This is a genomic window from Iodobacter arcticus (assembly GCF_042664895.1).
Taxonomy (GTDB): domain Bacteria; phylum Pseudomonadota; class Gammaproteobacteria; order Burkholderiales; family Chitinibacteraceae; genus Iodobacter; species Iodobacter arcticus.
The window spans coordinates 144,123-201,129 of sequence record NZ_JBHTBQ010000044.1 but is presented as its reverse complement, the minus strand read 5'-3'; the positions used below and the strand labels follow the sequence as shown (position 1 = coordinate 201,129).

At 48.4% G+C, this 57,007-nt stretch carries 56 protein-coding genes (1 of these 56 running past the window's edge); 28 read left to right on the top strand and 28 right to left on the bottom strand.

The annotated features are described in order from the left end of the window. Positions 1–360, bottom strand: partial view of an efflux RND transporter periplasmic adaptor subunit gene (locus tag ACFQNF_RS18440; protein WP_380189461.1) — the 5' portion only. It extends 798 nt beyond the left edge of the window; the window shows 360 of its 1,158 coding nt (coding positions 1–360); the start codon lies at positions 358–360; the stop codon falls past the left edge of the window. A 415-nt stretch (positions 361–775) separates the two neighbouring features. On the opposite strand from ACFQNF_RS18440, the gene ACFQNF_RS18435 reads away from it, so the two are divergent. From ACFQNF_RS18435 to ACFQNF_RS18420, 4 genes are all read left to right on the top strand, one after another. Then, positions 776–1,375, top strand: a complete 600-nt coding sequence (locus ACFQNF_RS18435; RefSeq protein WP_380189459.1) for a TetR/AcrR family transcriptional regulator — start codon at positions 776–778, stop codon at positions 1,373–1,375. A gap of 125 nt (positions 1,376–1,500) precedes the next feature. Continuing rightward, a complete protein-coding gene (locus ACFQNF_RS18430) occupies positions 1,501–2,661 on the top strand; it encodes an efflux RND transporter periplasmic adaptor subunit (RefSeq protein ID WP_380189457.1) in 1,161 nt (386 codons plus the stop codon). Positions 2,662–2,879: 218 nt separating this feature from the next. Beyond that, on the top strand, positions 2,880–6,017 hold the full coding sequence (locus ACFQNF_RS18425; protein WP_380189455.1) for an efflux RND transporter permease subunit: 3,138 nt from the start codon (positions 2,880–2,882) through the stop codon (positions 6,015–6,017). 73 nt (positions 6,018–6,090) lie between these two features. Further along, positions 6,091–7,440 carry an efflux transporter outer membrane subunit gene (locus ACFQNF_RS18420; protein WP_380189453.1) on the top strand — a complete coding sequence of 450 codons (1,350 nt, stop codon included), beginning with the start codon at positions 6,091–6,093 and terminating at the stop codon, positions 7,438–7,440. A 68-nt stretch (positions 7,441–7,508) separates the two neighbouring features. Here ACFQNF_RS18420 and ACFQNF_RS18415 read toward each other — a convergent pair whose 3' ends face one another. Together ACFQNF_RS18415 and fnr are read right to left on the bottom strand one after the other, a co-directional pair. Next, entirely contained in the window at positions 7,509–8,228 is a 720-nt protein-coding gene (locus ACFQNF_RS18415) for a hypothetical protein (RefSeq protein ID WP_380189451.1), read from the bottom strand. 6 nt (positions 8,229–8,234) lie between these two features. After that, complete coding sequence (gene fnr / locus ACFQNF_RS18410; protein ID WP_380189449.1) at positions 8,235–8,984, bottom strand: fumarate/nitrate reduction transcriptional regulator Fnr; 750 nt, start codon at positions 8,982–8,984, stop codon at positions 8,235–8,237. A 134-nt stretch (positions 8,985–9,118) separates the two neighbouring features. Between fnr and hemN the strand changes: the two genes are divergently transcribed. The 8 genes from hemN (at position 9,119) to ACFQNF_RS18370 (ending at position 18,289) form a co-directional block, all read left to right on the top strand. After that, on the top strand, positions 9,119–10,522 hold the full coding sequence (gene hemN, locus ACFQNF_RS18405) for an oxygen-independent coproporphyrinogen III oxidase (protein ID WP_380189447.1): 1,404 nt from the start codon (positions 9,119–9,121) through the stop codon (positions 10,520–10,522). Between the two features lie 4 nt (positions 10,523–10,526). Beyond that, entirely contained in the window at positions 10,527–11,186 is a 660-nt protein-coding gene (locus ACFQNF_RS18400) for a sulfite exporter TauE/SafE family protein (RefSeq protein WP_380189445.1), read from the top strand. A 151-nt stretch (positions 11,187–11,337) separates the two neighbouring features. Continuing rightward, positions 11,338–11,706, top strand: a complete 369-nt coding sequence (locus ACFQNF_RS18395; protein ID WP_380189443.1) for a response regulator — start codon at positions 11,338–11,340, stop codon at positions 11,704–11,706. Continuing rightward, positions 11,703–12,320 (top strand): chemotaxis protein CheC, encoded by a 618-nt coding sequence (locus ACFQNF_RS18390; protein ID WP_380189441.1) that lies wholly within the window; start codon positions 11,703–11,705, stop codon positions 12,318–12,320. Before ACFQNF_RS18395 ends, ACFQNF_RS18390 begins: the two co-directional genes overlap by 4 nt. Continuing rightward, positions 12,320–13,270 carry a GGDEF domain-containing protein gene (locus ACFQNF_RS18385; RefSeq protein WP_380189439.1) on the top strand — a complete coding sequence of 317 codons (951 nt, stop codon included), beginning with the start codon at positions 12,320–12,322 and terminating at the stop codon, positions 13,268–13,270. Before ACFQNF_RS18390 ends, ACFQNF_RS18385 begins: the two co-directional genes overlap by 1 nt. Positions 13,271–13,472: 202 nt before the next feature. Continuing rightward, positions 13,473–15,395 (top strand): PrkA family serine protein kinase, encoded by a 1,923-nt coding sequence (locus tag ACFQNF_RS18380; RefSeq protein WP_046351872.1) that lies wholly within the window; start codon positions 13,473–13,475, stop codon positions 15,393–15,395. Between the two features lie 81 nt (positions 15,396–15,476). Next, positions 15,477–16,754 (top strand): YeaH/YhbH family protein, encoded by a 1,278-nt coding sequence (locus ACFQNF_RS18375; protein WP_380189436.1) that lies wholly within the window; start codon positions 15,477–15,479, stop codon positions 16,752–16,754. Beyond that, complete coding sequence (locus ACFQNF_RS18370; protein WP_380189434.1) at positions 16,751–18,289, top strand: SpoVR family protein; 1,539 nt, start codon at positions 16,751–16,753, stop codon at positions 18,287–18,289. The genes ACFQNF_RS18375 and ACFQNF_RS18370 overlap by 4 nt, the downstream gene beginning before the upstream one ends. A gap of 83 nt (positions 18,290–18,372) precedes the next feature. Here ACFQNF_RS18370 and rplI read toward each other — a convergent pair whose 3' ends face one another. From rplI to fdxA, 5 genes are all read right to left on the bottom strand, one after another. Further along, complete coding sequence (gene rplI, locus ACFQNF_RS18365; protein ID WP_380189432.1) at positions 18,373–18,822, bottom strand: 50S ribosomal protein L9; 450 nt, start codon at positions 18,820–18,822, stop codon at positions 18,373–18,375. A 15-nt stretch (positions 18,823–18,837) separates the two neighbouring features. Beyond that, the gene (rpsR, locus tag ACFQNF_RS18360) at positions 18,838–19,065 is read right to left on the bottom strand and encodes a 30S ribosomal protein S18 (RefSeq protein WP_046351876.1); all 228 of its coding nucleotides are present in this window, start codon (positions 19,063–19,065) and stop codon (positions 18,838–18,840) included. Positions 19,066–19,073: 8 nt separating this feature from the next. Further along, positions 19,074–19,379: a primosomal replication protein N gene (gene priB, locus ACFQNF_RS18355; RefSeq protein WP_380189430.1), complete on the bottom strand. Its 306-nt coding sequence runs from the start codon at positions 19,377–19,379 to the stop codon at positions 19,074–19,076. A gap of 53 nt (positions 19,380–19,432) precedes the next feature. Beyond that, a complete protein-coding gene (rpsF, locus tag ACFQNF_RS18350) occupies positions 19,433–19,798 on the bottom strand; it encodes a 30S ribosomal protein S6 (protein ID WP_380189428.1) in 366 nt (121 codons plus the stop codon). A gap of 119 nt (positions 19,799–19,917) precedes the next feature. After that, a complete protein-coding gene (gene fdxA, locus ACFQNF_RS18345; protein ID WP_046351879.1) occupies positions 19,918–20,241 on the bottom strand; it encodes a ferredoxin FdxA in 324 nt (107 codons plus the stop codon). An 842-nt stretch (positions 20,242–21,083) separates the two neighbouring features. Here fdxA and ACFQNF_RS18340 point away from each other — a divergent pair. From ACFQNF_RS18340 to purF, 11 genes are all read left to right on the top strand, one after another. Further along, positions 21,084–24,044, top strand: a complete 2,961-nt coding sequence (locus ACFQNF_RS18340) for a motility hub landmark protein FimV (RefSeq protein WP_380189425.1) — start codon at positions 21,084–21,086, stop codon at positions 24,042–24,044. Continuing rightward, positions 24,041–24,667, top strand: coding sequence for an energy-coupling factor transporter transmembrane component T family protein (locus tag ACFQNF_RS18335; RefSeq protein ID WP_380189423.1), 627 nt, complete (start codon positions 24,041–24,043; stop codon positions 24,665–24,667). Before ACFQNF_RS18340 ends, ACFQNF_RS18335 begins: the two co-directional genes overlap by 4 nt. After that, positions 24,667–25,449, top strand: a complete 783-nt coding sequence (gene truA, locus ACFQNF_RS18330; RefSeq protein WP_380189421.1) for a tRNA pseudouridine(38-40) synthase TruA — start codon at positions 24,667–24,669, stop codon at positions 25,447–25,449. Before ACFQNF_RS18335 ends, truA begins: the two co-directional genes overlap by 1 nt. A gap of 10 nt (positions 25,450–25,459) precedes the next feature. Continuing rightward, positions 25,460–26,092, top strand: a complete 633-nt coding sequence (locus ACFQNF_RS18325; RefSeq protein WP_380189419.1) for a phosphoribosylanthranilate isomerase — start codon at positions 25,460–25,462, stop codon at positions 26,090–26,092. Then, complete coding sequence (gene trpB / locus ACFQNF_RS18320) at positions 26,085–27,314, top strand: tryptophan synthase subunit beta (protein ID WP_046351882.1); 1,230 nt, start codon at positions 26,085–26,087, stop codon at positions 27,312–27,314. Before ACFQNF_RS18325 ends, trpB begins: the two co-directional genes overlap by 8 nt. A gap of 4 nt (positions 27,315–27,318) precedes the next feature. Further along, positions 27,319–28,122, top strand: a complete 804-nt coding sequence (gene trpA, locus ACFQNF_RS18315; RefSeq protein ID WP_380189417.1) for a tryptophan synthase subunit alpha — start codon at positions 27,319–27,321, stop codon at positions 28,120–28,122. A gap of 137 nt (positions 28,123–28,259) precedes the next feature. Next, positions 28,260–29,126 carry an acetyl-CoA carboxylase, carboxyltransferase subunit beta gene (gene accD, locus ACFQNF_RS18310; RefSeq protein WP_380189415.1) on the top strand — a complete coding sequence of 289 codons (867 nt, stop codon included), beginning with the start codon at positions 28,260–28,262 and terminating at the stop codon, positions 29,124–29,126. Continuing rightward, positions 29,126–30,409 carry a bifunctional tetrahydrofolate synthase/dihydrofolate synthase gene (gene folC, locus ACFQNF_RS18305; RefSeq protein ID WP_380189414.1) on the top strand — a complete coding sequence of 428 codons (1,284 nt, stop codon included), beginning with the start codon at positions 29,126–29,128 and terminating at the stop codon, positions 30,407–30,409. Before accD ends, folC begins: the two co-directional genes overlap by 1 nt. Before the next feature lie 2 nt (positions 30,410–30,411). Next, positions 30,412–31,155, top strand: coding sequence for an SPOR domain-containing protein (locus tag ACFQNF_RS18300; protein ID WP_380189413.1), 744 nt, complete (start codon positions 30,412–30,414; stop codon positions 31,153–31,155). An 8-nt stretch (positions 31,156–31,163) separates the two neighbouring features. Beyond that, positions 31,164–31,655 carry a CvpA family protein gene (locus ACFQNF_RS18295; RefSeq protein ID WP_380189412.1) on the top strand — a complete coding sequence of 164 codons (492 nt, stop codon included), beginning with the start codon at positions 31,164–31,166 and terminating at the stop codon, positions 31,653–31,655. 135 nt (positions 31,656–31,790) lie between these two features. Continuing rightward, positions 31,791–33,332, top strand: a complete 1,542-nt coding sequence (purF, locus tag ACFQNF_RS18290; protein WP_380189411.1) for an amidophosphoribosyltransferase — start codon at positions 31,791–31,793, stop codon at positions 33,330–33,332. A 53-nt stretch (positions 33,333–33,385) separates the two neighbouring features. On the opposite strand, the gene zigA is transcribed toward purF, so the two are convergent. Next, positions 33,386–34,585, bottom strand: coding sequence for a zinc metallochaperone GTPase ZigA (gene zigA, locus ACFQNF_RS18285; RefSeq protein WP_380189410.1), 1,200 nt, complete (start codon positions 34,583–34,585; stop codon positions 33,386–33,388). A 412-nt stretch (positions 34,586–34,997) separates the two neighbouring features. Between zigA and ACFQNF_RS18280 the strand changes: the two genes are divergently transcribed. Both ACFQNF_RS18280 and ddlA read left to right on the top strand, forming a co-directional pair. Then, entirely contained in the window at positions 34,998–36,179 is a 1,182-nt protein-coding gene (locus ACFQNF_RS18280) for an O-succinylhomoserine sulfhydrylase (protein WP_380189409.1), read from the top strand. Between the two features lie 306 nt (positions 36,180–36,485). Next, positions 36,486–37,583 carry a D-alanine--D-alanine ligase gene (gene ddlA / locus ACFQNF_RS18275; protein ID WP_380189408.1) on the top strand — a complete coding sequence of 366 codons (1,098 nt, stop codon included), beginning with the start codon at positions 36,486–36,488 and terminating at the stop codon, positions 37,581–37,583. Between the two features lie 124 nt (positions 37,584–37,707). Here the strand turns inward: ddlA and uhpC are convergent, their stop codons facing one another. From uhpC to ACFQNF_RS18245, 6 genes are all read right to left on the bottom strand, one after another. Further along, on the bottom strand, positions 37,708–39,024 hold the full coding sequence (gene uhpC / locus ACFQNF_RS18270) for an MFS transporter (RefSeq protein ID WP_380189407.1): 1,317 nt from the start codon (positions 39,022–39,024) through the stop codon (positions 37,708–37,710). A gap of 130 nt (positions 39,025–39,154) precedes the next feature. Continuing rightward, a complete protein-coding gene (uhpB, locus tag ACFQNF_RS18265) occupies positions 39,155–40,651 on the bottom strand; it encodes a signal transduction histidine-protein kinase/phosphatase UhpB (protein WP_380189406.1) in 1,497 nt (498 codons plus the stop codon). Next, entirely contained in the window at positions 40,641–41,237 is a 597-nt protein-coding gene (locus ACFQNF_RS18260; RefSeq protein ID WP_046351894.1) for a response regulator, read from the bottom strand. The genes uhpB and ACFQNF_RS18260 overlap by 11 nt, the downstream gene beginning before the upstream one ends. A 311-nt stretch (positions 41,238–41,548) precedes the next feature. After that, a complete protein-coding gene (locus ACFQNF_RS18255) occupies positions 41,549–42,361 on the bottom strand; it encodes a crotonase/enoyl-CoA hydratase family protein (protein ID WP_380189405.1) in 813 nt (270 codons plus the stop codon). Positions 42,362–42,415: 54 nt separating this feature from the next. Next, positions 42,416–42,913, bottom strand: a complete 498-nt coding sequence (locus tag ACFQNF_RS18250) for a DUF4442 domain-containing protein (RefSeq protein ID WP_380189404.1) — start codon at positions 42,911–42,913, stop codon at positions 42,416–42,418. A 286-nt stretch (positions 42,914–43,199) separates the two neighbouring features. Further along, on the bottom strand, positions 43,200–44,117 hold the full coding sequence (locus ACFQNF_RS18245) for a LysR family transcriptional regulator ArgP (RefSeq protein WP_380189402.1): 918 nt from the start codon (positions 44,115–44,117) through the stop codon (positions 43,200–43,202). A gap of 137 nt (positions 44,118–44,254) precedes the next feature. On the opposite strand from ACFQNF_RS18245, the gene ACFQNF_RS18240 reads away from it, so the two are divergent. Continuing rightward, positions 44,255–44,752 carry a GNAT family N-acetyltransferase gene (locus ACFQNF_RS18240; RefSeq protein ID WP_380189400.1) on the top strand — a complete coding sequence of 166 codons (498 nt, stop codon included), beginning with the start codon at positions 44,255–44,257 and terminating at the stop codon, positions 44,750–44,752. A gap of 261 nt (positions 44,753–45,013) precedes the next feature. Here ACFQNF_RS18240 and ACFQNF_RS18235 read toward each other — a convergent pair whose 3' ends face one another. The 4 genes from ACFQNF_RS18235 to ACFQNF_RS18220 all read right to left on the bottom strand — a co-directional run bounded on the left by ACFQNF_RS18235 (position 45,014) and on the right by ACFQNF_RS18220 (position 47,500). After that, positions 45,014–45,208, bottom strand: coding sequence for a hypothetical protein (locus ACFQNF_RS18235; protein WP_046351899.1), 195 nt, complete (start codon positions 45,206–45,208; stop codon positions 45,014–45,016). 250 nt (positions 45,209–45,458) lie between these two features. Further along, positions 45,459–46,460, bottom strand: a complete 1,002-nt coding sequence (locus ACFQNF_RS18230) for a nucleoid-associated protein (protein WP_380189398.1) — start codon at positions 46,458–46,460, stop codon at positions 45,459–45,461. 35 nt (positions 46,461–46,495) lie between these two features. Then, positions 46,496–47,029 (bottom strand): menaquinone-dependent protoporphyrinogen IX dehydrogenase, encoded by a 534-nt coding sequence (hemG, locus tag ACFQNF_RS18225; protein WP_380189396.1) that lies wholly within the window; start codon positions 47,027–47,029, stop codon positions 46,496–46,498. A 51-nt stretch (positions 47,030–47,080) separates the two neighbouring features. Beyond that, positions 47,081–47,500, bottom strand: a complete 420-nt coding sequence (locus ACFQNF_RS18220) for a YkgJ family cysteine cluster protein (RefSeq protein ID WP_046351902.1) — start codon at positions 47,498–47,500, stop codon at positions 47,081–47,083. 211 nt (positions 47,501–47,711) lie between these two features. Between ACFQNF_RS18220 and ACFQNF_RS18215 the strand changes: the two genes are divergently transcribed. Further along, positions 47,712–47,984: a hypothetical protein gene (locus tag ACFQNF_RS18215; protein ID WP_156455139.1), complete on the top strand. Its 273-nt coding sequence runs from the start codon at positions 47,712–47,714 to the stop codon at positions 47,982–47,984. 165 nt (positions 47,985–48,149) lie between these two features. Here ACFQNF_RS18215 and ettA read toward each other — a convergent pair whose 3' ends face one another. Next, positions 48,150–49,820 carry an energy-dependent translational throttle protein EttA gene (ettA, locus tag ACFQNF_RS18210; protein WP_130104778.1) on the bottom strand — a complete coding sequence of 557 codons (1,671 nt, stop codon included), beginning with the start codon at positions 49,818–49,820 and terminating at the stop codon, positions 48,150–48,152. 116 nt (positions 49,821–49,936) lie between these two features. On the opposite strand from ettA, the gene ACFQNF_RS18205 reads away from it, so the two are divergent. Beyond that, positions 49,937–50,209: a hypothetical protein gene (locus ACFQNF_RS18205; RefSeq protein ID WP_380189393.1), complete on the top strand. Its 273-nt coding sequence runs from the start codon at positions 49,937–49,939 to the stop codon at positions 50,207–50,209. Positions 50,210–50,354: 145 nt separating this feature from the next. On the opposite strand, the gene ACFQNF_RS18200 is transcribed toward ACFQNF_RS18205, so the two are convergent. The 8 genes from ACFQNF_RS18200 to ACFQNF_RS18165 form a co-directional block, all read right to left on the bottom strand. Then, positions 50,355–51,167, bottom strand: a complete 813-nt coding sequence (locus ACFQNF_RS18200; protein WP_380189391.1) for a hypothetical protein — start codon at positions 51,165–51,167, stop codon at positions 50,355–50,357. A 107-nt stretch (positions 51,168–51,274) separates the two neighbouring features. Beyond that, positions 51,275–51,646: a DUF6404 family protein gene (locus ACFQNF_RS18195; protein WP_380189389.1), complete on the bottom strand. Its 372-nt coding sequence runs from the start codon at positions 51,644–51,646 to the stop codon at positions 51,275–51,277. Positions 51,647–52,132: 486 nt separating this feature from the next. Next, positions 52,133–52,675, bottom strand: a complete 543-nt coding sequence (locus ACFQNF_RS18190) for an NUDIX domain-containing protein (protein WP_380189387.1) — start codon at positions 52,673–52,675, stop codon at positions 52,133–52,135. Positions 52,676–52,831: 156 nt separating this feature from the next. Beyond that, on the bottom strand, positions 52,832–53,242 hold the full coding sequence (locus tag ACFQNF_RS18185) for an ACT domain-containing protein (RefSeq protein ID WP_380189385.1): 411 nt from the start codon (positions 53,240–53,242) through the stop codon (positions 52,832–52,834). 229 nt (positions 53,243–53,471) lie between these two features. Continuing rightward, complete coding sequence (locus tag ACFQNF_RS18180) at positions 53,472–53,690, bottom strand: DUF6500 family protein (protein WP_380189383.1); 219 nt, start codon at positions 53,688–53,690, stop codon at positions 53,472–53,474. Positions 53,691–54,734: 1,044 nt separating this feature from the next. Then, a complete protein-coding gene (locus ACFQNF_RS18175) occupies positions 54,735–55,184 on the bottom strand; it encodes a hypothetical protein (protein ID WP_380189381.1) in 450 nt (149 codons plus the stop codon). Between the two features lie 356 nt (positions 55,185–55,540). Then, entirely contained in the window at positions 55,541–56,173 is a 633-nt protein-coding gene (locus ACFQNF_RS18170; RefSeq protein ID WP_380189378.1) for a DUF2238 domain-containing protein, read from the bottom strand. A 65-nt stretch (positions 56,174–56,238) separates the two neighbouring features. Then, positions 56,239–56,649, bottom strand: coding sequence for a hypothetical protein (locus tag ACFQNF_RS18165; protein ID WP_380189376.1), 411 nt, complete (start codon positions 56,647–56,649; stop codon positions 56,239–56,241). Positions 56,650–57,007 lie beyond the last annotated feature (358 nt).

The window sequence follows — 57,007 nt, the reverse complement described above, 5'->3', positions numbered from 1 at the left end:
TTCTAATTTAGACGCTTCTAAGGATAGCTGGCCCTTGGCTTGATCCAGCGTGGCTTTATAAGGCTCAGGGTCAATTTCGAATAAGACTTGTCCTGTTGCAACGTGCGCGCCTTCTACATAGGTTCTTTTTAATAAGATGCCATTGACGCGGGAGCGTACTTCCACATCGCGGTAACCCGCTGTTTCACCCACCATTTCTGTACTCAAAGGCACATCGTTGGCTTTTAGTTCGATAAAGCTAACGGGGGCAGGGGGTGGCGCAGCAGGGCCTTCTTGCTTGCCGCAGGCGCTGAGTAAAACCAGAGCAGCAAGGGCGCTTAGGCGAAATATTTCTGGTAAACATCGAGTACCCTGGTTCATGGGCTATCTCCGGCAGGGGTATTAAATTGAGGGTGGCAAATTAAGCTTAGATATAAGTCGTAAGGTTTCAAGGCAATGTCATTTGCATTGAAGAAAAATAGGCCGCCCAGAGTATTAGCTTTTATTTTTGCAAACCAGTGCATAGTGCTTTTATAAATTCACACTATTGCCTTGTGAGTTTAGGGCTTTGTCAGCTTATTCGCTTTCTTAGTTCTAGATGTCTGGTAGGGGCGGTGTCTTTTTGTGTGTAAAAACGAGGGGCTCTAATTCATTGATTTCCTTGCCACCTTTGTTTTTATTGCGCTTGATGTGTATGGCGCCGACTTCCGTTTTTTTATGAGGGAAGGCATTGTGTAAAGTCTTCACTTTTGTATTTTTTTAGATTAGACTGTCCAGTCTAAAATGAGGTGTGGCGATGGTTAAGAGTAAGCTTGCGGAGGATGAAACAGGGCTAGATCCTGTCATTTGTGCTGCTAAGTCTGTTTTTTGTGAAATGGGTTATCGTGCCAGCATTGAAAAAGTGGCCGCCAGAGCAGGCGTAGCAAGGCAAACTATTTATAACCGTTTTGGCAGTAAGCAAGCCTTGTTTGAATTAGCGATTGATCACTTTATCGGCGAGATGCTAGCACCGCTCGCGGTAACAGAAGGTGATGTGCGGGAGCGTTTATTGCGCTTTTCTTTGTCGTTTCGCGCACAAATTATGACGCCGGAGTCGGTAAAGGCGCATCGGGTGCTCACCGGTGAGGCGCCGCGTTTTCCAGAATTAGCGCGTCGCCATTTTGAGCTTTGTATTGAGCGCACGGCAAAGCAACTGGCGGCTCAGTTAGAAACGGCAATGCAAGAGGGTGTGTTACGCCAAGCAGACCCTTTTGAAGCGGCCACGTTTTTATTTGACATGTTGGCTGGTTACGATCAGCTGAAATTATTGTTTGGTGGCGAGCCGCCAGATCCATCAGGGGAAACGGCAAAGGTGACTCGCATTGTCGATATGTTCTTACGCGCGTATCAGGTGTAAGTGTTTTGTGGTGTTAGGTAGGCTGCAAGTGTTAAATTGTTGTTTTATTGAAATGAAATGCAATCTCATTACTATTGAAATTTATAGGCATAAATTAAACGATGTCATATTACAAAGGATTAGGAATGCTTCCTTCACTTAAAAAAAGTGTGGTTTTGGTTTTGGGCGTAGTCGCAGTATTGGCCGCCTGCGGTAAGCAAGAAGGCGGGCCTGCAGGTGCGGGTGGCGGCATGCCACCACCTGAAGTTACCGTGATCACGGTTCAGGCGGGCAGCTCTGCGCTGACCCGTGATTTAAGCGGTCGGATTACTGCCGTGCGTACTGCTGAAGTACGGGCGCGGGTAGATGGTATTTTAGAAAAGCGTTTATTTAATGAAGGCGGTGAGGTCAAAGCGGGCCAGTCTTTATTTAAGATTGATGCGCGTGTGCTGGAGGCGAATGCCGCAACGGCAAAAGCTGCGCTGGCCAAGGCTAAATCGAGTGTGCTGATTGCCAAACAAACAGCTGATCGTTATCGCCAGCTTGTGGGCGAGCAGGGTGTAAGCCGTCAGGAATTTGATCAGGCCGAGGCACAGCTTAAACAAGCCGAAGCCGAAGTGGCCGCAGCTGAAGCAGAAGTGCGCCGCAGTAGCGTGGATCTGGAGTACGCCAGCGTGCAAGCGCCGATCAGTGGCCGCATTGGCCGTGCTTTAGTTTCAGAAGGCGCGCTGCTGAATAAAGGGACAGGCACGCCTTTGGCAACGATCGAGCAACTGGATTCGGTGTATGTGGATTTCAACCAGTCTGGTGCTGATCTATTACGCTTAAAACAACTGACTAAGGCGGGCAAGCTCAAGCAAGCCTCGCTACCGGTTGATTTGCTGCTGGAAGATGGCTCTAGCTATGCCCATACAGGCAAATTGCTCTTTGCCGAGCAAACCATTGATCCGACAACGGGCACAGTGACGATGCGTGCTGAATTCCCTAATCCGGATCATCTGTTGTTACCCGGCATGTTTGCCACGGTAAGGGTTGCGCAGGGTGCGATGGACGCTACGGTACGTGTGCCGCAACAAGCGATTGTTTCATCGCCACAGGGCCAGTTCGTTTATGTAGTAGGTAGCGACAATAAAGTCGCCCCTGCGCCTGTGAAAACCGGCGGCTTTTCGGGTAAAGATTGGATTGTGTTGAGTGGCTTAAAAGGCGGCGAGCGCGTGATGATCGATGGCATCCAGAAAGTACGCCCCGGCGCGGTGGTGAATCCGGTTGATGCGGCTGCCCCTGCTTCTGCCCCTGCAAAAAAATAGCTGCTACTGATGATGCTTAGGCATCATCAGTAGTCCAACGCAGTGGCACCCCAAACCCAAACCTTTAACCACAGAGGAAAAAGAGAGCACAGAGGAGCACGGAGAAAAACACAGTAGGTTTTCTCCGTGAAACTCCGTGTTCTCCGTGCCCTCCGTGTTTTGAGATTTGGGTTTTGGGTGGAGTCTTACTGCGCGGCACTAGTGTATTAGGAGAGTTTATGTTTGCTCGTTTTTTTATCGATCGCCCCGTATTTGCTTGGGTGATCGCCATTATTATTGTTTTGGCAGGTTTGCTGGCTTTCAAAAGCCTGCCGATCTCTCAATACCCCGAAGTGGCTCCGCCCGCTTTAACGATTAACGCGACTTATCCCGGCGCGAGTGCGCAGGTGATGGAGGAAACGGTTACTGCACTGATTGAGCAGGAAATGAACGGTTTGGAGAACATGCAATATATGAGCTCCAACAGCGATAGCGCCGGTAATATGGCGATTACGCTGACGTTTAAGCCGGGCACAGATCTAGATATCGCCTCGGTAGAAGCGCAAAACCGTGTGAAGCGGGTTGAAGCGCGTTTGCCAAGCGAAGTGCGCCAGCAAGGCGTGCAGGTGGTTAAATCGCGTAGTAATTACCTGATGTTTGTGACGCTGCTGTCCCCTGATGGTAGTTACGACAATGTAGCGCTGGGTAGTTATGTGAATTCTAGCGTGATCGATTCCATTCGCCGTGTGCCGGGTGTGGGCGAGGCGATGTTGTTTGGCTCTGAATACGCCATGCGTATTTGGCTGGATCCGGCTAAGTTGGCAGGCTTTAAACTGTCTGCCGCCGAAGCACTGGCTGCAGTGCGTGCGCAAAACGTGCAATTGGCCACGGGTGAAATTGGTCAGCTGCCCGCCCCGCCGGGCCAGCAATTTACCGCAACCGTGGTGACGCAAGGTCGCTATTTAACGGCTGAGCAGTTTGGCAATATTGTGCTGCGCGATGGCAAAAATGGCTCGCAATTGCGCCTGAAAGATGTGGCTAAGGTTGAGCTGGGCGCATCCGATTACAGTGTATTGGCGCGTTTAAATGGTAAGAGCATCGCGGCGATTGGGATTAAATTGTCTCCTGATGGCAATGCGCTTGAAACCGCCAAGGCGGTAAAAGCCAAGCTGGATGAGTTGTCTAAGTTCTTCCCTAAGGGTATTGCGGTTGAAGTGCCTTACGATACCTCTAAGTTTGTGGATGTTTCGATCAAGGAAGTATTGACCACGCTGGTTGAAGCGATTGGTTTGGTATTTATTGTGATGTACCTGTTCTTGGGTAATATCCGCGCCACGCTGATTCCGACGATTGTGGTGCCGATTGCACTGTTGGGTGCTTTGGTGGGTTTGCAGTTGTTTGGTTATTCGATCAATGTGCTGACGATGTTTGCCATGGTGCTGGCGATTGGTATCTTGGTTGACGATGCCATTGTGGTGATCGAAAACGTCGAACGGATTATGTCTGAAGAGGGTCTTGCCCCGCGCGAAGCCACGCAAAAAGCGATGGGGCAGATTATTGGCCCGATTATCGCCATTACCTTGGTGCTAACCGCCGTGTTTGTGCCGATGGCGTTTTTCTCGGGTGCGGTGGGCGCGATTTATCGCCAGTTCTCGGTAACCTTGGTGCTGACGATGTTCTTCTCGGCGCTGATGGCTTTAACCTTAACGCCTGCATTGTGCGCAACGTTCCTCAAGCCTTTGAAAAAGGGAGAGCATCATGGCACCAAGGGTTTCTTGGGGTGGTTTAACCGCAAGTTTGCAGCTCTAACGATCCGCTATCAGGGCTGGGTAGGGACATGCATACGCAAGACCGGTTTGTCCTTGCTGTTTTTTGCTTTGATTTTGGCCTCTACCGGCTGGTTGATGTCGCGCTTGCCAACGTCTTTTCTGCCTGACGAAGACCAAGGTTACTTTATTAGCGTGGTGCAATTGCCTGCAGGCGCGACGCGTGAGCGTACGCTGGAAGTGGTTGAGCAGGTTGAGGCACACTTTGTAAAGCAGCCTGAAGTGGATCGTGTGATTGCGATTGTGGGGTTTAGCTTCTTTGGTCGCGGCCAAAATGCGGCGCTGGCCTTTGTCACCTTAAAAGACTGGAAAGATCGTCCTAAGCCGGATGATCAGGTGGCGGCTGTGGTGCAACGCGCCAATATGATGTTGTTCCGCATTAAACAAGCGTTCTCTTTTGCCACCAATGTGCCGCCGATTCCTGAATTAGCCTCGGTGGGTGGTTTTGATTTCCGCTTGCAAGATCGTGCTGGTTTAGGTCGTGATCGCCTTTATGAAGCACGCAATATGTTGCTGGGCATGGCTGCGCAAAATAAAGCTTTGGCGGGGGTGCGCCCTGATGGTCAAGAGCCGGGCCAGCAGCTTTTACTTGATGTAAATAAAGTAAAAGCCAGTCAGCTGGGTATTGATATGGCCGAGCTTAATAGCACACTGGCGATTTCATTAGGTTCTGCCTATGTGAATGACTTTGTGCGCGAAGGCCGTATCTTGCGTGTTTTGATGCAAGCCACGCCGGAAAGCCGTCTTTCACCAGACGATTTACTTAAGCTGCAAGTGAAGACCCGTGCGGGTAATCTAGTGCCGCTGTCTGAAATTGCCGTGGCCAAATGGCAGGCGGGTGCTTCTGCGCTGGATCGCTATAACGGCTTGCCTGCATTTAAGATTTCTGGCGGCCCAGCCCCTGGTAAAAGCTCGGGTGAGGCGATGGATGCGATGGAAGCAATGGCGAAGCAATTGCCGCCTGGCGTGGGCTTTGAATGGTCGGGTACTTCGTTTGAAGAACGCCTGTCTGGTTCGCAAGCGCCCTTCTTGTTTGGCTTATCGATTCTGATCGTGTTCTTATGCCTTGCCGCGCTGTATGAAAGCTGGTCGATCCCGTTTGCTGTGCTGTGGGTGGTGCCGCTGGGTATCTTTGGTGCGGTGGCCGCCATGACATTGCGCGGTTTGCCAGACGATGTTTATTTTAAGGTGGGACTGATCGCCATTATTGGTTTGTCTGCAAAGAACGCGATTCTGATTATCGAATTCGCCCGCGATTTGCAGCGTCAGGGCATGAGCGCAATCGATGCCACGCTGGAAGCTTGCCGTTTACGCTTCCGCCCGATTCTGATGACTTCGTTTGCCTTTATTGCCGGTGTATTGCCGCTGGCGATGAGTACCGGTGCCGGTGCAGCAAGCCGACGTGCCATTGGTACAGGGGTGATGGGTGGGATGATTACGGCTACGGTATTTGCGGTGTTCTTAGTGCCGGTGTTCTTTGTGGTGGTGCGCCGCTTCTTCCCTGAGAAAACCATGGTACGCAGCGACGAAATCGCAGATGACCATCGTTAATAGACGTGCCGGTCTTCGAAGGGCGGTGCGTCCGCTCTTCGAATCATGACGCGAACCAATAGGTAATAAATGTATGAAAAAACAATTAATGTCTAAGACCCTGCTGCTGGCGATGACGCTGGGCTTGGGCGCATGCGCGATGGGGCCGGATTACATTCGCCCTGTAGCGCCTGTTGCCAGTGTGGTGGGTAGCCAACCTGCGGATGTGGATACACCGCAATGGGCCAGTTACTTTAGCGATCCTGCTTTGCGTGCGGTGATTGAAAAAGCACTGGCTAATAACCGCGATTTAAAAATCGCCACGGCCAGAATCGAAGAAGCCCGTGCCTTGTATGGTATTCAGAAGGCGGATTTTTTGCCTTCAGTAAATGCCAATGGCTCGGGCAATATCAGCCGCAACAATCCAGACGCTGATATCAGCCGCCGCTATGAGGCTAATCTGGCGCTGCTCTCTTACGAGGTGGATTTCTGGGGCCGTGTGCGTCGTTTAAGTGAAGCGGCCAAGGCCAACTATCTGGCAAGTGAAGAGGCGCAGCAATCGGTACGCAGCACGCTGATTGCCGATGTGGCCAATAGCTATTACAGCGCTCAAGCCCTACAGACACGCAGCAGCTTTGCCGAGCAAACCGCTACGGCGCGGGCCGAAAGTTTGCGGGTGGTGAAGCGCCGTATGGATGTGGGCGTGGCTAATCGCCTTGATCTGTTGCAGGCCGAAGCAGCTCAAGATAGCGCAAGCAGCGATCATGCGGCTTTAGCCCGGCAATCTGTCAATGCGCAAACTGCGCTCGCTGTTTTGGTGGGTGAGGCGGTGAGCCTGCCTGCGGCCAATTTAAATGCGGAAGTCGTTCAGTTGCCCAGCGGATTAAACTCTACCGTTTTGCTCGAGCGCCCAGATGTGCGCGCTGCGGAGCAAAAGCTGGTTGCAGCTAATGCCAATATCGGTGCGGCTCGCGCGGCCTTCTTTCCTAAAGTCACTTTAATGGGCAGCGGCGGTGTGATGAGTAATGAGCTGGAGGATTTATTCTCTGGCGGCAACCGTGCATGGAGTTTTTTACCGCAAATCAGCCTGCCGCTGTTTGATGGTGGACGCTTGCGTGCTGGCGCTGATATTGCGGAAGCCCGGAAAGTGATTGCCGTGGCTGAATACGAAAAAACCATTCAGCTGGCGTTTAAAGACGCCGCCGATGTGTTATCTGATCAGGTATGGTTGAGTAAGCAGCTAACAGCCCAGCAACGCCTTGCTGATCGGCAGGAGCAGCGCCTGAAACTTGCAGAAGCACGCTATGCATCAGGCTTGTCGGGCTATTTGGATGTGCTGGATGCGCAGCGTGAGTTTTACGCGGCCAGCCAGGGCCTGATCGAAACGCGTCGTGCTCGTTTAGCTGCATCGGCACAAGCGTTTAAGGCTTTGGGCGGGAAGTAATACGCGCTAGTTGATTGGTTTTATAAGCGAACAGCCCCAGTTGGGGCTGTTTTTTATTGTTTGATAGATCAACTGTTTGGCTGATGATGAGATGCGGGCGTGTTTGCACGGCGAAAAAACTGCATTAAAAATTGCGCTAGCGCAGCTGCTGGCTCTTGATGCTCTGGCAAACTGAAGGCGCTGAGCTGTGTGTGCAGTGCTTGAAAAGATCTATTTTCTGCCAAAGCTAAATATTGCTGGCAAAGCGGGGCGATGGCTTGCCATTGTGCGGTTTGCAGCTCGGCTAGCTTACTTAAATCAGCTTTGGGTGATGGCTTGCCATTTGGAAAGATGACTTTCCAGCTTTCAATAAGGGGCTGCATCATGATGTGCTGTAGCAGCGCCAAAAAGCTGGCTGCGCCTTTGCCGCCGGCATGCAGCCAGCTGTTGCGACCTGCCGGGGCTAAGGCATCGAGCAGAGGGGCGGCAAGCTGTAGGGCTGTGTCGTCGCCGCTGGCGGCCATCATCCAGCCTAATTGTGCGGCGCACTGAGGCTCGCCAATCAGGGCCAGATCAATATGATGCCAGCCTTGTGCCTGCGCCCATTGAGCGCTTTGCAAATAGCCTGCTAAATCAGCATGGCCTGCAGAAATAAGCAGGCCATTGTGGGGTAAAGAGGGGATTTGCGATTGCATATCAAGCGGCAGCAGCATGAGCTGTGCCATTTGCAAGGGTTTAAGCCGAGATTGCAATGACTCTAGAATGGCCGCTGGGGCAAGAAATAAAACAGGGCCATTGAATAGAGTCATAGTGGCTTATTGTTGGCAGTTGTTAATCAATTGTTTGAGTGCCTCAGGATTGAGAATTTCAATCAAGCGGTTTTGCACTTTAATTAAGCCGTTCTCTTGGAATTTTGATAATGAGCGGCTCACGGTTTCAAGCTTAAGGCCTAAATAGCTGCCGATTTCTTCACGCGTCATGCGTAAATGAAAGCTGCTGGCAGAATATCCCCGAATGGCAAAGCGTTGAGATAAATTTAGCAAGAAAGCCGCAATACGTTCTTCTGCTTTCATATTTCCCAATAAAAGCATCACGCCATGATCGCGCACAATTTCGCGGCTCATCATTTTATAAAGATGATGTTGCAAGATCGGGATGCGGCGGCTGAGTTCTTCCATATCAGTAAAAGGCAGCTCGCAGACTTCGCTGTCTTCTAAGGCAATGGCATCACAGGTATGCAGATCAGAGCTAACCGCATCCATGCCCATGAGCTCACCGGTCATATGAAAGCCGGTGACTTGCTCGCGACCATCTTCAGAAATTACGCTGGCTTTAAAAAAACCTAAGCGAATCGCAAACAGGGAGCGAAATGGCTCTCCTGCACGGTAGAGCGCTTCACCGCGCTTAATCGGCTTGGCTTGGGTAATTAAGTGATCAAGCTCGCGCATTTCATCAGCGGAAAGACCAATCGGCAAGCAAAGCTCACGCAAACTGCAATTAATGCAGCTTTGGCGCAGGTGCTTGAGGCTAAGGTCACGTACTGGAATATGAGATGTCGGTGTCATTGGGCGTTTCAATTCAGTGTTTTAAGATATCCATCACTGCAAGTTATTTCCGGTGCAGATATTGATATCGATCAAGGTTATAAAAAATGAATCTAGGCAAGCTGCACTCATATGATAAATAAGGATAAAACAGCATGCTTCAAAATAATGTTACGGTCTTACAGCCACTTGATTTTGATCGAAACTTGATAAGCCAACACAGCGGGAAAGGGCCAAGGTATACATCCTACCCCACTGCGGATCGATTTGCTGTAATGGATGCAGATCGCTATGAGCAAAGTGTGCGCCAGCAACAGCCCGGTATTGGAATAAAACCGCTGTCATTGTATTTTCACTTGCCCTTTTGCAATACCATTTGTTATTACTGCGCCTGTAATAAAGTCATTACAAAAGATCAGGGTAAAGCGGATCAATACCTCGATTATCTACTTAAAGAAGTAAAAATACAGGCCGCATTATTAACTAAGCGTGGCAAGATTTCTCAGTTGCATTTTGGCGGCGGCACACCCACTTTTCTGAGCGATGCACAATTAACGCGATTAATGGACGGTATTCGTCATTATTTCGATTTAAAGCCTGATGGCGAGTTTTCAATTGAAATCGATCCTCGCAAAGTCAGTGCGGCGACTGTGGCATTGTTAGGGCAAATTGGCTTTAACCGCATGAGCGTGGGCGTGCAGGATTTTGATCCGCAGGTGCAAAAAGCGGTGAACCGGATTCAAACCGAGGAAGAAACCAGAGCGGTGATTGATGCCGCACGTGCCAATGGCTTTAAGTCCGTGAGTATTGATCTGATTTACGGCTTGCCGCATCAAACTCAGGCCCGGATGTACCAGACGATTGAGCGTGTCCTCACTTTGCGCCCAGATCGGCTGGCCCTGTATAGCTATGCCCATTTGCCCGAGCGTTTTATGCCGCAAAGACGCATTGATGCTGGGCAGCTACCCTCAACAGAGGGTAAACTCGACATCTTGCAAAGCAGTGTGAATCAGCTTCTTGCCGCGGGTTATATCTATATCGGCATGGATCATTTTGCTTTACCTGATGATCCGCTGGCAATTGCTCAAAGAAGAGGGCAGTTGCATCGGAATTTCCAGGGTTATTCAACGCATGCCGATTGCGATCTGATGGCTTTTGGTGTGTCAGCAATCGGCAAAGTGGCCAATTGTTTTGCCCAGAATGTAAAAGATTTAGATGCTTATTATCTGGCCTTAGATAAAGATCGTTTGCCGATAGAGCGTGGCTTGATGATCACACACGATGATTTTTTGCGTGGCTCGGTGATTCAATCTTTAATGTGCCAGTTTGAATTGAGTTTTCAGCCTGTAGAATTGGCTTATTTGATTGATTTTAAAAGCTATTTCTCTGAAGAGCTTGCTTTGCTTATGCCGCTTCAAGCTCAGGGTTTGCTTGAGGTGAGAGACGATTCAATCATTGTTAGTCCTAAGGGGCGTTTTTTGATCCGCTCGATTGCCATGGTTTTTGATCGCTATTTGCGTCATGCCCCTCGCGCAGGGAGCTATTCTAAGTTGATATAAACTAATGCTGGAATTAGATTTTCTTGCTTTGTTTTTAGCCGGTTTATTAGGGGGCGGGCATTGTGTTGGAATGTGCGGTGGTGTCGTTGCCGCCTTTAGTTTGCAGCTCCCAAAGGGCCCACGCTGGCATTACCATTTGGGGTTTAACCTTGGTCGCTTGCTGGGCTATTGCCTGATTGGTATGCTTGCGGGCTTGCTAGGCTCTTTGTCTGTGTTGCTTTCATTACAAAGCGTGAAAAGCGGCTTGTTTATCCTTGCCAATTTATTATTGATTTTGCTTGGCAGTTATATGGCGGGCTGGTCATCTATTATTTTATTGCTGGAAAAAGCCGGGCGCCCTTTATGGCTTAAAATTCAACCTTATATGCGGCTATTTTTACCGATAAAAAGATGGCCGGATACGCTGATTGTAGGGGCTTTGTGGGGATGGTTGCCCTGTGGTTTGGTTTATACCGCTTCTTTAAACGCACTTGCCAGTGCCAGCCCCTGGTACGGTGCTTTAATTATGCTGTCTTTTGGCTTAGGCACACTGCCCAATTTACTGCTGATGTCCGCCTTTGCAGAACAGTTGCGACAGCTGTTTAAGAATAAATATTTACGCTATTTGTTTGGTGGAGGTTTGATGCTTTTAGGCGCTTATCGATTGATTCAATTTATGTTTTAGTCATGATTTCTTGTGTAAAGTGAACGTAAATATGAGCTGATTGTTATCAATTTTTTTTGCGGATGCTTGGGTGGATGATGTTTTAAAATAAAAAAATAGCTATTGAATCTGGCGCTTTGCAGTCATTTTATAAAAAAGGATTTTTAAAAAAATGCCTACCCCCATTTTGGTTGTTGATGATTCTGCTATGGCCAGAAAAATGCTGATCAAGGCTTTGCCTAAGAATTGGGATGTTGACATCACGCAAGCATGTAATGGTATTGAAGCACTAGCAGCTTATCGAGCAGGTCAAGCAGATGTGATGTTTTTAGATTTAACCATGCCGCTGATGGATGGTTATGCTGTATTAGAAACGCTGCAAAAAGAAGGTTTAAATAGTTATGTCGTCGTGGTTTCGGCGGATATTCAAGTACTCGCGCGTGAGCGTGTGCGACAATTGGGGGCTGCGGCCTTTGTTCAAAAACCTGTGAAAGCTTCTGATATTGAGATTATTTTGCGCGAATATGGAATCGCTTTATGAATGAAGAATTGTTTTTGACAGAAGAGCAAACCGATGCCTTGCAAGAAATTACCAATATTGCTATGGGCCGTGCAGGCGCGCAGCTGGCACAAATTCTAAATACATTTATTAAGCTATCTGTTCCACGCATTAATATTATTCAATCATCATCTATTAGCCATAATATTGTGCATATGATTGGTGCCAAAAGTGCGGCAACGGCGATTCGTCAATCATTTAATGGCTCTTTATCGGGTGAGGCCATGGTGGTTTATGACCAGTATGGCTGTAGAAACCTGGCTGATCTGATGGGCTATGATGGCGTAATTGATCGCACTGCCGAGCGGGAATTACTTTTAGATGTGGGTAATGTATTGGTGGGTGCTTGTTTAAATGGCGTGGCCGATTTATTAGGGGCTTCGTTAGTTTTTTCTGCGCCCACCATTATGGCGGAAAACGTTGAGGTGGATCAGCTGATCAATATCAAGCAGATCACCTGGAATTACGCCTTGTTGGTTGAAGTGCATTTCACTTTGGAAATTCGTGATTTCACCTGCCACTTACTCACATTAATGCCAGAGGAATCCATTTTGCGATTGCAACTGGCCATCGATGCGTTTATGGACAAGATCTAATGCAAGAAAGATTATGTGATTTTATCGTTAATGAAGTCGGCGTCGGCGTTTTTTCGCTGGATCGCGATTATCGTATTTTGCTGTGGAATCGTTTTATGGCTCAGCATAGTGGCATTGCCGCTGAGCAAGCGATAGGCTCAAATTTATTTGAGCTGTTTCCTGAATTGCCAGAGAAGTGGCTTAGCAAAAAAATTGAAAGTGTTTTTGTGCTTAAAAACTTTGCTTTTACCTCATGGGAACAAAGGCCGTATTTGTTTAAATTTCCACATAACCGCCCTATTACAGGTGGTATGGATTTTATGCAGCAAAACACCACCTTTATGCCTGTGCGCAATGAATTGGGTGAGGTTGATGCAGTTACCGTGAATTTATTTGATGTGACTGATAATGCCATTGCACAAAACCTGCTTCAAGAGGCCATGGGAAAGCTTGAAGAGTTTTCTAATCGTGATGGTTTAACGGGTATATACAACCGCCGTTATCTTGATATGCGTTTTACGCAGGAGCTGGAGCGGATGTCTCGCTATCAGGCTGCATTTTTTACCGTGATTTTGTTTGATTTGGATCGCTTTAAGCGGGTGAATGATCACTATGGTCATGTTGCAGGGGATGAGGTGTTGCGTGTTGTTGCATCCCGGGTGCTCACCACATTAAGAGATACGGATGTATTTGGTCGTTATGGCGGTGAGGAATTTTTACTCCTGCTGCCACAAACAGATTTGGCGGGGGCAGAAATTGCCGCAGAAAGAATCCGGGAGATTTTATGCTCAACACCTGTACAAGTGGGCGAGAATAAAATTGAAATTTCAGCCAGTCTAGGCCTTTCTGAATGCCACTTTGGGGTAAAAAACCCGCAACAAGTGATTGAAGAAGCAGATTTGGCCTTGTATTCATCCAAGCAGAATGGGCGTAATCGGGTGACCGTTTTTTCCGTCACTTTGCGAGATTGATTATTTATATTGCATATTTAAAAAGAGCCCGTTGGGCTCTTTTTTTTTGCTGGATTCTGTACAAACAAAGTGCCTAGCTTAAATTTATTAGCAATGTGCACGTAATTTTTTGAAATAATCAACTTTACTATGTCTATAAAGAATGCAGAGGTGCGGCGATCGCGGTACCACTCGTATGACATACACGGTGAGGAGAGGCGTCATGGATGTCTTTAATAATTTTGCGGCACGATATGAGCGCACACGCGAAGAAGAAATGTCCCTTAGGGACTATCTGGAGCTATGTAAACAAGATCAGGTTGCTTATGCTACCGCAGCAGAGCGGATGCTGATGGCGATTGGCGAGCCAGAGTTGATTGATACTCGGCTTGATTCCAGCTTGTCACGTATTTTCCAGAATAAAGTGATTCGCATTTATCCTGCATTTCGTGAATTTTATGGCATGGAAGAAGTGATCGAGCAAGTGGTGGCTTATTTCCGGCATGCCGCTCAAGGCTTGGAAGAAAAGAAGCAGATTCTTTATTTGCTTGGCCCCGTAGGGGGTGGTAAAAGCTCGATCGCTGAAAAATTAAAAGAATTGATGGAGTGCGTGCCTTTTTATTGCATTAAAGGCTCGCCAGTGAACGAGTCGCCTTTGGGGTTATTTAATGCGGATGAAGATGGCAGCTTATTAGAAGAGCAATTTGGTATTGCCAGCCGTTATTTAAAAACCATTCCAAGCCCTTGGGCCGTAAAACGCCTTCACGAATTTAATGGGGATATTAATCAGTTTAGAGTGGTAAAGCGCCATCCTTCGGTATTACGCCAGGTGGCCATCGCTAAGACTGAGCCAGGAGATGAAAACAATCAGGATATCTCCGCCTTGGTGGGTAAGGTGGATATTCGTAAATTAGAAAAATACGCACAGGATGATCCTGATGCGTATAGCTACTCAGGCGGTTTGTGCTTAGCCAATCAAGGCTTGCTTGAGTTCGTGGAAATGTTTAAAGCACCGATTAAAGTGCTGCACCCTTTATTGACGGCGACTCAAGAGGGTAACTTTAAGGGCACTGAAGGCTTTGGCGCTATTCCCTTTGATGGTGTGGTGTTAGCTCACTCTAATGAATCAGAATGGAAGCAATTCAAAAATAATAAAAATAATGAAGCTTTTTTAGATCGTATTTATATTGTGAAAGTGCCTTACTGCCTAAGGGTGAGTGAGGAAGTAAAGATTTATGAAAAATTAGTGCTTAACTCTTCTTTATCTAAAGCGCCTTGCGCTCCGGGTACTTTAAAAATGATGGCGCAGTTTGCAATACTTTCGCGTCTGCGTGAGCCAGAAAACTCCAGCATCTTTTCTAAAATGCTGGTTTACGACGGTGAAAATTTAAAAGATGTCGATCCAAAAGCAAAATCGATTCAGGAATACCGCGATTTTGCAGGTGTGGATGAAGGCATGAATGGTTTATCTACACGGTTTGCCTTCAAGATTTTATCTAAAGTATTTAATTTTGATCATGCAGAAGTTGCAGCAAACCCTGTGCATTTATTGTATTTACTAGAGCAACAAGTCGAACGCGAGCAATTTTCTGCCGAGCTAGAGCAAAAATATATCTCCTATATCAAAGAGTTTATGGCTTTGAAATACGTTGATTTTATTGGCAAAGAAATCCAAACAGCCTATTTGGAAAGTTATTCCGAATATGGGCAAAATATTTTTGATCGCTATGTCACATTGGCCGATTACTGGATTCAGGATCAGGAGTATCGCGATGCAGACACAGGGGAATCATTTGATCGAACTAGCTTAAATAATGAGCTGGAAAAAATAGAAAAGCCTGCGGGCATTTCTAATCCTAAAGATTTTAGAAATGAAATTGTTAATTTTGTATTGAGAGCCCGTGCCAATAATGGGGGGAACAACCCCGCTTGGACTTCATATGAAAAATTACGCTCTGTGATTGAGAAAAAAATGTTTTCTAATACGGAGGAGTTACTGCCGGTTATTTCATTTAATGCCAAGGCAAGTCATGATGATGCACGTAAACACGAAGATTTTGTGAATCGGATGGTGAGCAAAGGCTATACGCCGAAACAGGTCAGGCTCTTGTGCGAGTGGTATTTAAGAGTCCGTAAATCGTCGTAATCCAGTGGGGCTGAGGGGTGAAATCGAGGTGGAGAGGCTCGAGATTACTCCTTGCGCCTCACGCCTCACTGGGGTTGCATCATGATTCATATGATTGATCGGCGTTTAAATGGTAAAAATAAGTCGGCGATAAATCGGGAGCGGTTTCTTCGTCGTTTTAAGGGGCAAATTAAAGAAGCGGTAACGCGTGCCGTTAATGGCAGATCGATTACCGATATCGAGCGTGGCGAGAAAGTATCCATTCCTGTTAAAGACATTAATGAACCTGGCTTTGCCCATGCACAAGGTGGGATTTGGGAACGGGTTTTTCCTGGGAATGATCGTTATAGCCGGGGCGATGAAATTGACCGCCCAGCAGGCGAAGAGGGTGCAGGAGGGAATGGCGGTGCGGGCAATGGCGGAGATGGTGAAGATGATTTTGTTTTTGAATTAAGCAAAGAAGAATTTCTTGAGTTTTTCTTTGATGATCTGGAATTGCCCAATTTAGTTAAAACACAATTAAAACAAAGCATGGTGATGAAGCCGGTAAGGGCTGGCTTTACTTCCGATGGCACGCCGACCAATATCCATGTGCTACGCAGTCTGCGTGCAGCATTGGGGCGGCGCATTGCTCTATCTGCAGGGCCATTAGAAGAATTAAATACCCTACAAGAGCAATTAGATGAACTGCTTGAAACTCAAGGAGAAAGATCGCAGGAAGTTCAAACCTTGCAGGCGATTATTCGTGAATTAAAAGCAAAGTTGGTTTGTATTCCTTATATTGATCCCTTTGATCTGAAATACACCAATCGTATTCGCGTACCTAAGCCCACTACGCAGGCGGTGATGTTTTGCGTGATGGATGTATCCGGCTCAATGGATGAAGCCAAAAAAGACATTGCTAAGCGTTTCTTTATTTTGCTTTATTTGTTTTTGGTGCGTGCCTACGAAAAAATAGAGGTGGTATTTATTCGTCACCATACCCAGGCTACTGAGGTGAATGAACATGATTTTTTTCATGCAAGAGACACGGGCGGTACGGTGGTTTCTTCAGCATTAAAACTCACCAAAAAAATCATTGATGAGCGTTATCCTGATGCAGATTGGAATATCTACGTGGCCCAAGCCAGCGATGGGGATAATTGGGATTCGGATTCACCACAATGCCGGCAATTATTAAGCGCTGAAATTATGCCGCTTTTGCAGTACTACGCTTATGTGGAAATCACAGAAGGAGAGCCGCAGAATCTTTGGTTTGAATACGAAAAAGTGGCCGAGCAACACGCACATTTCACCATGCGGCGTATTCGTAATCCCGCAGAGATTTGGCCTATTTTTAAAGAGTTATTTAAGAAAGTCAGCGCAAGGGGGGGGGCATGAGTACCAATACACGCCAAAAAAAAACGCGCGCAAAAAAATTATTATCAACCGGCTCGGAATGGTCTTTCGATTTAATTGATGATTACTATCGGGAAATCGCGCGTGTGGCCAAGCAATTTGGCCTAGATACCTATCCTAATCAATTGGAGGTGATTTCTGCGGAGCAAATGATGGATGCCTATGCCTCAGTAGGCATGCCGGTGATGTATAACCACTGGAGTTACGGCAAGCATTTTTTATCCACGCAAAAATCGTATCAGCGCGGCGCAATGGGCTTGGCTTATGAAATTGTGATTAATTCCAGCCCTTGTATTGCTTATTTAATGGAAGAAAACACCATGACGATGCAGGCGCTGGTGATTGCGCATGCTGCTTTTGGTCATAATTCTTTTTTTAAAGGTAATTATTTATTCAGGAGCTGGACGGATGCAACAGCCATTATTGATTATCTGGTCTTTGCAAAAAACTATATTGCCCAGTGTGAGCAAAGATATGGCGAAGATAAGGTGGAGGAATTGCTCGATTCTTGTCATGCGCTGATGAATTATGGTGTTGATCGCTATAAACGGCCGCAAAAATTATCACTTTCATTGGAATTAGCAAAGCAATCGGAGCGGGAAAACTATCAGCAATCACAGATTAATGAGCTGTGGCGCACTATTCCTAAGCGTAACGAAGAAGAAAAAACGCATGAGGAAAGCCGTTTCCCTTCTGAGCCACAAGAAAATCTGCTGTATTTTATTGAGAAATATGCACCTTTATTAGCGCCGTGGCAAAGAGAGATTGTGCGGATTATTCGCAAAATTGCACAGTATTTTTATCCGCAGCGGCAAACGCAGGTCATGAATGAGGGCTGGGCCACTTTCTGGCATTACACCTTGCTGAATCAACTGTACGATGAGAGTTTGGTGGACGATGCATTTATGCTGGAGTTTTTGCATAGTCATACCAATGTGGTGTTTCAGCAGCCCGTTACGAGTAAGTGGTTTAATGGGATTAACCCATATGCGCTTGGCTTTGCGATGTTTCGTGATTTGCGGCGTATTTGTGAAGAGCCTACCGAGGAGGATAAACTTTGGTTTCCGGATTTAGCCAATACGGATTGGAAAAAAACGCTTGATTTTGCAATGCGTAATTTTAAGGATGAGAGTTTTATTTTGCAGTATCTTTCGCCTAAATTAATGCGTGAGTTTCGCTTGTTTGCCATTCTGGATGATGATTATTTGCCTAAATTAAAGGTGGCGGCGATTCATGATGAGGCGGGCTATCTGGATATCAGGCAAAAGCTGGCAGATCAATATAATCTGGCCGGTAGGGAGCCAAACATTCAGGTGTATGAAGCCAATACACAGGGGGATAGGTCTTTAACACTGCGGCATTATCAATACCAGCGCAGGCCATTAGGTAATAGTGTGCATGAGGTGCTTAGGCATATTTCACGGCTGTGGGGGTTTTCGGTCAAACTGGAAAGTGTGGATGAGAAAAACCGGGTATTGCTAAGCTATGAATGTAAACTGGAAAAAAGAGGGGGGTAGTTTGAGGTTGCTAGCGGGCAGTAAAAAACGGCAATCCGAGGATTGCCGTTTTTGTATGTGAAGCTATTAATTAATCGTAATGATTAGTTAATACCAACAACAGTCACTTTTACTGCCGCTACGATTTCGTGGTGCAGAGCAAGTTCAACATCGTATTCGCCGATTTGCTTGAAAGGACCTTCAGGCAGACGAACTTCAGATTTAGCAACAACAAAGCCAGCAGCAACGAATGCTTCAGCGATGTCTTGTGTGCTAACTGAACCAAACAGACGGCCATCAACACCGGCTTTTTGTTCGATAGAAACAGAAGTGCCTTCCAGCTTCGCCGCGCGATCAGTTGCCGAAGCAATGATCTCAATTTGACGAGCTTCAAGCTCAACGCGACGCGCTTCAAATTCAGCTAAGTTAGCTGTCGTTGCACGTTTTGCTTTGCCTTGTGGTACCAAGAAGTTACGTGCGTAACCGTCTTTTACTGTAACCACATCACCAAGACCACCTAAGTTTGCTACTTTTTCGAGCAGAATGATTTGCATTTTTATTCCTCTCGCTTAGTGTTGGTCGGTGTATGGCAGAAGCGCAAGCAGACGAGCTACTTTGATGGCTTCAGACAGTTGGCGTTGGAACTTAGCTTTAGTACCAGTGATACGAGCTGGAATGATCTTACCGTTTTCAGAGATAAAGTCTTTTAACAGAGCAATATCTTTGTAATCCACGTGGGCAATGCCTTCGGCGGTAAAGCGGCAGAATTTTTTCCGCTTGAACAGATGACGCGACATGATAAACCTCAATTCAACAATTCAAATTCTTCGAGATGCAACACAAGCTCATTGCGATAACGATTACTTTTTGCGGCGATAAAACCTTTGCTGGCGAGTCGTTGCCCAATTTGAATAGAGGCAAGTCGTGCTGCAATATCGCCGAGTGCCATCATGGCCACTTCACACTCCACCTTACGGTGTTTACCTGCCTCAACCTGTTCAGAGAGGTGAGTAATCACCATTTCTAAAACAGGTGTTCCGGCAGGGGTGTAACGTAAATCGCTTCGTTTGATAACGGTACCGTCAATGAGTACTCGGTTACGTTTGTCCAATTTAGTAGTCCATAGTAAGCAATGCGAAAATTTCGCAGTGCTTACTTATTACCTTAGGCAGCAGGAACGCCTTCGGCGGCTGGAGTCAGGGACTTGGACTTCTCTTCCTTCATCATTGGGGAAGCTTCAACAACAGCAGTTTCTGTGCGCAGAGTGATGTGGCGCAGAACGGCGTCATTGAATTTGAAGGCGTGTTCGAGTTCGTCCAAAATCAATTGGCTGATTTCGACGTTCATCATGACGTAGTGAGCTTTGTGGATCTTTTGGATCGGGTAAGCTAACTGACGACGGCCCCAGTCTTCAAGGCGGTGAATAGCACCACCACCGTTGGTGATCAGGGTCTTGTAGCGATCAATCATCGCTGGAACCTGTTCGCTTTGATCCGGATGCACGATAAATACGATTTCGTAATGTCGCATGACATCTCCTTATGGATGTTAAGCCTGCCGCGTGCGACTACGGTCAGGCAAGGGTTGTTAAGAGGGGCGGATCATACCGGATAATACGCCGCGACTCAAGCGCTATCCGATATGAATGCTTAGCGCTCGATGTGCCCGATCTTGCCGCTAACTGTCGACCATGTTTCATGATCGGGAAGCGGGTCCTTTTTCTCTACAATGGCGTGCCAGATTTTAGACATTTCGGCGTTGAGCTCAATATAGTCTTGCATATCAGCAGGGACATCGTCTTCTGCATAAATGGCTTCAACTGGGCATTCAGCAACGCAGAGTGTGCAGTCGATGCATTCATCAGGATCAATCACTAAAAAATTCGGGCCTTCACGAAAGCAGTCTACTGGGCATACATCGACGCAATCAGTGTACTTACACTTTACACAGGCGTCGGTCACTACGTACGTCATGATTGAATCCTTTTATATATATGAGGCACTTCTTAAGCACTTAAGCCGTTTGCTATGTTGGCATAACAGCCCGATTTTAGCAGAGCGCCACTGATTAGAAGTGATAACGTGGTTATTTGTAAAGAATCAGCGGCGATAACTCGGCAAAAAAGAGGGGTGGCAAATCTTAATTGCTCTTACCGAGGCTTGCTCAAGTGCACATGTAAAAGGGGGTGGGATATGTTGCGGTGTGAGGCCTGATTTGCTTGCTATTGATGGATAGATAACATTGCGTTTAAATAAAGTTATGCTATAGCATTTCAGATTTGGATTGATCAGGTATTTAATAAGCAGAATGATTGAGTTGCTTTTTTTGCTGATATTTGTATTGGCTCAGTATTGTGTGAAGCTATACTAAGATGTACTGGTATGAACGTATTTTATATTTCAACCTTGTAGCTTACTATTCTAAGCCGCTGATCGATTGGATTCGCTTTGTTTTCCATGGTATTTTTTGTGTTTTTTAATGGGTATTTTTAGCAAAAAAAATGTGGCATTTAAGTTGGATTTTTGATTTGTGTAGATATAGATTGGAATAGTGCTATATATTTGCTATATGATTTGAGAGTCTTTTTTATAAAAAATTGATGTGATGTTTGCTTTGTCGTTCGATTTTGTTGTGGCGCATGTCGTAAAAGAAATTTGTGAAGTGCTTCAAAAAAACAGGCTTGACCAAGTAAACTGTATGCAAATTATGTGGGTGACTTGCGCCAAACTTGGCGCAAATGTTATGTTCATCAGGCTGTAAGCGCCGGTATTATTAGAATACTTGGTTAAAAACAAAGTGAAGTGCTGGGGGAATTGTGGCAATTAAACCGAAACTCAAGGCGTGTGTCCTTGCTCTTATGTTGGCCTTGCCATTATCTGCTGGAGCCGTCGGGCTGGGAAGGCTGAATGTGCTTTCCGGGCTGGGTCAGCCATTTCGAGCTGAAATTGATTTGGTTTCCGTGCCGGCAGGTGAGTCAGAAGGACTGCTTGCGCGGCTGGCTTCGCCAGAGGCATTTGCTCAGGCTCAAGTCGCTTATCCTCCGGCATCGCTGGGTTTGCGTTTTGTGGTGAATAAGCGGGCAAACGGACAACACGTCGTATTGATCTCGTCTTCGCAATCGATTTCTGAGCCATTTTTGGACTTGCTGGTTGATTTGAGCTGGTCTGGCGGCAGGATTCAGCGTGATTACACGGCGCTGATTGATCCTCCAGGCTATGCATCCTCTGCGGCTGCCGCAAATAACGCGGCAAAGCAAGGTGAGTCATTTGCACCTGCGGTATTGCCAGGTACGCGCCGTAAAGGAGCAGTACTCAACTCAAAGAAGGTCGATGAAGCAAGTGCGGCAAGTAGCGCACAGGCGGAAAAAAAAGCAGACAGTAATCAATACAAAGTAAAAGCGGGCGACACCTTGTCGTCGGTCGCACGTCAGTCTGATGCAGAAGGCGTGACGCTTGAGCAAATGCTGGTTGGGCTTTACCGACAAAATCCGGATGCATTCGATGGCAATATGAATCGTTTGCGCCGCGGCAAAATTTTGAACATCCCAAGTAAAAATGATTTGCAGTCGCTGCCAGCAAGAGAAGCGGGCGCGGAAGTGCGCTTGCAAGCAAAAGATTGGCAGGCGTATCGCAGCAAAGTAGCGGAAGCCGTACAAAAGCAGCCTGCTGTGGCGGGCAATGAGCCAGCCAATGCGGGTCGTATTACCCCAAAAGTAGAAGAGAAAGTAAAGCCGGGCAATGCAAATCAGGATGTGCTCAAACTATCTAAAGGTGAGGCGCCAGGCAAAGCTAAGCCGGGGCAGCAGGGTGAGCAAGCGCGTATCCGCGCTTTAGAAGAAGAAGTTGCAGCAAGACAAAAAGGATTGGATGAGTCCAATCAGCGGGTTGCTGCTTTGCAGAAAAATCTGCATGACATGGAAAAATTGCTGGCGCTAAAGAGCCGTGTCGGTGCAGAGATGCAAAAAGCCAGCAAGCCCGGTGAAGCGCCTGTGCCAACAGCAGTCGCAACTCCTGTACCTGCAGATGTCCCTGCTCCGGCAGAGTTACCCGTTGCCTCTGCTGTGGTCGATACCCCGATTGCTAGTGCAGCAATAGGGGAGGTTGATGCAAGTGCCGTGGTTGCTGAAACACCGAAAGTACGTCGCCGTATTGCAATACCTGCACCCGTGCCTGAGCCAGAATCCGATGTGATGGATGTCGTGTTTGATAACGCGCTGCCTATCGGTGGCGGCTTGGCCGCACTCTTGCTGGGAGGCGTTGGTTTGTGGTGGGCGCGTCGTCGTAAGAATGGAAATACCTTTGCAGACAGCATCTTAACGGGAGGAGATTTAAAATCTAATACTTTGCTGGGCAATACGGGTGGCGCGGTGATTAGCACTCAGCCTACTGAAAACTCCTTCTTAACTGATTTTAGCCGCCAAGGCCTTGGAACAATCGACACTGATGAAGTGGATCCGATTGCTGAGGCTGAAGTTTATATGGCTTACGATCGCAATGAGCAGGCAGAAGAGATTTTACGTGATGCCCTGCTAAAAGATCCTGCGCGCCATGAAATTCGCATGAAGCTGCTGGAAATATTTGCTGCGAAGAAAGACCCAACGTCATACGAAGAAATTGCCGCTGATCTCTACACGATGACGTCCGGTAAAGGCGCACAGTGGGAGCAGGCTGCCTATCAAGGTAATGTGCTCGACCCGGATAATCCTCTTTACAAGCGGGTAGAGCCTGTTGCCGTTGCGGGAGCTGCGAGTGCAGTGGCTGTAGCCGCGGTTGCTGCCACATCAATGAATCTGGCTAAGGGGGCCGATAAGCCTCTGGATGATTTCGATTTGCCGCTTGATGAGTTGCCTGTCGTGGCCGCTGGTAAAGTGAGCGATTTCGATTCGCTGATGAGTGAAAATATTGCAGAGGTACCCAGCCAGCAAGATAGCCTAACAGATCTTGATTTATCGCTTGATTTTGATATGGGCAATACGGTGGCGATGACGCCCGCTGACGAGCCGATGCTGGATATCGATCCTACTGCGGCTGATCTGGATGATTTGTTGCCAGAAGTTCCTGCTGAAAGCCTGCCTGCGACAGAAAGTTTTGATATGGGGATTGATTTTGGCCTGGATGACTTCTTGGTGCCTGAAGACGCCAAAAAGCCAGAAGCCGCCCTTGATTTATCTCAGGACGATGGTGAAACCATGCTGGCTCTGGATATGCCGGTTGATTTCTCTGCCAGTAATGTATCTAAAGCTGAAGCGCCCAAAGATCCGTTTGATCTGGATTTCGATGGCTTAGAAGGCTTGGATACTCTGCCTGTTGTCGAGCCGCTTCCCAAGCTTTCGCCTGTTTTGCCTGATCTGGATTTGGGTGAGTTACCTGCAATCAACGATGTGATCGAAGCGCCAGCAGCGCTGGATGATATTTTTGATGCACCCGCTTTGGGGGCAGAAGAGGTGTTGGAGGCAAGCAGTGCTGATGATGGCTTGGGTCTAGATTTTGATTTCTCATTGGATACCCCATTGGAAATCACTGCACCTAACGTGCTTGTAGAAGAATCGATTGATTTAGCAGAAATGAATCTAGATTTTGCTGCAGATGCGGGCACGTCAGCCGATCCAACTTTAAACTTCTCGGGCGATGATCCGGTGCAAACCAAAATTGACTTGGCGAAGGCTTATGTTGATATGGGTGACACGGAAGGTGCCAGAGAAATCTTGCAAGAGGCGATGGGTGAAGGTAATCCAGAGCAGCAGAAACAGGCGCAAGCTTTGTTAGGTAATCTTTGATTAGATTTCATTCTGCAAATCAAATCGCAGCATGGCTTTGGGTGGCGTGTATCTTGCAAGTTTTGCAAGATACGCCACTCATTGTTTTTTCTGCTTTATGCATTCTGGCCGCACTCTGCTTCTGCCCGGATCGTTGCTGGCGCACTTTAAAGCGCACCCGTTTTTTACTACTAGCTATTGCCCTTGTGTATGGCTGGGCAACGCCCGGACAGTATCTGTGGGCCAGCCCCTGGTCGCCAACAGAAGAGGGCGTACTATGGGGGCTGCTACAGGTAGTGCGCTTACTGGGCGTACTGGCCGCTTTGCAGCTCTTGCTATGGCGCTTAAATGCGGCACAAGTGTTTTCCGGGCTCTATGCCCTGCTTACCCCCTTGTCTTGGCTGGGGCTTAATCGGCAGCGCTGGGCCTTGCGTTTAAGCTTAACCATGTCTTTCTCTGCCGAGTTATTACTTCAGCAAAATACCTTGTCCCGGAATGATTTTTTGCAGCGATTGGCTGAGGCAGAACAGCCCGGTGAGTTGCAGGAAGTCTCGATTCTGGTAGAGTCGCTGTCTTTTTTTGATTTGCTGCTGCTGTTTGCCTTATTGGGCGCAGTGTTGGCCACTTTATTGATGATGGTGTAATGAAATACGCGCTCGCAGTGGAATATGATGGTCGTGCTTTTTACGGCTGGCAAGTTCAAAAAGACTTAACTACCGTGCAGGCCGTGCTAGAGCTTGCGCTCAGCCGGATGGCGGGTGAGCCTATTCGCGTGCATGCCGCTGGCCGTACCGATGCTGGCGTGCATGGTGCAAGACAGATTGTGCACTTTGAAACAACCGTTAATCGTCCTTTAGCAGCATGGGTGAGGGGTGTGAATAGCTTTCTGCCTGATACGGTGGCTGTGCTATGGGCAAAGCCCGTATCTGATGCGTTTCACGCACGATTTTCTGCATTTGCCCGTCATTATCGCTATCTATTGCTAAGCCATCCGGTGCGGCCCGCTTTGTGGTCAGGTCGTATGGGCTGGACGTTTTATGACCTAGATTTTGAAGCAATGCAGGCGGCGATGACCCATCTATTGGGGCAGCATGATTTTAGTAGCTTTAGGGCGGCAGAATGCCAGGCTAAATCGCCGATTAAAACCATGACCCGTGCTCATATTCAAAAAGAAGGTCATCTCTTAATTTGCGATTTCTCCGCGGATGCTTTTTTGCATCATATGGTGCGCAATATTGTTGGGGCCTTGCTGCATATTGGCAAAGGCCATGAATCTCCCGAGTGGATGGCTGATTTGATTCTTGCGAAAGACAGAACCAGCGCTCCTCCTACCTTTATGCCAGACGGATTATACCTTGCTGGTGTAAGCTACCCGCCTGAGTTTGGCTTGGCTAGCGAGCCAGAGTTGCGTCATGGTCTGATTTAAGGGGATGTTAATGAAGACACGTATCAAAATTTGCGGTTTGCGTGATCCAGAGATGGCAAAGCTAACGGCGAAAGCCGGTGCGGATGCAATTGGTTTGGTGTTTTACCCACCCAGCCCACGCCATGTTGAGATTGCAATGGCTGAGCAAATTGTTGCAGCTTTGCCTGCTTTTGTAAGTAGTGTGGGTTTATTTGTAAACGCTGATGCGGCTTTTGTTCGCAGCGTGCTGGCTAAAGTACCTTTGGATTTATTGCAATTTCATGGCGATGAAACGCCTGAGTATTGCCGTCAGTTTGGGCGCCCCTATTTAAAAGCACTTAGGGTAAGACCTGATCTAAATTTGGTAGAATATGCACAGCGCTTTGTGGATGCGCTTTGCAAAGGGATCTTAGTCGATGCTTTTGTAGAAGGGGTGCCCGGTGGGACGGGTGAAGCCTTTGATTGGGATCTTCTCCCTAAAGACTTGCCTTTACCACTGGTTTTGTCGGGTGGATTACACTCGGATAATGTATATGAAGCGATTTGTAAGGTTAGGCCTTGGGCCGTTGATGTATCAAGCGGCGTAGAAAGTAGCAAGGGAATCAAAGATGTAGCAAAAATTGCTACCTTTATTAATCAAGCAGAAAGAGAAGCGCATGACTGAGACAACACACGAGCAGCAGCCCTATCAGCAACCTGATTCCCTAGGCCATTTCGGCCAATTCGGTGGCATCTTTGTGGCTGAAACCTTGATCCCCGCACTGGATGAGTTACGTATCGAGTACGAAAAAGCCTTGCAAGACCCCGATTTTATTGCTGAATACCACAGCGAGCTAAAGCATTATGTTGGCCGCCCTAGCCCGATTTACCATGCAAAACGCTGGTCCGAAGTATTAGGTGGCGCACAGATTTATTTAAAACGCGAAGATTTAAACCACACTGGCGCGCATAAAGTAAACAACACCATCGGCCAGGCACTGCTTGCCCGCCGCATGGGTAAAAAACGCGTGATTGCAGAAACCGGTGCAGGCCAGCACGGTGTCGCCTCCGCCACTGTTGCAGCGCGTTATGGTTTGGAATGTATTGTGTATATGGGCGCTGAAGACGTTAAACGCCAGGCGCCCAATGTTTACCGTATGAAGCTGCTTGGTGCAAAAGTAGTGGCTGTTGAATCGGGCACCAAAACCCTCAAAGACGCGATGAATGAAGCGATGCGCGATTGGGTGACCAATGTTGATTCAACCTATTACATTATTGGCACATGTGCCGGCCCGCACCCTTATCCGCAGCTGGTGCGTGATTTTCAGCGCGTGATCGGTGATGAGTGCAAAGTACAAATGCCAGAAATGATTGGTCGCCAGCCTGATGCCGTTGTGGCTTGTGTGGGCGGCGGCTCGAATGCAATTGGTATTTTTTATCCTTATGTCGATGATCTAGGCGTGCGTTTGATTGGTGTAGAGGCGGGTGGAGATGGTGTAGAAACCGGCCGTCATGCTGCGCCGCTTACCTCAAATGCTAAAGTGGGCGTCTTACACGGCAATCGCACTTTCCTGATGCAAGATGAAAATGGTCAGATTGCGGACACGCATTCGATTTCTGCGGGCTTGGATTATCCGGGCGTTGGCCCAGAGCATAGCTACCTGAAAGACATCGGCCGTGCCGAGTATGTGGCGATTAATGATGATGAAGCGATCGCAGCTTTTCACGATCTTTGCCATTTTGAGGGTATCATTCCGGCCCTTGAGTCGAGTCATGCGCTGGCCCATGCGGCAAAGATGGCCAAAACAATGTCTAAAGATCAGGTGATTCTGGTTAATTTATCGGGTCGTGGTGATAAAGATATCCCAACTTTAGCTCGCCTCTCCGGCATCGAACTTGGAAACTAATGCTATGTCCAGAATTCAACAGACATTTACACGTTTGCAAAGTCAGAACCGCCAAGCGCTAATTCCTTTTATTACGGCAGGCGATCCGCATCCTCGTGTTACGGTAGAAGTCATGCACGCACTGGTTGCGGGCGGCGCTGATATCTTAGAGCTGGGTGTGCCGTTCTCTGACCCGATGGCAGATGGCCCGGTGATTCAGCGTGCTTCAGAGCGTGCGCTTTTGCATGGTGTTTCTTTGCGCCATGTGCTGGGTATGGTGGCTGAATTTCGCCAGCAAAACACAGAAACCCCCGTGGTACTGATGGGCTATGCTAACCCGATGGAAGCGATGGGTTACGAGGTGTTTTCTAAGGCGGCGGTACTGGCTGGGGTAGATGGCGTGCTGACGGTTGATTTGCCGCCTGAAGAAGCAAAAGAGCGTGTGGCCATTTTAAAAGCGCACGGGATAGATCCTATCTTTTTGCTAGCCCCAACTACGCATATATCGCGAATTAAAGCAGTTGCTGAGATGGCTGCAGGCTATGTGTACTATGTTTCGCTGAAAGGGGTCACCGGCTCGGCGAATCTGGATATTAGCGATGTGACTGAAAAGTTGAGTGTAATCAAAGAATATCTCACCATCCCGGTTGGTGTTGGTTTTGGGATTAGTGATGCAGCCACAGCGAAAGCCGTGGCTGCTGTGGCCGATGCAGTGGTGATTGGTTCACGTTTGGTAAAAGAAGCCGAGGCCGGAGAAGAAGGCCTGGCTGATCGATTAACTGATTTTCTTACCGGCATTCGTGCCGCGATGGACACCGCCCGCGCTTAACAGATTGTTGCAATGTTCATCAACACGGTAGCCTGAGTGGCATTGCCACTCAGTCTTACTTTGGTTTTGAGTAAAGGCCGCTTTAAAGTGGCCTCCTGTAATGGTTTTGTTAGGGCTGTACTGATAGAGGAATAACAATGAGCTGGCTGCAAAAACTGCTTCCGCCGAAGATTAAGATCCGTACCACGGTAACCAAATCCGGTGTACCGGAAGGCCTTTGGCATAAGTGCCCGGCCTGCAGCGCGGTTTTATACCGCACTGATCTGGAAAACAATTTAGAAGTTTGCCCAAAATGTGATTATCACAATGCGGTCTATGCTCGTCGCCGTCTTGATATCTTGCTTGATCAGGAAGGGCGCTTTGAGATTGGTGCGGAAGTTAAACCGCTGGACGTACTCAAATTTAAAGACAGTAAAAAATACATTGATCGTATTAACGCGGCCCAAGCGGATACAGGCGAAGACGATGCAATGGTGGTGATGCAAGGTGCGATTTTAACTGTACCCGTAGTCATAGCCGCTTTTGAGTTTAAGTTTATTGGTGGATCGATGGGCTCGGTCGTGGGTGAGCGCTTTGTACGGGGTGTGCGTACTGCCATCGAAAACAATGTGCCGTTTATTTGTGTATCAGCCTCGGGTGGTGCACGGATGCAGGAAGGCTTGAATTCATTGATGCAAATGGCTAAAACCAGCGCCATTCTGACTAAACTTGCGGATAAAAAGCTCCCTTTTATTTCTATTTTGACCGATCCGACCATGGGCGGCGTATCTGCTTCTTTTGCCTTTTTGGGCGATGTGGTGATGGCCGAGCCAGGTGCGTTGATTGGCTTTGCTGGCCCGCGTGTGATCGAGCAAACGGTGCGCGAAACACTGCCAGAAGGCTTTCAGCGTTCTGAATTTCTACTGCAAAAAGGCGCGATTGATATGATTGTTGATCGCCGTGAAATGCGCCAGAAATTAGCGCAATTAATGACCCTTCTTTCTAAACAGCCAGCCCTCAACTGATGCCTATTCCGTTTGATTCCCTCTCCCTTGATGCGTGGCTTTCCCATTTAGAACAACTTCACCCCAGCGCCATTGATATGGGGCTGGAGCGGGTTGCTCGTGTGCGTGATGCTTTGGGTTTAAAGCCCGATTTTCCTGTATTACTGGTGGGAGGGACAAACGGCAAGGGTTCGGTATGCACCATGCTGTCCAGCATCTTGTGCGCTGCGGGTTATAAGGTAGGTACTTATACCTCGCCCCATTTATTGCACTATCAGGAACGGGTAGCCATTAACCTTGTGCCTGCTGCTGATGCTGCAATTGTGGCTAGCTTTCAGGCCATTGAGGTCGCGCGTGCAGATGTCTCGCTCACTTACTTTGAATTTGGCACTTTAGCCGCCATGCAGCAGTTTATGGTGGCAGGCGTTGATGTGGCCGTGCTTGAAGTAGGCTTGGGCGGGCGTTTAGATGCGGTTAATGTTTTTGAGCCGTTTGCTTCTGCGGTGGTGAATGTTGGTTTGGATCACCAAGCGTACTTGGGTGACACGCGCGAAGCGATTGGCCATGAAAAAGCGGGAATTTACCGCCCGAACAAGATTGCAATTTGTGCAGACCCTGAGCCGCCCCAGACCTTGATCGCAGAAGCGCAGCGTATTGGCGCAAATCTGCAATTGATCGGTCAGGATTTTGGTTTTGAAAAACAAGCTGAAGGCCAGCAGTGGACATGGTGGAATAAGGCGGGTGTTCGCCGCCACGCTCTGCCGTTCCCTGCGTTACGTGGCCAATATCAATTAGGTAATGCTGCGGTTGTGCTGGCGCTGCTTGATGCGGTAAAAGAAGTGCTGCCGGTTGCAATTGGTGACATCAAGCGTGGTTTGCTGGAAGTGGAGTTAGCAGCGCGTTTTCAGGTTTTACCAGGTCGACCGGCGGTGGTACTGGATGTGGGGCATAATCCGCATGCCGCGAAAGTCTTACGCGCCAATTTAGATAGTATGGGTTTTTACCCGGTCACCCATGCGGTGATGGGGATGATGGCAGATAAAGATATTGCGGGTGTGGTGGAATTACTGGCAGATCGTATTGATGTTTGGCATTTAGCCGCACCACAACTGCCACGCGCAGCCGCTCCAGAGCAACTTGCGAAGCTTGTCGGCAAGCTTGCACCGCTTGCTAAAATAAATATTTATGAGAATGTGCCTCTTGCTTTTGCTGCGGCCTGTAAGCTAGCCGAGGAAAGTGATAGAATTCTCGCCTTTGGATCCTTTTACACAGTTGCTGAAGTGATGGCGACGCGTGAGCGCTGAATATGCTTAATAGAAATGTCAGCGAAGATTTGCTGCAACTTAAAAAACGTGCACGTCGCCGCTTAGTCGGAGCGATTGCCTTAGTGCTGTTCGCCTTGATCGTATTATGGACAGCGCTTGATAGCGAGCCACCTGCAACGATTGCAGGAGCAAACGCGATCGAAATTATTTCAAGCTCGCCTGCCTTGCAACAGCCGCCCACCTCAGAGCCAGTGCTGGCAGCCTTGCCCGGGCAAGTCGCATCTGCGCCTGCTGAAGCAGCGTTGTTGACGCCTGTGCCAGCAGAGCCAGAAGTGCTAGCAACGCCTGTGCCAACTGCCGTGCCCGTTTATCGTGCCGCGAGTACCGCACAGAATGTGTTGCCGGGCAAGCTGGTTAATCATCAGAAGAAAGCAGTGGTTACTACGCCTGCACCTACTGCAACACCAACGCCTAAAGCTAAGCCCGCTGTTGATCCTTTACGGATTCTGGAAGGCTTAGATGGTGCACCCGCCGCGAAGCAAACCGCCTCAGCCGATAAGCGCTACTTCATTCAAGTGGGTGCGTATGCAGACGCTGAAAAAGCGGCTCAAGTCGTCAGCAAATTACAAGGCACCGGAATTCCTGCCTATTCAGAAAAAACCGCAACAGACAAAGGCTCATTAACCCGGGTAAGGGTGGGGCCGGTAAGCGATGAAGCAAAAGCACAAAGTTACCTTAAAAAAATGGGAGTGCTTGGATTTAGCGGGCACCTGTCTAGCAAATAGGCTTAAGCATGACTGGCTTTGATTACACGGTTTTAGGCATTATGGGTCTTTCCATGTTGCTTTCAGTGATGCGGGGCCTGGTACAGGAAGCGCTGGCACTGGCGGCATGGGTGCTGGCGTTTTGGCTGGCTAGTCACTATTCAAGCGCGGTGGCTCAATGGATGCCACAAAATTTACCTAATGAAGAGCTGCGTTACTTAGCTGCTTTTGTGTCTATCTTTTTTGTGGCATGGGTGCTTTCTGCCTTACTCAGAGTGACGCTCAATCAATTTATGCAAGTAACAGGTTTAAAGCCTGTGGATCGCTTATTTGGTGCAGGGTTTGGTTTAGTGCGGGGTTTTTTATTAAGCCTTACCTTGGTACTGCTGGCTGGCTTTACCAGCCTGCCCAAGCAAACCATCTGGCGGAATGCCATGTTTAGCCCTTTATTTGAAGAAGCGGCGGTGATGACTAAAATCTGGTTACCAGAATCGCTGGCTGCACGTATTCGTTACGATTAATTGCGTTTTATAGGCTTGATCTATGGCCTGTGCGTTTAATTCCTTGTTTTAGAAGTCGCCGTTAAGGCCAAAATTTATTGCCAGAATGATTGGCAACGCATTCGTTACGATTAAGAACTCAAAGGGGCATTTCTGATGTGTGGCATTGTAGGTATCGTCGCCAAGACACCCGTTAATCAGCTGTTGTACGATGGCTTGTTGGTTTTACAACATCGTGGGCAAGACGCAGCAGGGATTGTGACGGCAGAGGGGCTGACGCTCCATATGCACAAAGGGCAAGGCTTAGTGAGTGATGTATTCCGCACTCGCAATATGCGCTCTTTGATGGGCAATGCAGGGATTGGGCATGTGCGCTACCCAACGGCAGGCTCCGCATCCAGCCTAGCGGAATCACAGCCATTTTATGTCAACAGCCCTTTTGGTATCGTGCTGGCGCATAACGGCAATTTGACCAACGATAAGCAGCTGAAAGAAGATATGTACCGCACTGATCTGCGCCATATCAACACCAATTCAGATTCTGAAGCGTTGCTGAATGTGTTTGCCCATGAATTATCCCGCCGCGTAAAAGGCCCACAGCTTGATGCGGATACGGTTTTTGATGCCATTACAGCGGTGCATGCACGGGTTAAAGGTGCTTATGCTGTGGTTGCGATGATTGCTGGCTTTGGCTTGGTGGCGTTTCGTGATCCTTACGGTATTCGCCCGCTTTGCTTGGGCACACATGAAACACCAGAAGGCCTTGAATATATTGTGGCCTCTGAATCGGTGGCTCACGATGTATTAGGCTTTAAGTTTGAGCGTGATATTGCGCCGGGTGAAGCCGTTTATGTGACCTTTGAAGGTGAGTTCCATAGTAAGCAGTGTCATGCTAATCCTGTGCTGGTGCCTTGTATTTTTGAACATGTTTATTTCGCTCGCCCTGATACCGTGATTGATGGTATTTCAGTACACGAAGCGCGATTAAATATGGGTGAGAATCTAGCCGATAAAGTGGCCGCTGTTATTCCAAAGCTCGATATCGACGTGGTGATTCCTATTCCGGATACCAGCCGTGATTCAGCCTTGCAATTAGCTAATAAATTAGGTTTGCCATATCGCGAAGGCTTTATGAAAAACCGCTATATTGGCCGCACCTTTATTATGCCGGGCCAGGCCAGCCGTAAAAAATCAGTTCGCCAAAAGCTTAATCCAATTGCTGTTGAATTTCGTGGCAAGAATGTATTGCTGGTAGACGATTCAATTGTACGTGGTACAACCAGCCGCCAAATTGTGCAAATGGTTAGAGATTGCGGTGCAACTAAAGTGTATTTAGCTTCTGCAGCGCCGCCAGTGATGTTCCCACACGTTTATGGTATTGATATGCCAACGCGTGCAGAGCTGATTGCAACGGGCCGTACGGATCAGCAAATTGCCGATGAAATTGGTGTAGATGCCATTATTTATCAAGAGCTAGATGCCTTGATTGATGCGTGTAGCAAAGCCAGTGCAGGCAAAATCACTTCTTTTGAAACATCCTGTTTCGATGGTAAATACATCACGGGCGATATTACTTCCGCTTATTTGGATGAATTAGAAGCAAAGCGTTTGTCCCCTTTATCGGCCAAAGCCGGTGATGTAGCAGAAAGCCGCTTATTAGATATGAATATCGGTGTGGGCGAGCAGAATCTGCTTTAAGCTCGATAGGCATTCAGCAAGCGAAGCCCCCGCAAGGGGGCTTTTTGTTGGGCTTACCCTGTGGGCTGCGCGGCCCATCGCGGAAACGGGTCTTGAAAATGAGCCCATTGCTCTACCCCCAAGACTAATTCCTTCTCGCTCAGTAAGCAGTGATTAAGCCGTGCACGAAAACCGACTTCATCTATATCTTGCCCAATAAACACAATCTCTTGCCTGCGATCGCCAAAGTGATCGTCCCAGCGCTCCATGATCTCTGCAATCTGCTCATCGTCTTCTGGCCAGTGTTTCTTTGGCACGCTGGCCCACCAATATCCACCCGCTTCATGGCGACATGCACCACCTGCCTGCGACCAGCTGCCTGCAAAATCAGGGCGGCTAGCTAGCCAAAAAAAACCTTTAGATCGTAAAACCCCTGGCCATTCGCTATGGATTAAATCCCAGAAGCGCTGTGGATGCATGGGGCAGGGGGCATGCCATACAAAGCTGGAGATGCCGTATTCCTCTGTTTCGGGGATTTCTTCACCGCGCAATCCTTGTAGCCAGCCGGGCGAATTAGCGGCCACTTCAAAATCAAACAGCCCCGTTCCCATGATGCGCTTGAGTGGCACTTGTCCATGGATGGCGATTTCTTGAATCGCCCGTGGGTTGAGCGCCGTTAAAATGCTTTGTAGCTCAGCCAGCTGCGCCACGCTAATCATGTCGGATTTACTAATAATCAGCACATCACAGAACTCAATCTGCTCAATCAGCAAATCAACCAGCGCTCTATCATCGCCATCGCCCGCGGTTTCGCCACGATCACTTAACAGATCGGCACTGGCGTAATCTTTTAAAAAGTTAAAGGCATCTACAACGGTAATCATCGTATCTAATCGTGCGATATCAGACAGCGATTGGCCTTTTTCATCTCTGAATGTAAAGGTTTCAGCCACGGGCAAAGGCTCGGCAATGCCGCTTGATTCGATCAGCAGATAATCAAAGCGATTTTCTTTGGCAAGCTTGGCTACTTCTTCAAGCAAGTCTTCACGCAGGGTGCAGCAAATGCAGCCATTACTCATTTCCACCAGTTTTTCTTCGCCGCGCTTAAAGCCACCTTGATGGATGAGCTCGCCATCAATATTGATATTGGATAAATCATTCACAATCACGGCCACGCGCAAGCCTTCACGGTTTTGCAAAATATGATTCAGTAGCGTTGTTTTGCCAGCGCCTAAAAAGCCGGACAAAACCGTGACGGGTAGTTGCTTATTCATATTGCACTCCTGTAAAAGCATTAGCATACCTAAATGCAACTTAGTTGCGCAACCTAGTTGCATTAGTAAGGAGGTGGATTGCTTGGAACGAAAGGCATTTGAAGCGGCTTACGATAGGTTTGCCAGATGCATTGCATTTGAATGGCGGCAGATAAACTGCAACAAGACGCTTTCTTCACATAAAATAGCGACTTAGCACTGGGCTCGAAATAATCTCCCGAAATGACAACCGCGTAGGGTGGGCATGCCGTTGTGCTCACGCGGCAGATTAAGCGAGCGTGGGCACAAAAACGTGCCCACCCTACGACATTTCACTTTCTGAAATTAAGGGAAATTATTTCGAGCTGAGTTCTTAGCCTTACACTATTTAAGCCCCTTATTGATGTTGACCGTGAGTGAGTAGAGTTAAGCCATGAATGAAGAAGAATTCGCAGCCTTACACCCTGATACTTTAGCCGTTCGCGCGGGCACCAGCCGTAGCCAGTTTGGCGAACACTCAGATGCCATGTACCTTACTTCTAGCTTTGTGGTTGGCAGTGCAGAAGAAGCCTCGCTTAAATTTACTGGCCAAATTCCTGGGTTTATTTATTCTCGCTTTACCAATCCCACTGTCAGCGCTTTTGAAGAAAGACTCGCCGCCTTAGAAGGGGCAGAGCGCGCAGTGGCCACAGCATCAGGCATGAGCGCCATCTTGTCGCTGTTTATGGCGCACTTAAAGTCTGGCGATCATGTAGTGGCCTCGGCCAGTCTGTTTGGCTCCACCATTCAGCTGCTCAATGTGTATCTCAGTAAGTTTGGCGTGAGCGTCACCTATGTTTCGGCAACAGATACCGCCGAATGGGCAAATGCCTGCCAGCCGAATACCAAGCTGCTGTTCTTAGAAACGCCATCCAATCCGCTGACTGAAATTAGCGATATTCGCACGATCGCCGACATCGCCCATGCGCACGATGCTCTGCTGGTGGTGGATAACTGCTTTTGCACGCCCATTTTGCAAAAGCCATTAGCGTTGGGTGCCGATTTGGTGGTGCATTCAGCCACTAAATACATTGATGGCCAAGGCCGAGTCTTGGGCGGGGCAGTGGTTGGCTCGTCCGCCTTGATCGAGCCGGTGTATTTATTCCTACGCACCGCAGGCCCTAGTTTGTCAGCCTTTAATGCCTGGGTCTTACTTAAGGGCCTAGAAACCTTGCCTATCCGCATGCGCGCCCATTCTGAAACCGCCTTAAAGCTAGCCACTTACCTAGAAGCGCATCCTGCTATCGAGCAAGTCTACTACCCCGGCCTGCCTTCACACCCACAGCATGAGTTGGCGATAACCCAGCAAAACACCGGTGGTGGCATGGTGTCTTTTGTGGTGAAAGGTGGCCGCGAGCAAGCATGGAAAATCGTCGATGCCGTGCAACTCATCAGCCGCACCGCCAATCTAGGTGATACCCGCAGCACCATCACCCACCCCGCCAGCACCACCCACGCCCGCATCACCCCCGCAGCGCGCGAGGCCGCAGGGATTACTGAAGGCCTGATCCGTATTTCGGTGGGCTTGGAATATATTGATGATTTAATTGCCGATTTGGAGCAGGGATTGGTTTAGGTTTTTGTTTTGTTGATATGCGTAGGGCGTACTCGAAGCTCCGCGTGCGACAGTTTTTAGTCGCTCAGCGAAGCGCAGTACGCCAGTCAGCAACTGAATGGCAGGTATGTCTGTGCCAAATTCCTCGTATTTATTTAGTAGTGTAGGGCGGGTTGGTTTTATCAACCCGCGCTGATTACCCGTTGTTATGTTGGAATCGGCGCGGGTTAGGTCTTTGACTAACCTGCCCTGCATCGCTTCTCAGCATTAAAAACGCGTACATCGGCAAATTTTAATCAAATCTTTGTTTAGATAAGGGCACAGCACATGGTGGAAAAGGCATTGGTGAAAGTGGGCATCCTGTTTGGCGGGAAGTCGGTTGAGCACGAAGTATCATTGCTGTCCGCAAAAAATGTAATGGACGCACTCGATTTAGACAGATTCGAGCTTGTCCCGATCTTTGTCGATAAAGCTGGGCGATGGTTGCTGGTGGACTCTCTGGATGCTTTGCTCGAGAAAACGGCAGCAGAGTCAGACGGGGCCGCAGTCAGCTATGGTCCGGTGGTTTCGTTTGTTCCTGGCGGGCAAGGAAGGTTGATCCATCTTTCTGACATGGCGAGCAGCACCTATGTTGATGTTGTGTTTCCTGTGTTGCACGGCTTGTGTGGTGAGGATGGCAGCGTTCAGGGCTTGTTGAAACTTGCGGGCGTTCCCTATGTTGGATCGGAAATCATTGGATCCGCAATTGGCATGGACAAGGATGTAAGCAAGCGATTATTGCGCGTGGCAGGTATTCCTATTGCTCCCTTTTATGCGTTCAAGCGGGGCGACGCGATTGACTGCCGCAAAGTGCTGGAAGAGCTTGGATTGCCTGTATTCGTTAAGCCAGCCAGCCTTGGGTCGTCGGTTGGCGTAGCAAAAGTGGTAGATGCATCCGGGTTGCAAGCGGCAATAGACGCCGCTTTTAAATTTGATGCCAAGGTTTTGGTGGAAAAGTTTATTGAAGGGCGAGAAATCGAGTGCGCCGTGTTAGGGAACGACGATCCAGTTGCATCTGTTGTTGGCGAAATAAGCAGCAGCCATGATTTCTATTCGTATGAGGCGAAGTATGTCGATAAGAAAGCTGTGAAATTAACGGTGCCAGCAAGTATAGATTCGACGATTGCTGATCGAGTCAGAGCGCTGAGCGTGCAGTCCTTTCATGTGCTGTGTTGCACGGGTATGGCCCGAGTTGATTTCTTCCTGAGCAAGGATGGCAGCCTTGTTGTGAATGAAATTAATACGATTCCAGGCTTTACCAGTATGAGCATGTACCCACTTTTGTGGCAGGCCACTGGCTTGGCATATAGGACACTCATTAGCCAATTGATCGAGCTGGCCATGCAGCGCTTTGCACAGAATGAAGAATTAAAAACGTCTTTTTGATTTGTGTAGGGCGGGTTGGCTTTATCAACCCGCCCTAATTACCCCTTGCTATGCCGGAATTAGATTGGCGGCTTAGAAAGCTGGGGTCAGTTCACAGCGAGCGGCTTTTTTATAAATATACCTATTATTTATTGTTGGAAGAGACTTTTAACAGAGGTAGTAACAATAAACCGGATCCGGCAGCGGCCAGTGCCACGACCGTAAAAAACCCATTCCAATGCCAGAATTCAATCACCTTGGCAATTGGATAGCCTGCCAGTGCCGCGCCCATATAGGCAAATAAACCGACAAAACCAGTTGCTGCTCCTGCGGCATCTTTATGTGAGCATTCAGCGGCGGCCATACCAATCAGCATTTGCGGACCAAAAACAAAAAAGCCAATCACAAAGAAACAAGCCGCCAGAAGAATATAGTTATGCACGGGTAACAGCCATAAAGCACCGACAGAAACCAAAATACCCAGCGCAAAAATCAGATTCATTGGCCCGCGGTTTCCGGAAAAAAACTTATCCGATCCCCAGCCGGCCACTAATGAGCCAATAAATCCTCCAACTTCAAACAGGGATAAAGCAGAATTGGCCGTCATTAATGAATAACCATATTGCTCAGTTAAATATAAATTACCCCAGTCATTAATGGCGGTGCGAACTATATAAACCAGCACATAACAAAATGCCAGCAACCAGATATATTTATTAGTCAGTACATAGCGCTTCAGAATTTCTTTATTAGATAAGCCCTGTCCTTCCCCTTCCTGCGCCTGCTCCAGTTTGTCATTGCGCCATACACCAACCGAAGGCAATCCCATGGACTGCGGCCGGTCGCGCAAACGCCAGCATAAAAACAGACCAATCACGATGGCAATGACCCCCGGCACAAACATCCCCATCCGCCAGCCATAGGTGGCCGCCACGGTACCTACAATCAAGGGGATCAAGGCACCGCCCACATTATGTGAGGTATTCCAGATCGACCACCAAAACCCCCGTTCGGTGCGGGAATACCAGGAAGTCAGTAATTTTGAGCACGGAGGCCAGCCCCAGCCTTGAAAGAAACCGTTCAGCATCCATAACAGCATTAACATCCACAGGGATGAGCTCAGCCCGAACAGGATATTAATCACGCCGGTTGCCAGCAGGCCCAGCCCCATAAAATAACGCGGGTTTGAATGATCACTCATCACCCCGGATAAAAACTTAGAGCAACCATAAGTGATATAAAACAACGTCCCCATCATGCCGATATCGGCTTTTTGCAAGCCAAGATCCAGTAACATACTTGGCATCGCATAATTAAAGCTTTTGCGAGTAAAGTAAAAAACTGCGTAGCCAATATACATGGTGAACATCAGCTGAATACGCCAAAAGCGATACGTTGTATCGATCTGTTGCTGATCAGTAATCAGCGGAGCAGCAGGCGCTGCTTTCAGGGGACCAAACATGGCAGAGGCCTTAATGTAGTCAAAAATAACTGACTACCATCATAAAGATCAGCGCCCGGTACCGCGCCCGACAAAGTCTTAGGTTAACTAAGAAAAAGTCTTATACCGGGGCCGCTGGGAGAATGCCGGATTAAACAAGGGGCAGACTGACCCGCAAACAAACTCCGCTCCGGTGGCTTAAACTTAATCTGCCGCCCAGGGCTTCGACTCGTTCCCGCATCCCGCGCAACCCCATCCCCACTTGAATGGGAGCCGTGCCCGCACCATTATCGCTAACCGATAAATACAGCCAAGTGTTTTCCTGCCAAAGCTTAACGCAGACCTGACTGGCACAGGCGTGCCGCGTGACATTATTCAGCGCCTCTTGCAGCACCCGGAATAAAGTCAGTTTTAATGCCTCATCAAACAGCTGCTCATCCAGGGGCCAGCTCAGATTGAATTCAATCCCCCGCGCCGCGAACTGTAATTCGCCGGCCAACTGCCGCACGGCTTCTTGCAAACTTAAATCATCCAAGGCGCGTGGTCTTAACCGCAGCAATAATCCCCGGGCACAGTCGTAGACATTCAGCGATAAAGATTCAATCACGCCTAAAGAGGCTTTCAACGCCGCATCCTGGGTCATCCGTCCGGAAAGTGTGGCCTGAATCCGGATGGCTGTAATATTTTGCCCGATTTCATCGTGGAGTTCCCGGGCAACATCGCGGCGCACCGCTTCCTCGGCATTAACCAGTTGCCGGGCTAGGGCATGATTTCTGGCCAGCTGGCGGGATAAGCGCTCATTTAAACGCGTTAATGCCGCCGCCCGTAAACGCGCGCCCTGAATGGCCACGCCCAGCACCACGCCTAATAAATTTTGCGCAATCAGCGCCAGCAATAAATCATTCAGCACACTATGGCTGAATATCGCCAGTGCCAGACTATTGCAAAACGAAGCCAGTACCGCACCGCGCCAGCCATGTAAATAGGCCAGCAGCACCACAGGAACAGCAAGGCAAAGCGGAGAAAAAAAAGCGAAGCCGACCGGTAAGGCGGCCTGCACGGAAAAGCTCAGTGTAAACAGCAGCAGATACGATAAAACAAAGCGCAGACGCAAATTAAAGCTTTTACGCCTTTGTCCCGGGCCAATAGGCAACCAGCGGATCCGGGTTAATGCCTCCCATAAAATAAACAGTGCAGGCCCCAGCAACAGGCATCCGGCAAGCGATGCTAAAAAGGCCTGCCAGGCATTGCCACCAAGCCATAACCACAGCAAAGCAGAGCTAAGCGCCGTCAGCAAAACCGCGATGCCTTGTTTCAGCAGCACCTGCCACTCATCCCGCACAGGCCAGCGCTGCAGCAGCAGTACCGCAAAAGAAAGCGGAGCCAGCAAAAACAGCTCCGCGGGCAGCTCTAAGGCGCTGAGTAATAAGCCCAGCACCAGCCATTCAGCCGCAATAATTGCGGGAGCGCAGAAGCGTGGAGCAAATAACAGCAGGGAAAATCGTAAGCCGCAGGGTAAAAACAGCACCGCTAGGGTCAGGCTGTGCAACAGCGCGGCACTGACCGACCAAAGTGCAAACCAGACGCCACAACAAACGGGAATCGCCAGCACCATCCGTCCCAGCGAAGAACTTAACTTAGCTTTCACGCTGCATCCGGTGGGCAAGTTCCACATTATTACTGACATTGAGTTTATCCAGCGCATGCGCCCGGTGCACATGGACCGTTTTGTGGCTTAAACCCAGACGCAGCGCTACGGTACGGACATCACAGCCTTCGGCCAGCAGCTCACAGACTTCCCGCTCGCGCGGCGTCAGGCAAACCAGACCCTGACGCGGAGCCAGTAAATTGGCCGCTAGGGCCGGGGGCAGATAGCAGCCACCGGCCGCAATGGTGCGGATAGCCAGCAATAACTCTTCCACTTGGCAGCGCTTACTGATAAATCCCCTGGCGCCCAGATGTAATGCCTTTTCAACCATGGCCGGGCCGTCCTGAACGCTTAAAATCAGCGCTTTCACCCCCTCAGGCAACCGGCCCAGCAGGGTTAAGCCACTTTCTGGCGGTAAGGATAAATCCAGCAGACACACATCTGCCATATCAGGCAAAAGACCCTTTAATACTTCAGGTACTGAGGCAAACTGAGCCACCACACGCATGTCGGCTTCTAAAGATAAAAGCTGAGCAAAACCTGAGCGCACCAAAAGATGATCGTCTACTAAAGCCAGCCGGATCACAGGCCCACTCCTTTATACGGAATCGGCCATTGTAAGTCAGCCACGGTAAACCTGCTGATTCGTCATTGGCCATCAGGCCTGTTGTTCACGCATTGCCCGCTTATTTAATTTACCCACACTGGTACGCGGCAGCTGCTCCACAAAACGGATTTGCTCCGGCACCTCAAACTTAGATAAATGGCCCGCTCTTTTTTCAAGGGGGCTTAGGTAAAAACTTAAGCGAACGGCATTAGCATTTTGATTGGCGCTTGCAAGGGGGGATGGCGCCGGACGTTTTCGGCCCGGGCCTGCTGCTTTAATCGCCTGAGGGTTTAATCCAAAAACTGCGCCGCTCGCCCGCTGATTTGGGCGGTGATGGCTTCTTTGATGTCGGCAGAGAGCAGCATGCCGCCGTTCCAGGTGGCGACGTATTCCAGACCATCGCTTACGCTATGATCGCGGCTGTAGTTCAGTACCTGCTTGCTGCCGCGTACGGCAAGTGGTGATTGGGCTGCGATGACGCTGGCGGTGCGCATGGCCGCAGCAAGGCATTCCTCTGGGCTAACAAACACTTGGTTAACCAAACGCACGCTAAGCGCGTCATTGGCGGGCATGTCCATTGCGGTGAAGGTCATTTCACGCGCTGTGCCCTCACCAACAACGCGGCCTAAGCGTTGCAGGCTACCTACGTCGGCAACCAAGCCCATCGCTACTTCGCGCACGCTAAAGCTGGCGTCTGTGCTGGCGTATCTGAAATCTGCAGCTAGTACCAAATCTAATCCACCGCCCACGCATGCGCCATGAATCGCGGCAATCACTGGCTTGCGGCAGTGCTCTAGGCTGCTGACGCAGGATTGCAGATTTAAAATCAAGGCGCGGATAGTTTCGCGATTACGCGCTTCGCATTCGCTGCTTAGGCTGGTTTGGATTTCAGCCAGCATCATCAAATCAATCCCTGCACAGAAATTACGCCCAGCGCCATTCAGTACGACTGCACGCACTTCGGCGGTTTGATCGCACCACGTAAGGGCCGCTTTAATTTCCTGCCACATCAGCGCATTGAGCGAATTGGCTTTTTTAGGGCGATTAAGCGTGACAAGGGCGATGGCATTGCTGACATTCACTTCAATCGTTTCGTATTGCATGGGGCATCCTTGGTGAGTAGAAGCTTGCAGTGGTATTAAATTGAGGTGAAAGGCTTAATCGCGCTTTTTAGGCAACCACGCCCAGACCATTTCGCACTGAATAGGCGCTTCTCCTGATTCATCGCTGATCTCTACACTTACAGAGAAATTGCCTTTTTCGGTGCTGTGTAATAGCTCAATTTGGTCCTTGCTTAAGGTGGCCACGGCGCGCATATCGCCCTGCGAGCGTTTTTGGTAATCCACATGCATGGATTTAAGTAGTAGTAGTTTATCGTCTGGCACATTCATGCCCATCACAAAGCCGGTGCTGGTTTCGGCCAATAGCGCCATCGCCGCAGCGTGCACGCCCTTGATATGGTTTTGTACTTTGCGGCGGTTTTTAATTGAAACCACCAGCCGCGCCGCGCTGACTTCTTCAAACTGCACACAGGCTGTCGATAAAAAAGGCACGATACGGCCAAATAGGCGAGTCAGAATAAAGCTGCGTAAGCCTTGCGGCAGATTCGCGGTCTTGGCTGCAATACGGCTCATTTTATTGAGTGGGCGGGTCATCGTGGCGGCCTTTGCTTGCTAGAATAAGACAAAATAGCAAGAAATCGCGCCGCTTGTGACCGGACTATCCCGCCTTTACAAACGATCGTTTTAATGTTGCGGTTTGTCGCAGAGCTTACGGCGGTGTTTAAAACGCAATAAGCTTTCTTATGGGTAAAGATCGTTCAGAGTAAAGCTAAGCGTGTTAAATCTCGAACCACAGAGAACACAGAGGAAACAGCACTCATGGTTTCCTCTGTGTTCTCTGTGTTCTTTCTTATCTCTGTGTCTACAGATCTTTTTTCACTTACAAAGCATTCAAATACAGCGAAGCCTCTTGCGATGGCAAAGCGCGGCGGCCGAAGGCCAGCACCGCATCGCTGATGCGCTTGGCTTCCTGTGTTTGTTTCTGCCAGTGGTGCCAATACAGAGGGATATGAATGCGCTCACTGCTGGCTAGCTCAATGATTTTACCTGAGGCAATCGCTGGCTTGGCCTGAGCGTAAGGAATTGCCGCGTAGGCCAAGCCAAAGCACACCGCATCAAAGAGGGCGTGGCTTTCAGGAATCTGATGGCAGGGGAAGTGGTCATCCATAATGCCGTAACGCTCGCCTAACCAGCGCCGGTGCAGTGAATCCCTATTGCCAAAAATCGCGGTAGGCGCATGCATTAAAGCGGTTTGAGTAAAGCCTTGTGAAAAATGCCGCTCTGCAAAAGCAGGTGTCGCCACAAATACATAGGGCATGCTACCAAGGCTTTGTACTGCGCAGCCTGTTACCGCGCTGGGCTGGGTACTGATGCAACCCGCTACATCGCCAGCTCGCAGTAAATCCAGCGTATAGCCTTCATCATCAATCACGCATTCCAGCAGTAAACGCTCGCTCTCTAAGAGTGGGGCGAGCGCATCCAGTAGACCAATGGCCAAACTATCGGCATTGACGCCAAGGCGCACGCTTTGCCAATCCTGCTCTTTAAAATCGATTTGCTCGGCGAGGGCTGCCTCTAATTGGCGAACTTGGCGAAAATGCACAATTAGCTTTTCACCCGCACGCGTGGCATGCACGGGGCTTTCACGCACCACCAAGACTTTGCCTAGTTTTTCTTCCAGCGATTTAATGCGCTGAGACACGGCAGACTGCGTTAAAAACAGACGCTTAGCAGCTCGCTCAAAACTGCTTTCACGCACCACCATTTCCAGCGCTTCTAGTAATTTGTAATCAAGCATCAGTTTGGCTTATGCAACATAAGAATTGCTTGTTTTACCATAAATCAAGCCTGTGTTTGAATGCTAAATAACAAGCGAATACAAAATAGTAATTAAAGAATAGCCCGCTACCTAATGCTTTATCTGGATGATGAAAAATGAACACGCTATTAAATGATGGAAGCACACTGACCATACGCCAAGCCGATTTAAATGATTTGCATGAAATCTGGCGCTTATGGGGGGCATGGGCTTTATTTGATGAATATCGGCAGCACTTTAATCAAAAAGCAGATTTAGAAGCAGGGCATCAATATCTGATTGAGCGCTTAAAGGCGGGCGATTCAGTATTGTTTACTGCTTGCGAGGGCACAAAAACAGTAGGCTTTGCGCAGCTCTATTGGAATTTATCGTCATTACGTATGCAGAAAACATTGCTACTGAATGATTTATTTGTAACCAAAGAGGCCCGAGGCCGAGGTGTTGGCCGTGCCCTAATCAAAGCCGCCGAAGATTTTGCTGCTAAGCAGAATGTGGGCTACATGGAAATGGAATCAGAAGCGGGCGAAGTCAAAGCATTAACGCTTTATCAGGATGCTGGCTGGATGCCAAATCGAAATTATGTGGTTTATGAACGAAAATTGCGGGCGGCGTAAATAATATTTTTTCCTGATTATGCCTCTTGCTCAATGGACTCTGCGTAGATGAATTTCTTGAGTGCGGGATTTAGTTTTTGAATTTGTAGGGCGGGTGAAACCCGCGAGCGATGCCGAATAAATACGCGGATTTCACCCACCCTACGATATTTATAATGTTGTTGAGCAAGCGGCATAATCAGGTATTTTTTTTGCTTGAAATAAAGGACATTAAAAAAAGCCACGAATCATCTTCGTGGCTTTTTTGTATTCTTGAATAAATCATTTAATACTTTCAAGATAATCCAGCTCTTTCTCTGCCTTGGCGGCTTTACGATCTGCAAGCTCGTTACGTATTTGACGCCTTACTTCAAACTGAGCACGATGAAGTCCCATCACCACAATTTCCATATTTCTTTGCGATTGTTCCAGCTGACGGCGCTGGCGGGGGGTTTTAAACGTAGTCGACAGAGTCATGGGAGTACCTTTTTTGAGGGTTACCGTTTGATCACTGAGGTTTCAGGTCATGAAACCGAGCATAGAGCCACACTAGCATTGCTGTTGCAGATTACAGTTTAAAGATACTACGCCAAATAGTTTATCTATGTAATATTACATCCAAGGTTTTTTAAGATAGCAAAGCAAGTAAGTGATTGATCTTACACGCTTTGCCTGCTTAGTTTAGTTCAAATCTATTGCGTTGCAACATCAATTACAATGCCTGCTTTTAGTTTGTTTCTGCAAGTAATTCTTTACGCATTTCTTCAGGAATATTAGACAAAACCAAGGTGTCGTTTTCCGGGTTGTAATGTACTGCGCCACTTCGTAAGCTACTACGATCAAATTCCAGTTTCCAGTGTGGTGCTTTGGTTTTGAAAGTGCGCAGCGGTTTAATGGCACGGCGATCGGGCACAAAGCCGTTGGTGAGTTCAAGGTCTTGATGGCCGAGTACATTCTGTAGCTGCATCGGTGCATCGGGCCATACTTGCTCGGCAACTTGCTCTAGCGTGACTGGGCAGCTGGCATTGCCTAGCTCGTCTAGGTATTCATGGGCACGCTCGAATAGTTGATCGCGCTCTGCAGGCTGTAAGTGTTGCTCTTCGGCAAACTGGCTAAGGCCGTGCACTAGCTTTTGGGTTTCTTTCAGCGCAACCACAATATCATTGCAGCCCAAAAATGATTTGAAGTAAGCAGCCACATCGCCACGGCCACGCAAGAAGCTGATATAGCGCTCTGCACCATTTTGCCATGAGTGCAGATCAATTTTTCCGGCGACTTTTAAGTTGGCTGTATCCAAGTAAATACTGTCAGCCACATTCAGCTCATCATCGAGCATCGTACCCATGATTTCAGACAAGATTGTAAACAGGATGAAATCTGCGCCATCGCTTTTAATTCGGGCAATCAGCACATGGCCGCCGCTGGCGAGGGGTTCTTGCTCTAAGCGCAGAAGCAGGTGCTGCATCATTTGCTGTGAGCTAGCCAGAAAATCCGCGCCTTCCATAAGCTGACGAACCAAGCCTTGCATCGGGAAGGCCTCTTGGTCTTCTTCAAAGCTGCCAAAGCCTTTGCCCAGTTTTTGGGTATAGAGCTTACAAAGTTGATCAATCAGCCTTTGTGCTGCGGGGGTGTGGGTAATTTCTTTATTGCTTAAGCGCAAGCTCACAGGGCCGTGGGCTTCTTTATTGATTTGATGGCTGATCAGGTTGCTGATGGTATTGGTGGTCATGGTGTTTCTCGGTGAGGGCTTTGGGGCGCAGTTTACTATCCATCGGCGTTGTCTTGGCGAAGATGCGCTGTGATTTTTTGCGCGAAGGCGGTCAGTTGCGGCCAATCTGTATATTCAATGCAGCTTATTCCATCGCTTGGGCCGCCGGTCATACGCATAATCAGACGAATAATTTGCTTATCTAGCCAGCCATAGCGCGGGTAGTTCAGCTTGCCTGCAATAGAAAGGGCGGCAAAAGGGGCGAGCTGGTATTGATGAATCAGTTTTTTGAGATAGCTATTGGGTGAGCCGTCGCCTTTGCGGGCGCTAAGGCTGACGGATGCAATGGCAAGTGGCATGTGTGCCAGCTGCTTGGCATTTTGCCTAAAAAACTGTAGCGCTTCAGGGTGGTGTTGCCCATAACGCACCGAAGCCACGACGATGATCGCTGTGCTGGATGTGATCGGTGCTGGCGGTGTTTTTAAATTACAGAGTTGTACAGGCCAAGTGTTGAGATGTACGGCCAGTGTTTGCGCGATGCGTTGCGCCTGACCATCACGGCTGGCATAAAGAATGAGGATGGGTTTCATCTTTTACAGCGTAACACCGTGATAGGTGGCACACGTTGAGCGCTGTCAGGGTTAGTCCGTGATTAACAACTGTGCAGGGCGGCTGCGGTAAGCGCAGTAGCCGGGGCGCGGGCCAATCTGTGGGTGGTTGCGACAGGTATTGGGGCGATTCTTATAAATAGTGCAGAGTCGTGTTTTTAAATCCAAATAACGACAATCACCATTGGCTTTACGCTTTAGGGTGTAAATGCTGTTCTTGAAATTAAAGTGATCAATGATGCCGGCTTTCGTTAAACGCTTGGCGATTTGCTTAGGCGGCTCGCCTTCTGCTTCAAACGCATCCACTAGATTCATGCGTACTAAATCGCTGAGTTTTACTTCAACTGGCAAGGTGCAACAGGAGGACTGGCAGTTTTTGCAAAGTTCATCGCGAAATTTAATCCAAGTGGCTGGATTGTCGGTATGGGCGTGATAAATCAAAGGGATTGTCATAAAGAGTAGTAGGGCTAGGCAGGCAGGAGGGGGCGTATTCTGCCTGTTTTTTGAGCGCTTAGGCAGATAAATCGATATTTGGTGGCTGGCAGCCTTGCGCTGTTAGCCAAAACACCGCATCCTTCGCCCTTGGTTTTTTTAGCCTGAGGCTAATACTCGGTTTGTTTTGACGAGCACTGGTTGATGAGCTACAGATTGAATGAGGGGTTGTATGTTAAGTAAATTTCAGCTGTATAAATTAGACGGGTTTAAATCCGACGAACAAAATAGAAAAGAGCGTACTCCGGGACGCTTTGGACAGGAAGCGGTGAAAGTCATGGATAAGCGCGAACAACGTAAAGCAGATCAAGCAGCAGGTTTAGTGCCGTTTGCAGTAAAACTCAACGGTGATTTGATTAAAGAATTGCACGCCGCCGCCGAGCAACGTGGCGTGAATATGGCTGATTTGGTTGCTGAGTTGTTGAAGAAAGGCTTACAGGCTTAATTGCTTAGTTTTTCTGAATAAATAAAAAGGGGGCGCGAAAGTAGCCCCTTTTTATTTGCAGGGCGTCTCTCGTAGTGATTTGAGTTTTTCGTTCTACAAATGTGATTGGAGCTGCCTAATACCAAGCATAAAAAACGGGAAGCCAAGGCCTCCCGTTTTAGTTTTTTAGCGGCTGATTGGTTTGTAGCGAATACGTTTTGGTTTTGCGCCTTCTTCACCCAAACGTTTTTTCTTGTCGGCTTCGTATTCTTGATAGTTGCCGTCAAAGAACTGCCATTTGGAATCGCCTTCACACGCCAAGATGTGCGTAGCGATACGATCCAGGAACCAGCGATCGTGCGAGATCACCAGTACGCAACCGGCGAATTCCAGCAGCGCATCTTCAAGCGCACGCAGGGTTTCGATATCCAGATCGTTAGATGGCTCATCCAGTAGCAAGACATTGCCACCAGAAATCAGCGTTTTAGCCAGATGCAAGCGGCCACGCTCACCACCGGATAATTGGCTGACAATTTTTGCTTGATCCGCGCCTTTAAAGTTAAAGCGACCGATGTAAGCGCGGCTAGATGTTTCGTAACGGCCAACCGTCAGAATGTCGTGCCCGCCAGAAATCACCTCAAATACCGATTTATTGCCATCACCCAGCGAATCACGGTTTTGGTCAACATAAGCCATTTTGGTGGTCGTGCCGATCTTTACCGTGCCGCTATCGGGCTGCTCTAAACCAGCCAGCATTTTAAATAGCGTGGATTTACCCGCGCCGTTTGGCCCGATAATCCCAACAATTGCGCCAGGTGGTACGCGGAAGCTTAAATCATCGATCAGCAAGCGATCGCCAAAGGCTTTGCTCACGTTTTCGAATTCAATCACTTCATTACCTAAGCGCTCTGCCACGGGAATAAAGATTTCCTGTGTTTCATTTTGCTTTTGATAATCTTGGCTATTCAGTTCTTCAAAACGGGCAATCCGTGATTTAGATTTAGCCTGACGCGCTTTAGGATTCTGACGAACCCATTCCAATTCTTTCTTAATGGTTTTTTGGCGTGCAGATTCTTGGTTTTCTTCGGTTTTTAAACGCGCTTGCTTTTGATCTAGCCAGCTAGAGTAATTGCCTTTCCAAGGAATCCCGTGGCCACGATCCAGCTCTAAAATCCACTCGGCCGCGTTATCTAAGAAATAGCGATCGTGGGTAACGGCCACTACAGTGCCTGGGAAGCGGCACAGGAATTGCTCTAGCCAATCGACTGATTCAGCATCCAAGTGATTGGTTGGCTCATCAAGCAGCAACATATCAGGCTTGGAGAGTAGAAGTTTACACAGCGCCACACGGCGCTTTTCACCGCCAGACAGATTGCCAATGATGGCATCCCAAGGCGGCAGGCGCAGCGCATCGCCCGCGATTTCTAATTGCAGCTCGGCATTGTCGCCCGAGCTGGCTGAAATAATTGCCTCTAAACGCGCTTGCTCTTCGGCCAGCGCATCAAAATCAGCATCAGGCTCGGCATAGGCCACGTAAACGGCTTCTAGCTTGGCTTGCGCTTCAAACACTTCACCAAGGCCCGATTCCACTTCTTCACGCACGGTTTTAAGTGGATCAAGCTGTGGCTCTTGCGGTAGATAACCGATATTCAGGCCAGGCATCGGCGTGGCTTCGCCAATGATGTCTTTATCAATACCGGCCATAATTTTAAGTACGGTCGATTTACCCGAGCCATTTAAACCTAAAACACCAATTTTGGCGCCAGGGAAAAAACTCAGCGAGATATCTTTTAAAATTTGGCGCTTCGGCGGGACAATTTTCCCGACCCGATTCATGCTGAAAACATATTGAGCCATTTGTTTTCCTATAAGTTAAGGGAGTGAATAGTTTGCGGGCAGCGATGTATTTTCTGCCAATGGGCATAAGCATAACATTCATGCCCAATAAACACTGCTTTGACAGGTGTTTTGTAATGAAAATAGCGGTGCTAAATAGGCATGCAGGCGTTGCTGAACGAGCTATTCGAAGTCTAGCCTTCCACTTATTCCTGTTTTATGGCGATCTATTAAATGAAAAAACAATCTTTTCACCAAGTAAAAAATCAAACTTACGCCAGGAGCGCCCAATTAATCTGTGGCGAGGGTTGTCCCGTCTTCTCGGTGGCGAAGTCGTCTGGGCTGAACGCCATGTTAGGCATAACGATAGTCAAGGTTATAGGCAGCAAGTGAAGACAAAAATAGAGTAGAAAAACCGGTTTTCATAGGGTGTGCAAGTCGTGTTTCTTGCGCACCATTTTTCTGTGCAGAGGCTACGTCGTTGTACACCCTATAAAAAGCGGGTTCACTCCATGACAAAAGCTTAAGTTGATGCCATATAAGACACAAGGATAGTCAAGGTACGGTGTAATCAGAGCAGTCGGGTGGTGGCGTACTTGCGACATAAGCGCGGGCTTCCGGGGCGAAGCGATACAGCCGCTGGTAGCTGCATTGGGGGTCGGTTGCGGTCATGATGTCGCGTTTGCGCAGAGGCCGCCTCGCCAGTGAATCTTTGGACCGTGAGACAGGCCCCGGAAAAGTGGTCGCCTTACTGCGATAGCGCAGCACCGGCATTGCTGCTGCGGATGCTCCAGTCAGGGCGAGGCTGGCGTTGAAGCTATATTCGTCGTGACAGGCTCCGGCACGCTGCTTCATGTCACGCTCGCCAAAGCACGCCCGGATCAGTACGCTGGCGCTCTGCGGAACACTGAGCACCTTGAACGGTGCTTGGCCGGGCAGAAAGGCAATGAGGTGCAGGGTGGTTGAGCTCGCCCCGCCGCCGGAATACATGCTGCGCACCTGCGCTTCCACGCCTGCCAAGATGCCGCCCTCAAAACGAATAAGCTTCGGCCACAGTTGAAACGAAGAATCTTCATCTGCGGATAACAGATCCGCTAAGCGATAGTGTGTTTGCCCCGGATCACGCTGACCGTCAGACAGCTTGAGGTTCAAGTCCGTGCCACTGGCTACGTCGTTGGTGCACGCCTGGCCTTCGCAGCTGGCTTGCAATGGCGCGATTTCGACACAGAGATCGTCCCGTGTACACCCCAGCGTCGTCAACCCAGCTTCAGATCGGCTGATCGCCAATGTATTTATGCGCGCTGGCGCGGCGAAAGCCGAGGATGCTGACAAGAGCATCAGCGTGGCCAAGGATATAAATTTAAACATGATCAAAAACCGAGAGGGGTGGACAGGGGGCAGAGCAAAGTTAAATCCTACTGTGCTTCATATACTTAGAGCCGAAGCCAGCAGATTTAACTTTGCTCTGACCTCAGTTATTCAACGCCTAGTTCGGCATTTTTAATTTCATTCCAAGGCGTTAATTTATACTTTTTAAAGCCGTACATATAATATGAAGCTATCGCAAGACCAAAAAAAGCACCGGCAAATAAAGCTGTTGAGATAATTACAGTAGCCGACTTGTTTTCCATATTCCAATCAAAAAAGTACATAAATAGCCCACAAGCCAAACCAAAATAAATACCGGTTGAAAGCGCGTTATTTAAAAAAGAGTTGTAATGAGGTAGTGGGACTTTAAACCCAAACTTATGGACTAATTTTATAAATGGGGGGTTGTAATTCGACTTCCAAATGTTAGCTTGTTCAAGTTCTTTAATTGCAAAGGTACATTTTTCTTCATGCGTCATAATTGATTCCTTTTTCCTGATTATGTCTCTTGCTCAGTCAAGCTCCCACATGGGCATAGTCCGGCTTGAGTAAGGTATATGTAGAATAAGGGCGCACTACGTCAAAACCAATTAAATCACCCGAAGTAGCAATGCCATACAAGCTGCTAAATAAAGGGTTCCGGAGCAAGAGACATAATCAGGTTCCTTTTTTGTTTGGCTGTTGTTCTACTGGACGTTGCCTAGCGTGCAAGTGAGCGGGCTGTGGAGAAAGCAATGGGGGTCAGGTCTTACATTTTGCATATGATAAAATTTACAGTACCTTGTAAAAAAGGTTCAATCGATTGCTTTATGTCAAATGCAAGACGTGACCCTATAGGTTTTACTCATTTCTATTTCCTTGCTTCATCTAACCGTAGAGCTAACCGGCGCTACGCGCGGCTTTATCGCGCAGCGTCCAGCGACTGAAAGGAGCGAGGTTGAGCGTCGGGTTAGCCCTGGGCAATTTCATAACAGACCTTTGAGTCGCAGCAAACCAAGCGCGGCGACTGTAGTTGCATCCTTGATTGTTCCGTCTCTGATCATGTCCTCAACGAGATGGAGTTTGAATGGTTTGGCAATCAAGCCGAACTCCTCTGCATCAAGCTGAGTTTTGCCTGTGCTCAATTCGGTTGCTAGGAATAGATCGTATGCCTGAGTGGAGTAGCCATAGCCAAGGAACAAGCGACCTGCATGGAGCATCGAACCCGCTATTAAACCCGTTTCCTCACGTAACTCTGCTCTAGCAAGTACAAGCGGGTCTACCGTTTGTTCTTCCCACGAGCCCTGTGGCAATTCCCAGAATCGGTCTTGAACAGGGTATCGGTATTGCTCTACGAGATATATCTCTCCGTCAGAAACGGCAGCAATAACTGCAAAGTCAGGTTTTTCGACAACACTATAGAGGCCGGAACTTCCATCAGCGCGGACAATTGCATCTTCGCGCAAGGTCATCCAGCGATTTTTGTAAACGACGGTGGTTCCAATGGTTTCGATTTCTGGCTTTGACACTGCTGGTACCTTTTAGCAAATTAGTGAGGGCTTAGTAACTGGGGTCAGAGCAAACTTAAATCCTGCTATGTTTCACACGCTCAGAGCCGAAGCAAGCAGATTTAACTTTACTCTGACCCCAATTATTTGACCCCAGTTATTAGGCATCTCTCTGCGCTACGACGAGTGATTCTTGCTCTGTTGTAATGCCCGAAGTTCATGCATTGCAAGTGTTGCCTGATGAACTGGAACAAAGATGTGATCATGGTTTAGGCCTGCGACGACATTGCAACTAATTCCTGACTTGCCAAGCGCCGTTGCAAACGCCGCTGTTAGACCGACAGCCGCAAGATCTGAGCTCACAGTCAGCGTAATCCATGCGCATTCAAAGAATGCATTGAGGCATTTCTCCCGTGCGTATGATTCTTCGACTATTAATGATAGGCCTTCAGTCTCCCGTATGGCAGCTACTACCCTGACGTCGTTGAAATCTGGGGTCTCATTGCTCAAAACGTACACGTAGGTGCCGTGTTGAAGCTGTGGTTCCAGTGTGCGGAGAAGCGTATCGAGATCGGAGATTGGGAGCATTTGTGTGATTCCTAATTTAGGTTAAGGGGCTGCGGCACGCAGTGCCAGAGAGCGAAACGAACGATTTGAACCGCTTGTTAGGCAAGCGGTTGGCATGCCAGCAGCAGGGCGGTGATGCGACGCGCTACCTGTCTTTGATTCTTGATGTATTTGCATGCATTCCTTCGCTTTTCCTCTCGGAGCTTGAAGCGCCTCAACGCCAACTTCGTGCTCTGGTTATAGGCCTACATCAAAGTCCTGACTCAATCATGAGCTTTATTTTTGCGGCTTTTTCAAAGTGATCTAGTTTGTGGGTTTTTATCCACCATGTTGCGGCCTCCATAAGGAGCTCTGGGTCATCATTTCTATTTGCGAAAAACGCATAAAAAGAAACGCCAACAGACTCACCCTTGGCAATTATTTTCTTCTCGCACACGTTGATGACTTTCTTTCTTAGGTCTTGCCGCATTAGTTTGAGTTACCTTTTGCCTAACGTTAAAATTAAGCAGCGGGCCTACGCTGCAATTGGGAAAGTAATGGGGTCAGGTCTTACATTTTGCATATGATAAAATTTACAGTACCTTGTAAAAAAGGTTAAATCGATTATTTTATGTCAAATGTAAGGCCTGACCCCATTTCATGCTCTCATGTTTTTCACAACACCTGATCGAAAGATCTGGGCGTCGGGCTGGGGAATCTTCGCTCTCGGACTTCGTACAAGAGTGCTCCGAGTAGTACCCCAGCTGGCGAAGTTAGCCACCAGATTGCTAGACGCAGGTGCGAGTTTGTCGCTGGAGTTGGTGCGAAGAATACTGAAATAAGCAATAGCGTGGTCAGTAGGTAGAGTGACTTTCTGTTTGCTGGAGGAGACCAGCGGATCGCCGCAAATCCGGCTAGGAACCAGGTGAAGAAGTTTCCGAGCTGGATTGTTAGCCACTCAATCGTATCGGGATCGAGAGGCGCACTGTTTGGTGTGTAGGGCGCGCTGGAAAATGCAAGCCAGACAATTGGCCTGAGAAAGTGAAACGCGACGACGAAAGTGGCGAGCGCGATCAGGTGAGTTGCGACGGCCGCAAGTAGGCCGCGCCAGAAGCTTCGCTTTCTAGTGAGAAGAGGTTTCGGATCAAACAGAAGGATTGGTTGCATGTGTGGCTTTGTGATGCCTAACGTCAAAATTAAGCAGCTGGCCTACGCTGTAATTAAATAAAAAAGCCGCACATTCCGGCCAGTCTGCTTGAATGCTATGTTAGGCGAGTTGCCACAATACAAAAAATAAAACTCACGTTTTTCGTAATGAAACAGTAATACGAAAAGAAAACCACTAAAAACAGAGCCGACGAATTGTAGCGTATTAATGCAGAATTAAAACAGAAAGATGAAAGCAGAATAAGAATATCAATACGATTGCAGCACAAACTGCCACTGCAGCGCGCCAACTAAAAAAATAGGCCGCGGTGCCTAACATTTGATTTAATGGGCAGGCCCTAAAGCACTGTCCGAATACGATGCAGGTTCAAGACCTGTCCCGGTTGAACGAAGTGTCATCCATCAGCCCCATTATTTCTTGAGTTCTGTATAAAAATAGCGCATACAACCAAGTTAAAAATATTGGAATTATTGTTATAAAAATCAAACCCAGTGCAGTAGATGATGCAATGCCTATAATCATGCCAATTCTAACTGTGCACCGTTTTATTCTATGTTGCAACGCCCAACTAACGGACAGGATAAAAAGGATAATCCACGCTATAAGGCCAATAAAAATAATTGCCATGTATATTGATTGTGCACCTTTTGATGGGCCGAGCAGGGCATTGGGAATTGATAGTCCGTAGGGAATTGATACTACCGTGGCGAAACATGTTGCTAAAAACAGAGACAATGTTGTTAATATGCTGGCGATTAACCTTCCAATTTTCAATATTGGTCGCATTAATAAGGTTTCGGTAGTAAGTGAAGTCATTGATGCCTAACGTCAAAATTAAGCAGCTGGCCTACGCTGCAATTAGATAAGAAAGCCGCACGTTCCGGCCAGTCTGCTTGAATGCCATGTTAGGCGTAGTGCCACTGCACAAGAAATAATGCCCACGTTTTTCGTAGCAAACCAAAAAACTAAATAAGAAAGCCACGAAAACGGAGCAAACGAATTAAAGGCGTATTGCTAAACAGCGTAAACAGATAACTGCAAAACAGAATAAAAATATCAGCATACCGCAACACAAACTGCCACTACAGCGCGCCAACTAAAAAAACAAAACAATTGGCAGGGGTGCCTAACGCGCCGATGAGCGGCGCCGAAGCGTCCGCTCCATTGGCTGGTTAGGTTGTTCGCTCATGGGCCTGCAGACGTTGGATCTGGCCGTTGTGCACTCCGGACAAAAGTAGCAGCGCGGTGATGGCACCGATGAACGCGAAGAACATGTCCGACTGTGTATCCCATGGGTCACCCTGCGTTCCGAGGAATTCGTCTGCGCCTTGGCCCATCGTGAGAGCAGCACCCCACTCAATGAACTCATAAGCGGCGCTTATGGCGAGCACTGTGCACACAACTATGAACGCTAACATTTTGTGGCCTCGGATGTATTCGCCACGAATGAAGATCTCACGTGCAACCAGTGCCGGTACGAAGCCTTGGAAAAAATGCCCGATCTTGTCGTATGGGTTGCGGTGAAAACCGAAGAGCTCTGCGATTTCAAAGCCAAGCGGCACACGGGCGTAAGTGTAGGCGCCACCCAGCATTAGGACTAGTGCATGTGCAAAAATGAGTGCATATATGAGCGTAGTGAACGGGAAGCGCTTGTAGGTTGCGCAGAGAGCGGGAACTGCAATGATGATGGGTAACACTTCCATCAACCAAGTCGCTCGGTCATACGGCCTTACACCAGAAAGGGCGAGCAACCCAAGGATAAAACCCAGAGCAATTAAGAGTGAAGTTGAACGGTGCATGAGCATATATTCGAGCAGCCTAACGTTTGAATTAAGAGGCGCGCGTCAGCGCGTCCTGCTTGAATGATGGGTTAGCGCGCATTTTCGACATCTGGCGCCAGATACCAATGCATGAACTCAAAGAACGAGCCCCAGCGCGGTTGCGGATTTTCAATGAACGATACTCGATCTGCCAACGAGAAGTCGTACACGGCTTCTGTTATGTTTGAGTAGAGGTAGCAGCCTTCACCTTGAACACTGGTGATACAGATAAATTCTTGAGGCAACACCCACACATCGTGTACGAAAGAAGTGCCTGTAGCAATTTCTGGTGTGGGCTCGCAAATATCGGAAAGCTCTTCATCTGAAGTTTGGCTCCGAAAGAACCCGATTTGAAACTCAGTGAAAAAGCTGTGAAGTTCGCCCCCCTCGCGGACACCGAGAGAGATAAGCTCTAAATGAGCAACATCTTTGGCCGTGCGCAGCACTTGTCCTTTTTGCATGAGCACCAGACTTCTGAGCGAGGCGGAAACGGCGGAATTTTGTGATGACATGCGCGCTAACGTCAAAATTAAGCAGCTGGCCTACGCTGCAATTAAATAAAAAAGCCGCACGTTCCGGCCAGTCTGCTTGAATGCCATGTTAGGCATATTGCCACTGCACAATAAATAAAACCCACGTTTTTCGTAGCAAACCACAAGACTAAATAAGCAAGCCACGAAAATGGAGCAAACGAATTAAAAGCGTATTAATAAACAGCGTAAACAGAAAGCTGCAAAACAGAATAAAAATATCACCACGCCGCAACACAAACTGCCACAACAACGCGCCAACTAAAAAACAAAACAATTGGCAGGGGTG

Excerpts from the sequence above, each read along its gene's own strand:
- ACFQNF_RS18380 (WP_046351872.1), top strand. The coding sequence starts at position 13,473 with ATGGATGTCTTTAATAATTTTGCGGCACGATATGAGCGCACACGCGAA.
- folC (WP_380189414.1), top strand. The coding sequence starts at position 29,126 with ATGCCTATTCCGTTTGATTCCCTCTCCCTTGATGCGTGGCTTTCCCAT.
- ACFQNF_RS18255 (WP_380189405.1), bottom strand. The coding sequence starts at position 42,361 with ATGCAATACGAAACGATTGAAGTGAATGTCAGCAATGCCATCGCCCTT.
- ddlA (WP_380189408.1), top strand. The coding sequence starts at position 36,486 with ATGGTGGAAAAGGCATTGGTGAAAGTGGGCATCCTGTTTGGCGGGAAG.
- ACFQNF_RS18205 (WP_380189393.1), top strand. The coding sequence starts at position 49,937 with ATGAAAATAGCGGTGCTAAATAGGCATGCAGGCGTTGCTGAACGAGCT.
- hemG (WP_380189396.1), bottom strand. The coding sequence starts at position 47,029 with ATGAAACCCATCCTCATTCTTTATGCCAGCCGTGATGGTCAGGCGCAA.
- ACFQNF_RS18295 (WP_380189412.1), top strand. The coding sequence starts at position 31,164 with ATGACTGGCTTTGATTACACGGTTTTAGGCATTATGGGTCTTTCCATG.
- ACFQNF_RS18425 (WP_380189455.1), top strand. The coding sequence starts at position 2,880 with ATGTTTGCTCGTTTTTTTATCGATCGCCCCGTATTTGCTTGGGTGATC.
- ACFQNF_RS18325 (WP_380189419.1), top strand. The coding sequence starts at position 25,460 with ATGAAGACACGTATCAAAATTTGCGGTTTGCGTGATCCAGAGATGGCA.
- rpsF (WP_380189428.1), bottom strand. The coding sequence starts at position 19,798 with ATGCGACATTACGAAATCGTATTTATCGTGCATCCGGATCAAAGCGAA.
- ACFQNF_RS18200 (WP_380189391.1), bottom strand. The coding sequence starts at position 51,167 with ATGTTTAAATTTATATCCTTGGCCACGCTGATGCTCTTGTCAGCATCC.
- uhpC (WP_380189407.1), bottom strand. The coding sequence starts at position 39,024 with ATGTTTGGTCCCCTGAAAGCAGCGCCTGCTGCTCCGCTGATTACTGAT.
- ACFQNF_RS18240 (WP_380189400.1), top strand. The coding sequence starts at position 44,255 with ATGAACACGCTATTAAATGATGGAAGCACACTGACCATACGCCAAGCC.
- ACFQNF_RS18435 (WP_380189459.1), top strand. The coding sequence starts at position 776 with ATGGTTAAGAGTAAGCTTGCGGAGGATGAAACAGGGCTAGATCCTGTC.
- ACFQNF_RS18220 (WP_046351902.1), bottom strand. The coding sequence starts at position 47,500 with ATGACAATCCCTTTGATTTATCACGCCCATACCGACAATCCAGCCACT.
- ACFQNF_RS18370 (WP_380189434.1), top strand. The coding sequence starts at position 16,751 with ATGAGTACCAATACACGCCAAAAAAAAACGCGCGCAAAAAAATTATTA.
- truA (WP_380189421.1), top strand. The coding sequence starts at position 24,667 with ATGAAATACGCGCTCGCAGTGGAATATGATGGTCGTGCTTTTTACGGC.
- ACFQNF_RS18250 (WP_380189404.1), bottom strand. The coding sequence starts at position 42,913 with ATGACCCGCCCACTCAATAAAATGAGCCGTATTGCAGCCAAGACCGCG.
- ACFQNF_RS18280 (WP_380189409.1), top strand. The coding sequence starts at position 34,998 with ATGAATGAAGAAGAATTCGCAGCCTTACACCCTGATACTTTAGCCGTT.
- trpB (WP_046351882.1), top strand. The coding sequence starts at position 26,085 with ATGACTGAGACAACACACGAGCAGCAGCCCTATCAGCAACCTGATTCC.
- ACFQNF_RS18245 (WP_380189402.1), bottom strand. The coding sequence starts at position 44,117 with ATGCTTGATTACAAATTACTAGAAGCGCTGGAAATGGTGGTGCGTGAA.
- ACFQNF_RS18375 (WP_380189436.1), top strand. The coding sequence starts at position 15,477 with ATGATTCATATGATTGATCGGCGTTTAAATGGTAAAAATAAGTCGGCG.
- ACFQNF_RS18385 (WP_380189439.1), top strand. The coding sequence starts at position 12,320 with ATGCAAGAAAGATTATGTGATTTTATCGTTAATGAAGTCGGCGTCGGC.
- ACFQNF_RS18230 (WP_380189398.1), bottom strand. The coding sequence starts at position 46,460 with ATGACCACCAATACCATCAGCAACCTGATCAGCCATCAAATCAATAAA.
- ACFQNF_RS18430 (WP_380189457.1), top strand. The coding sequence starts at position 1,501 with ATGCTTCCTTCACTTAAAAAAAGTGTGGTTTTGGTTTTGGGCGTAGTC.
- ACFQNF_RS18235 (WP_046351899.1), bottom strand. The coding sequence starts at position 45,208 with ATGACTCTGTCGACTACGTTTAAAACCCCCCGCCAGCGCCGTCAGCTG.
- ACFQNF_RS18180 (WP_380189383.1), bottom strand. The coding sequence starts at position 53,690 with ATGCGGCAAGACCTAAGAAAGAAAGTCATCAACGTGTGCGAGAAGAAA.
- purF (WP_380189411.1), top strand. The coding sequence starts at position 31,791 with ATGTGTGGCATTGTAGGTATCGTCGCCAAGACACCCGTTAATCAGCTG.
- ACFQNF_RS18300 (WP_380189413.1), top strand. The coding sequence starts at position 30,412 with ATGCTTAATAGAAATGTCAGCGAAGATTTGCTGCAACTTAAAAAACGT.
- ACFQNF_RS18390 (WP_380189441.1), top strand. The coding sequence starts at position 11,703 with ATGAATGAAGAATTGTTTTTGACAGAAGAGCAAACCGATGCCTTGCAA.
- rplI (WP_380189432.1), bottom strand. The coding sequence starts at position 18,822 with ATGCAAATCATTCTGCTCGAAAAAGTAGCAAACTTAGGTGGTCTTGGT.
- ACFQNF_RS18400 (WP_380189445.1), top strand. The coding sequence starts at position 10,527 with ATGCTGGAATTAGATTTTCTTGCTTTGTTTTTAGCCGGTTTATTAGGG.
- ettA (WP_130104778.1), bottom strand. The coding sequence starts at position 49,820 with ATGGCTCAATATGTTTTCAGCATGAATCGGGTCGGGAAAATTGTCCCG.
- fnr (WP_380189449.1), bottom strand. The coding sequence starts at position 8,984 with ATGACACCGACATCTCATATTCCAGTACGTGACCTTAGCCTCAAGCAC.
- accD (WP_380189415.1), top strand. The coding sequence starts at position 28,260 with ATGAGCTGGCTGCAAAAACTGCTTCCGCCGAAGATTAAGATCCGTACC.
- ACFQNF_RS18215 (WP_156455139.1), top strand. The coding sequence starts at position 47,712 with ATGTTAAGTAAATTTCAGCTGTATAAATTAGACGGGTTTAAATCCGAC.
- hemN (WP_380189447.1), top strand. The coding sequence starts at position 9,119 with ATGCTTCAAAATAATGTTACGGTCTTACAGCCACTTGATTTTGATCGA.
- ACFQNF_RS18170 (WP_380189378.1), bottom strand. The coding sequence starts at position 56,173 with ATGCTCATGCACCGTTCAACTTCACTCTTAATTGCTCTGGGTTTTATC.
- trpA (WP_380189417.1), top strand. The coding sequence starts at position 27,319 with ATGTCCAGAATTCAACAGACATTTACACGTTTGCAAAGTCAGAACCGC.
- fdxA (WP_046351879.1), bottom strand. The coding sequence starts at position 20,241 with ATGACGTACGTAGTGACCGACGCCTGTGTAAAGTGTAAGTACACTGAT.
- ACFQNF_RS18415 (WP_380189451.1), bottom strand. The coding sequence starts at position 8,228 with ATGACTCTATTCAATGGCCCTGTTTTATTTCTTGCCCCAGCGGCCATT.
- zigA (WP_380189410.1), bottom strand. The coding sequence starts at position 34,585 with ATGAATAAGCAACTACCCGTCACGGTTTTGTCCGGCTTTTTAGGCGCT.
- ACFQNF_RS18395 (WP_380189443.1), top strand. The coding sequence starts at position 11,338 with ATGCCTACCCCCATTTTGGTTGTTGATGATTCTGCTATGGCCAGAAAA.
- rpsR (WP_046351876.1), bottom strand. The coding sequence starts at position 19,065 with ATGTCGCGTCATCTGTTCAAGCGGAAAAAATTCTGCCGCTTTACCGCC.
- ACFQNF_RS18165 (WP_380189376.1), bottom strand. The coding sequence starts at position 56,649 with ATGCAAAAAGGACAAGTGCTGCGCACGGCCAAAGATGTTGCTCATTTA.
- ACFQNF_RS18420 (WP_380189453.1), top strand. The coding sequence starts at position 6,091 with ATGAAAAAACAATTAATGTCTAAGACCCTGCTGCTGGCGATGACGCTG.
- ACFQNF_RS18175 (WP_380189381.1), bottom strand. The coding sequence starts at position 55,184 with ATGACTTCACTTACTACCGAAACCTTATTAATGCGACCAATATTGAAA.
- ACFQNF_RS18185 (WP_380189385.1), bottom strand. The coding sequence starts at position 53,242 with ATGCTCCCAATCTCCGATCTCGATACGCTTCTCCGCACACTGGAACCA.
- ACFQNF_RS18195 (WP_380189389.1), bottom strand. The coding sequence starts at position 51,646 with ATGACGCATGAAGAAAAATGTACCTTTGCAATTAAAGAACTTGAACAA.